This window comes from Actinomadura luzonensis (assembly GCF_022664455.2).
Classification (GTDB): Bacteria; Actinomycetota; Actinomycetes; order Streptosporangiales; family Streptosporangiaceae; genus Nonomuraea; species Nonomuraea luzonensis.
Genome location: NZ_JAKRKC020000001.1, coordinates 1,409,044 through 1,465,058 on the forward strand (window position 1 = coordinate 1,409,044; position 56,015 = coordinate 1,465,058).

Sequence of the window (56,015 nt, forward strand, 5' to 3'; positions counted from 1 at the left end):
CCAGGTAGGAGATCCACGCCTCGCAGAGCACCCGGAGCCGGGGCAGGCCGGGCGCGGCCTGCCGGGCCGGCTCCCAGACCTCGGCGCGGAACACCTCGTCCGCGCGTTCCAGGACGGCGAGCTGCAACGCCTCCTTCGTACCGAAATGACCCAGCACGCCGGACTTGCTCATGTCCAGCTCCAGAGCGAGCCGGCCGATGGTCAGCCCTTCGAGCCCTTCGGCGGAGGCGATGGCGACCGAGCGGTCGAGGATGGCCGAGCGGGTGCCGAGCGCCTCGGCGGCGGATCTGCGCGGGCTCATGGCCGACACTTTAGCGTCCGAACGATCGGTTGCTATAGTCCGACCGCATGAACGGATCACGACTTGTCGCGACAGGTCACTACCAACCCGCCAGAATCCTGACCAACGACGAGCTGGCCGACCTGGTGGACACCAGCGACGAGTGGATCACGCAGCGCGTCGGCATCCGCACCCGCCACGTCGCCGCCCCGGACGAGACCGTGGCGGACCTGGCCCGCCACGCCGCCGCCAAGGCCCTCGCCGCGAGCGGCCTGGCCCCGTCCGCCGTGGACCTGCTGCTGGTCGCCACCTGCACGCAGACCGAGCGCGCGCCCAACGTCGCCTCCCGCGTCGCGGCCGCGCTGGGCGTCCCCGCCGCCGCGCTCGTCGACGTCGGCGTCTCCTGCTCCGGCTTCACCCACGCCCTCGCCCTCGCCGACCACGCCATCAAGGCCGGGGCCGCGACGAACGCCCTGGTCGTCGGCGCGGACCGGATGACCGCCGTCACCGACTGGACCGACCGCACCACGTGCGTGCTCACCGGCGACGGCGCCGGGGCCGCCGTGCTGACCGCGGCGGCACAGGCCGAGGTCGGGCCGGTCGTGTGGGGGTCGGCGCCCGAGCTGGGCTCGGCCGTGCGCATCGAGGGCACCCCCACCCGCTTCTCCCAGGACGGCCAGACCGTCTACCGCTGGGCCACCACCCGGCTGCCGGAGATCGCCCGGCGGGCCTGCGAACGCGGCGGCGTCCGGCCCGCGGACCTGGCGGCGGTCGTCCTGCACCAGGCGAACCTGCGCATCATCGAGCCGGTCGCGCAGCGCATCGGCGCGGTCAACGCCGTCGTCGCCAGGGACGTCGTCGAGTCGGGCAACACCTCGGCCGCCAGCGTCCCGCTCGCCCTGTCGAAGCTGCTGGAGCAGGGGACGGTGCCGAGCGGGGCGCCGATGTTGCTGTTCGGCTTCGGCGGCAACCTGTCCTACGCCGGCATGGTGGTGCGCTGCCCCTGACGGTGCTCGGCGAGCACCGCGCGCATGTCGGCGACCGCCCGCAACGTCCCCCGCACCGTGCCCGTCACCTTCGAGCGGCCCGCGCGCGGGTGGTAGCCGACGTCGGTCTCCGCCACCCGCCAGCCGGCCGCGGCGGCGCGCAGCACCATCTCCAGCGGGTAGCCGAAGCGCCGGTCGCGCAGCCCGAGGCCGAGCAGGTCGGCGCGGCGGCAGGCGCGCATCGGCCCGAGGTCGTGCACCGGCACCCCGGCGGCGCGGCGCAGGCGTCGGGCAAGCACGGCGTTCCCCAGGCGGGCGTGCGCCGGCCAGGCCCCGCGGTCACCGGCCGGCGCCGGCCCATCACCAGGTCCGCCTCGCCCGCGAGCACCGGGCCCGCGACGCGCGGGAGCAGGCGGGGGTCCAGCGAGGCGTCGGCGTCCATGAAGCAGACGACCTCGCCGGTGGCGGCCGTCAGCCCGGCGTGGCAGGCGGCGCCGAACCCCCGCACCGGCTCCCGCACGACCAGGGCCCCGTGGTCCGCGGCGACCTCGGCCGAGCCGTCGGTGGAGCCGTTGTCGACGACGACGGGGCGGTAGCCGGCGGGCATGCGGGCCAGCACCCACGGCAGCGCCTCGGCCTCGTCCAGACAGGGCAGCACGACATCGATCACCCCACGTACGCTAGGCGCGGCGGACGGCCGTTTTCCTTACGACCCGGTGACGTCCGGGACGGGCCGGCGTCATCGGCCCGCGAACTCCGCCATGCCGTCCGTGAAGGGGATCTCCGCGCGGAAACCCAGCTCCCGTGCGGCCTTGGCGGGAGAGGCGACGATGTGGCGGACGTCGCCGAGCCGGTACTCGCCGGTGGTCACCGGGGCCGGGCCGCCGGTCCGCGCGGCCAGCGCCGCGGCGAGCTCGCCGACCGTGCGCGGGACGCCGCTCGCGATGTTGTACGCCGTCAGCTCCCCCTCCGTCCCGGCCGCCAGCGCCAGGGCGTTGGCCCTGGCCACGTCCCGGACGTGCACGAAGTCGCGCCGCTGGGCCCCGTCCTCGAAGACGCGGGGCGCGCGCCCGGCCAGCAGGGCGGACAGGAACAACGAGGCGACGCCCGCGTACGGGGTGTCCCGGGGCATGCGGGGGCCGTAGACGTTGTGGTAGCGGAGGGAGACGGCGGTGCCGCCGGTCTCCCGCGCCCAGTTGGCGGCCAGGTGTTCCTGGGCGAGCTTGGTGGTGGCGTAGGCGTTGCGCGGGTCGGGCGGGGCGTCCTCGCCGATGACGGACGGGGCCAGGACGCTGCCGCAGACCGGGCAGCGCGGGTCGAACAGGCCGGCCGCCAGGTCCGCCGCGCGGCGCGGGCCGGGACGCACCCCGCCGTGGTGCGGGCAGTCGTAGGCGCCCTCGCCGTACACGACCATCGAGCCGGCCAGCACCAGGCGGCCGACGCCGTGCCTGGCCATGGCGGCGAGCAGGGCGGCGGTGCCGCAGACGTTGACGGAGGCGTAGCCGGGCAGGTCGGCGACGTCCACGCCGAGCCCGACCTTGGCCGCCTGGTGGATCACCGCGTCGACGCCCGGCAGGAGGCGGTCCAGCGTGGCCGGGTCCCGGACGTCGTCCCCGGTGGCGAGGTCGAGCGGCACGACCTCGTGGTCGAGGGTGTCGGCGATGTGGCCGCCGATGAAACCGGCCGCGCCGGTGAGGAGCACGCGCATGCCGCCGATCCAACACCGCGCGGGCGGGCGCGGATCTTACGGTTCGGTGATTCCGGCGGGCGCTCCAGGTGTTGCACGGGACGAGCCGGGCGAACACTGTGTAAGCATGCCAAGCGTCGACACGCTCGACGGCCTGCAGCGGGCCGTCGCCGAGTTCGTGACCGACCCCTTCGACCTGCCCGCGGAGCCGGCCGCGCTCGCCCGCGCCCGCCGCTCGCTCGACGGCTGCGGGCTCCTGCTGCTGGGCGAGGTGCACGGCGTCAGGGAGAACCCGCTGATCATCCTCGGCCTGATGCGGCTGCTCGGGCTGACCAGCCTGGCCCTGGAGTGGCCGGAGGACCTGGGGCCGCACCTCGACGCGTACCTGGCCGGGGAGGGCGGGCTGGACCACCCGATGTGGTGGCTGGGCGACGGCCGGGTGACGGCGGGGCACCTGGCGGTGCTGAAACGCGTCGACGGGCTGCGGGTCACGTTGTTCGACGGGGGGCCGTTCACCGGCGACTGGTCGCAGCGGGACGCGGCGATGGCGCGCCGGGTGCTGGCCGCGCGCGCCGAGCCGATGCTGGTCGTGGCGGGCAACGCGCACACCGGCACCTCGCCCAGCGACCTGGGGCTGCCCATGGGGGCGTGCCTGGCCAGCGCGCGGCCGGCGCTGGAGAGCGTGCGCATCGACTACGGCAGGGGCAGCTTCTACAACATCGAGCCGCGGCGCATCGACGCGCCGAGCGAGCCGGCCGGCCTGCGCGCCGGCGCGGACGGCGGCCTGGTGGTGGGGCTGCCCGAGTTCACCGAGGCCGTGGTGCCGCACCTGCCGATGGAGCTGCTGAAGGAGCGGCTGGGGTTCTGACCGGGACGGCGGGGGTTGCGTAGGCTGGGGCCGGCGCACGGTCGTGGAGGGCGGATGCGGGTCGGGATTCTGGGGCCGCTTCAGGTGGCGGGGGCCCAGGTGGGCGGGGCGCGGGTGCGGGCCCTGCTGGTACGGCTGGCGCTCGACCCCGGCCGGGTGGTCACCGCCGACCGGCTGATCGACGACCTGTGGCCGGCCGAGGCGCCCGCGCACCCCCTGGCGGCGCTGCAGTCGCTGGTGTCGCGGGCCCGCCGCGAGGCGCCCGGCGTCATCGGCTCGCATCCCGCCGGCTACCTGCTGGACGTGCCGCCCGGCGAGGTCGACGCCTGGGCGTTCGAGCGGCTGGCGCGCGGCGGCGAGGCGCGCCGGGCGCTGGCGTTGTGGCGGGGGCCGGCGCTCGCGGACGCGGCGGACCTGCCGTTCGCGGCGGCCCCCAAGGCGCGGCTGGAGGAGCTGCGGCTGGCCGCCCTGGCCACGCGCATCGCCGCCGACCTGGACGGAGCCGGGAGCGGCGGGCTCGCGGCCGAGCTGGAGGGGCCGGAAGGGCTGGAAGGGCCGGAAGAGCTGGAAGGGCTGGTCGCCGAGCTGGAGGGGCTGGTGGCCGCCTACCCGCTGCGGGAGGCGTTCCACGCGCTGCTGATGCGGGCCCTGACCGCGCGGGGGCGGCGCGGCGCGGCGCTGGTGGTCTTCGAGCGGATCAGAACGGCCCTGGCCGACGAGCTGGGCGCCGATCCCGGGCCCGAGCTGCGCGCGGCCCACCTGGAGGCGCTGCGCGAGCCGCCGGCCGCCCGGCGGGGCAACCTGCCGGCTCCCGTGACGAGCTTCGTGGGCCGCGCGGCCGACGTGGCCCGCCTCCGCGCCCTGCTCAGCCGACGTGACGACGGGGGCGCGCGGCTGGTGACGCTGGTGGGGCCCGGGGGCGCAGGGAAGACGCGGCTGGCGCTGGAGGCGGCGGCGGGCCTGGACGTCCCGGGCGGCGTGTGGCTGGTGGAGCTGGCGGCGGCCGACGGCGTGCGGGCGGCGCTGGAGAGCGTGCTCAGGACCAGCGACCCCGTGGCGGCCCTGCGCGCGGCCGAGCCGCTGGTCGTCCTGGACAACTGCGAGCACGTCGTCGACGAGGCGGCCCGGGTGGCGGAGTGGCTGCTGGCGGAGGTGGCGGGCCTGCGCGTCCTGGTGACCAGCCGGGAGCCGCTCGACATCCCCGGCGAGACGCTGCACCCCGTCCCGCCGCTGCCGGAGCCGCAGGCGGTGGAGCTGTTCGCGGCGCGCGCCGCGGCGGCCCGGCCGGGGCTGCGGGTGGAGCCGGAGCAGGCGGCGCGGATCTGCCGCGAGCTGGACGGCATCCCGCTGGCCATCGAGCTGGCCGCGGCCCGGCTGCGCACGATGCCGGTGCCGCTGCTCATCGAGCAGCTCGGCGACCGGCTGGCCCTGCGCGGCGGCCGCACCGCCGAGCCCCGGCACCGCACGCTGCGCGCGGTCATCGACTGGAGCTGGAACCTGCTCTCGGACGCCGAGCGCGAGCTGCTGCGCGGCCTGACCGTCTTCTCCGGCGGCGCGACGTACGAGGCGATCGCCCAGGTCTGCGGCGGCGGCCTGGACCTGCTGTCGTCGCTGGTGGACAAGTCGCTGCTCGCGGTCTCCGGCGACCGTTACACGATGCTGGAGACCATCCGCCAGTACGCCGCCGCCGACCTGCCGGAGCTCCGCCGCGCCCACGTCCGCTACTACACGGAGCTGGCCGAGGCCGCCGAGCCGCACCTGCGGACCGGTGGCCAGCTCGCCTGGCTGGCGACGCTGGACGCCGAGCGGGCCAACCTGGAGACCGCCCTGCGCCACTCCGACGACCCGCTCCGGCTCGTCCTGCCGCTGTTGTGGCCGTGGATCATGCGGGCCCGGCTGCGGGAGATGCGCGAGCAGGCCGCCGCGGTGCTGGCCCGGGTCGGGGACGTGCCGCCGCCGGGGAGGGAGCTGGCGCACGGGCTGTGCCGGATGCTGGTGGGCGAGCCGGCGTCGGCGGCCGTGCTCGGCTCCGACCATCCGGCGGCGCTGAACTTCTGGGCGATGGGCGCGGTGCTCGGCACCCCGGACGACGTGGTGGCCCTCACCGAGCGCGGCGCCGCGCGGCTGCGCGGGCATCCCGACCTGTGGACGAGGTCGGCGGCGCTGATGGTCGCGGGCCTGGCGCGCTTCGAGTACGGCGCGGTCACCGGCGCCGAGGACCTGCTGGAGCCGGCACTGGAGGGCTTCCGGCGCACCGGCGACCGGTGGGGCCAGTGGGCGGCGTACTACTGGCTGTCGCTGGTGGCCGAGAACCGCGGTGACTTCGCCGCCGCCGTCGCGCTCGCCGAGCGGCCGGGGCGGCTGGCGGACGAGCTGTCGGGCCTCGGGACGTCGCTCGGGCCGATGTCGTACCTGCTGCGGCTGGGTCAGCTGAGGGGCCGCGCGGGCGACCTCGCCGGGGCCGCGGCGACGCTGGCCGAGGCGCAGGAGGCCGCGACGCGCTCGCGCGACCGGGAGCTGACGGCCCGCGTCCTGCACGCCAGGGGCGAGCTGGCCCGGCGGCGCGGCGAGCGCGCGGCGGCGCGGCGGCTGCTGGAGGCGGCGCTCGCCCTGGAGGTCGAGGCGAGCCCGCAGTTCAGGGCGTTCCTCCAGGTCGAGCTGGCCCGGGTGAGCGAGCCGGCCAAGCCGCTGCGCGCGGCGCTGGAGCTGATGGACGGCTGCTCGGACCGGACCGCGCGGGCCACGGTGCTGGAGGGCGTGGCCGAGCACGTGGCGCCGGTGCTCGCGGCCGAGCTGCTGGGCGCGGCCCGGGCGCTGCGCGGGATCACCGCGTCGGCCGACCCCTACGTGCACGCCCTGGCCGCGCGCTGCCGGGAGGCGCTGGGCGCGGCGGGCTACGAGGCGGCGTCGGCGCGGGGCGCGGCGATGCCGAACCCGGAGAGGTACGCGCTGAGGCCGCTCTCGTCCCCGTGATAGCCGATGTAGCCGTCGGGCCGGACCAGCAGCACGCCCTCCTGACCGGGCAGCGGCGGCAGCACGGGCCACCCGTGCTCGCCGGTCACCTCGCCGACCAGCAGGAACCCGGTGCCGCGCTGCTCGGCGAAGTACGCCCCCAGCCGCTCGCCGCCGCGCTCCCCCGCCGACAGCGCGCTGCGGGGGTAGGCCAGGCCGAGCTGGTCGGTGTCGCCGCCGCGCTTGAGGTCGTTGTCGCGGTAGAGCCGGGTGCTGAGCCCGAGCACGTGCTCGGCCACCGCCATCCGCTCGTCCTCGTACGTCTCCAGCAGCGCCTCCCTGCCCAGCGCCAGCTTCCACCCCAGGTTGTACGCGTCCTGCACCCCGGTGTTGAGCCCCTGCCCGCCCGCGGGCGAGTGCACGTGGGCCGCGTCCCCGGCGAGGAACACCCGGCCCACCCGGAACCGGTCGGCCATCCGGATGTTGACCCGGTACTCCGAGCGCCACACGACCTCGTCGATCCGCACGTGCGGCGCGTGCTCGGCGACGAGCGCGAGCAGGTCGTCCCGCCCACTGTCCGGCCCACTGTCCCGCTCGCCGGCCCGCCCGCTGTGCGGGGCCACGAGCTGGAACACGTCGGTGCCGGGCAGCGGGCAGATCGAGAAGTGCACGCTCCGGCCGGCGAGCGACCCCCAGACGTGCCAGTGCTCGCGGTCCAGGTCGCGGGTCCTGATGTCGGCCAGCGACATGCGCTCGCTGTCGTAGGTCTCGCCGCGGAAGGGCACGCCGAGCCGCTTGCGCACGGTGCTCCGCCCGCCGTCGGCGGCCACCAGGTACGCGCTGCGCACCCGCTCGCCGGTGCCGAGCACGGCGGTGACGCCGTCGGCGTCCTGCTCCACGTCGGTCACCTCGGCCCCGAACTCGACCCGGTGCCCCAGCTCGGCCAGCCGGTCGCGCAGGATCGCCTCGGTCCGCCACTGCGGCTGCATGATCAGGTTGGGGTGGGGCACGCCGGCGGACGGCTCGCGCGGCTCGTCCATGCGGCCCTCCCACACCACCTGGTCGCCCTGGTAGGAACGCAGCGACGGGTACGGCCGGCCGGTGGCCAGGATCTCGTCGATCACGCCGAGGTCGTCGAAGACCTCCAGCGTGCGGGGCTGCAGGCCCTTGCCGCGCACCCCGGTGGGCGGCTCGGGCGAGCGCTCCACGATGCGCAGGTCGACGCCCCGGCGGGCGAGCTCGACGGCGAGGGTCAGCCCGGTCGGCCCGGAGCCGACGATCATCACGTGTGTCATGGGGACGACGATGCCGGGCGCCGCTGCCGGATCGCTGTCAGCCGCTGCCGGGGCTTCCCTCCGGGTGCCCGATACGTCAAGGTTGGCACCATCGAGACCGCGAGAAGAAGGAGACCTGTGGCCAGTCCTGGCAGTGTGGACGCTCGGGGAAGCGACTTCGCCCGACTAGCCCGTCGCATAGCGGACGCCGGTCTGTTGGACCGGCGTCCCTTTTATTACGCGGCGCGGATGACCGTCATCGTCATCGCCTACCTCGCCGCCTGGCTGCTGTTCGCCCTGGTGGGCGACTCGTGGCTGCAACTGCTGGTGGCGATCGTGCTGGCCGTGGTGTTCGCCCAGTTCGGCTTTCTCGCCCACGACCTCGGGCACCGGCAGGTCTTCCGCACCCGGAGCTCCAGCGACGTGGCCGGCCTGCTGTTCGGCAACCTCGCCATCGGGCTCGGGTGGGGCTGGTGGAACACCAAGCACAACCGGCACCACGCCAACCCCAACCACGAGGACCACGACCCGGACGTCTCCCCCGCCGTCATCGTCTTCTCCGCCGACCAGGTGGGCCGCAGCACCGGCCTGCCCCGGTTCGTCGCCCGCTACCAGGCGTACCTGTTCTTCCCGCTGCTCCTTCTCGAGGCCTGGCACCTGCACGTGGCCAGCGTGAAGGCGCTGCTCAAGCCGTCGGCGCGGCGGCGGTGGCCGGAGCTGGGGCTGCTGGCCGCGCACTTCGCCGCCTACTTCGGCATGGTCTTCGCGGTGTTGCCGCCGGGCAAGGCGATCGTGTTCCTGGTCGTGCACCAGGGGCTGTTCGGGCTGTACCTGGGGTGCACGTTCGCGCCCAACCACAAGGGCATGCCGGTGCTGACCAAGGAGGACAAGCTCGACTTCCTGCGCAAGCAGGTGCTCACCTCGCGCAACGTCCGGGGCGGCCCGTTCATGGACATCGCGCTCGGCCAGCTCAACTACCAGATCGAGCACCACCTGTTCCCGCACATGCCCGCGCCCAACCTGCGCCTGGCCCAGCCCATCGTGCAGCAGTACTGCGCGGAGATCGGCGTCAGCTACCTCCAGACCGGGCTGTTCGCCTCCTACCGGCAGGCGCTCGGCCACCTGCACGAGGTGGGGGCCCAGCTACGCTGACCCCTCCCCGTCGAGGCGGGCGCGCAGGGTGTCGCGGCGGCGCTCCAGGTCGGCGATCAGCTCGACCTGCTCGTCCGCCTGGCTGATCACCGCGGCCTTCTCGATCTGGTCCGTCGCGCCCATGTCGCGGATCTGCTCGCGGATCTCCTGGTTCTCGGCCCGCAGCCGGGCCAGGTCCGCCTCGACCTGGCGCAACTCATCCTCAGTGCTCATCCAACGACCGTACCCGTACAGAATGGCAGGCATGCGGAAGCCGTCCACCACCACGATCGCGTCGCTCGCGGCCGTCGCGGCGGTCGCGGCCGGCACGCTGCTCACCTACGCCTTCAGCGCCCCCGACCGGCAGCCGAACGCGCTGGACGTGCTGCTGCCGCTCGCCGCGATGGCCGCCACGCCGGCCAGGCGGCGCTTCCCCGTGCCGGCCCTCGTCGTGGTCGCGCTCGCGGTGGCGGCCTACTACCCGTGGGCGCGGCTGGACGGGCCGCTGATGGTGCTGGCGTTCGTGGCGCTCTACACCGCGGCCGACCGGGGGCACCTCACCGCGGCCATCGCGACGGGGGCGACGTTGCTGCTGGCCATGGGGCTCGGCGAGAGCGGCGGCACCCGGCACGTGGACGACAGCCTGTTCGTGGCGATCGCCGGCTGGGTGGTGGCGGCCATCGCGTTCGGCGGGGTGACGCGGACGCGGCGGGCGTACCTGCTGGAGGCCGAGCGGCGGGCGGCGGACGCCGAGCACAGCAAGGAGGAGGAGGCCAGGCGGCGCGAGAGCGAGGAGCGGCTGCGCATCGCGCGGGAGCTGCACGACGTGCTCGGCCACAACATCTCCATGATCAACGTGCAGGCGTCCGCGGCGCTGCACGGGCTGCAGAAACGGCCCGAGGACGCCGAGCGGGCGCTGCGCGCCATCAAGGACACCAGCAAGGAGACGCTGCGCGAGCTGCGCACCACGCTGGGCGTGCTGCGGCAGGTGGACGAGGACGCCCCCACCGCGCCCGCCGACAGCCTGGCCCGGGTGGACGCGCTGGTCGCGGCCTCGGGCCTGCGGGTGCGCACGGAGCTGGACGGGCCGCTCGGCGCGCTGCCGACCGAGGTCGACCTGGCCGGCGCGCGCATCGTCAGGGAGGCGCTGACGAACGTCTCCCGCCACTCCGGCGCGGCCGAGGCCCGGCTGTCGCTGGCCCGCCGGGCCGGTGAGCTCGTCATCCGGGTGGAGGACGACGGGCCCGGCGTCACGTACGACGGGGGCAGCGGCTTCGGCCTGCAGGGCATGCGCGAGCGCGCGGCGGCGCTCGGCGGCTCGCTGGAGGCCGGCCCGCGTCCCGAGGGCGGCTTCCGCGTCGTCGCCCGCCTGCCGATCGAAGGAGCCCGATGATCCGCGTGTTGCTCGCCGACGACCAGACCCTGGTACGGGCGGGGTTCCGCTCCATCCTCAGCGACGAGGACGACGTCGAGGTGGTCGCCGAGGCCCCCAACGGCGAGGCCGCCGTGTCCGGGGCCCGCGAGCACCGCCCTGACGTCGTGCTCATGGACATCCGCATGCCCGTGCTGGACGGGCTGGAGGCCACCCGCCGCATCGCCGGCGACCCCCGGCTGGACGGCGTCAAGGTGATCATCCTGACCACGTTCGACCTCGACGACTACGTGTACGGGGCGCTGCGCGCGGGCGCGAGCGGCTTCCTGGTGAAGGACACCGAGCCGGCCGAGCTGATCCACGCGGTGCGGGTGGTGGCGCGGGGCGACGCGCTGATCTCGCCGTCGGTGACCCGGCGGCTGATCTCGGAGTTCGCCGGCCGGGTGCGGCGGCCCGAGCCGGGCCCCGAGCTGAACGCGCTCACCGAGCGCGAGCGCGAGGTGATGACGCTGGTCGCGGCCGGGCTGTCCAACGACGAGATCGCGGCCCGGCTGGTGCTCAGCCCGGCCACGGCCAAGACGCACGTCAGCCGGATCATGACGAAGCTGGCGGTGCGCGACCGGGCCCAGCTCGTGGTGCTCGCCTACGAGGCCGGCATGATCACGCCGGGGTGGCTTACCACCTGAGTGGTACGCCGGGCGGGCGCCCGCAACCCCGGTGGTACGCCCGGTGCCCGCTCCGGTGGGACGCGGCGGGCCTGGCCGTACCCGGATGCTGCCTGGCATGGAAACGGTGGACCTCGCACGCCTGCAGTTCGCGCTCACCGCGGGCGCGCATTTTCTCTTCGTCGCGCTCACGCTGGGCCTGGCGACGCTGGTGGCCCTGCTGCAGACCCGGGCGACGCTCACCCGCAGCCCGGTCCACCTGCGGATGACCCGGTTCTGGGGCCAGCTCTACCTGATCAACTACGCCATGGGCATCGTCACCGGCCTGGTGATGGAGTTCCAGCTCGGGCTGGCGTGGAGCGGCCTCACCGAGTACGCGGGCAACGTCTTCGGCTCGGCGCTGGCCGTCGAGACGCTGGTGGCGTTCTTCGTCGAGTCCACGTTCCTCGGGTTGTGGATCTTCGGCTGGAACCGGCTGAACCGGTGGGCGCACCTGGCGCTGATCTGGGTGGTGACGCTGACCGCGTACGCGTCGGCGTTCTGGATCATGGTGGCGAACGGGTTCCTCCAGCACCCGGCGGGCCACGTGCCGGACGGCGCGGCGCTGCGGCTGGCCGACCTCGGCGCGATGGCCGGCAACCCGGCGGCGCAGCTCGCGTTCTGGCACGTCATGGGCGGGGCGATGCTCACCGGCGGCTTCTTCATGGCCGGGGTGAGCGCGTACCACCTGCGGAGGCGCACGCCCGAGCAGGACTTCTTCCGCAAGTCGCTGCGGCTCGGGCTCGGGCTGGCGCTGCCGGCGGCGATGTTCACGGTGACGTTCGGCGGGCTGCAGTTCCAGACCATGCAGCCGTCGAAGGTCGCGGTCTGGTCGGGCCGGACGGAGCTGATGGCCGAGGCGCAGACCGCGATGACGGCCCTGCACGGGCCCGGCGACTGGCTGCCGCCGGTGGCCGGGGTGCGCGTGGCGGGCGTGCTGATGATGGTGCTCTGGGTGGTCATGATCATGGTGGCGGGGACGGGCGTGCCGCTGATGGCGTTCCGGCCGGTGGTGCGGGCCTTCCGGCCCTGGCACTGGCTGCTGACGCTGATGATCCCGGTGCCGTTCGTCACGATGCTGGCCGGGTGGGTGTTCCGCGAGATGGGCCGGCAGCCGTGGGCCGTCTACGGCCTGCTCACCACGGCCGAGGCGATGTCGCCGGTGACCCCGGCCCAGATCCGGGTGTCGCTGGCGGCGTTCGTGACGGTGTTCGCGGTGCTCGTCGCGGTCAACTACTGGCTGCTGGCCCGGCACGCGAGGCGCGGGCCGGGCGCGGTCGCGCTCGGCGGCACGCCGGTCGAGGCCGCCCCCGCCGCCCCCGTCCCGGCGTTCTGAGCGGGATCGTCATGGAGATCTTCGTTCTGGCGTTCTTCGCGCTCGGCTACCTCGTGCTCGCCGGCGCCGACATCGGGGTCGGCATGACCCTGCCCTACCTGGGGCGGACGGCGGCCGAGCGGCGCGAGGTGATCGCCGCGATCGCGCCGTTCTTCCTGGGCAACGAGGTGTGGCTGGTGACGGCCGCCGGCGTGCTCGCCGGGCTGTTCCCCGAGCTGGAGGGCGAGCTGCTGAGCGGCAACTACACCCTGGTGGTGGCGCTGGTGCTGTCCTGGGTGGTGCGGGACATGGGGCTGTGGCTGCGCGGACGGGTCGAGCGGGCGGGCTGGCAGGCGCTCTGCGACGGCGCGACCGTCGCCGGGAGCTGGGGCCTCGCGCTGACGTGGGGGCTGCTGCTCAGCCACGTGCTGCTCGGCCTGACCGGGCCGGTCACCGTGCTGCCCGCGCTGGTGGTGGCGGCGCTGTTCGGCACCCACGGGCTGGCCTTCGCCGCGCTGCGGCTGCGCGGCGGGCTCCGCGAGCGGGCGGGCGTGTTGTCCGGCGGGGCCGGGGAGGCGCGGACGTACGCGCTGACCGCGGCGGCGCTGCTGGCCGTCGGGGTGCTGGCGGGCCTGCGCCTTCCCCTGCATCCGGGCACGTCGGGGCCGGTGCTGGTGCCGGTGGTCCTGGCGCTCGTCCCGTTCCTGGTGGCGGCCCAGGGCTGGGTGTGGTGGACCTTCCGGCACCGGGTCACCGGACCGTCGTACCTGTGATCAGAAGAGCGGCACGCCGTCCCTGGTGAGCCTCCAGTTCTGGACGGCGAAGCCAGCCGGGTCGATGGTGCCCTCGGCGGTGGCGTGCTCGATGAGCGCCTGCCGGATCTCCACCTGCGCGTTGTACAGGACGGGGGCGGTGGTGACGTGCGGGAAACCGCCGCCGCCCGACTGGCGGTAGTTGTTGATGGCGACCACGAACTCCTTGTCGGCCGGGACCGGCTGCCCGTCGTGGGTGAGGTTCGCGACGCGCTGCCCGACCGGCTTGCTGACGTCGATGTCGTAGGAGACGCCGGAGAGCTGGTCGTAGTTGTAGTCCGGGGTGCCGGCGGCGTTGGTCAGCTTGGTCACGTCCACCGGGTCGCCGGGGGCGAGCTGGTTGAAGTACTTCGCCGAGTACTCCAGGTAGTCCTTGAGCTGCGCGCCGGTCAGCTTGATCGCCAGCAGCGTGTTGTCGTAGACGTACAGGCCCGCGACGTCCCTGACCCGGATGTCGCCGGCGGGGAAGACGGCCGAGCGGCTGAACGGGGCCGCGATCGACAACACCGGCAGCGTGTTGTCCGGCAGCGCCTGCTTGACGGTCTCGGTCTGCACCTGCTGGATGTAGTCGAGGATCGGCGTGTCCTTGTACGGCGACTCGGCCGCCGACAGCTCCTGCGCCGACTTGGCCACGACCTTGTTGACGTAGCCGACCGTGGTGTCGTGCTGCGGCTTCAGCAGCGCGACGATCTTCGGGTCCTCGGCGACGGTGTTGGTGTTGATCGTGGTCGAGGACTTGCCGGTCACCGCCCACCCGCCGCGCTGCTTGGTGAGCTGGAAGTCCAGCCGGGACAGGCGCTGGCCCCACTTGCCCGGCTCGGTCAGCAGCACCTGCTGCCCGGTGACCTTGTTGGTGACGAAGCGCTGCGGCACGTCGTTGTGCGCGTGCCCGAACAGCACCGCGTCCACGCCCGGCACCTGCTCGGCGACCATCGCGGAGGCGTTCTCGACCGGCAGGTCGCCGCCGTAGGAGGACATGCCGTTGTCGCCCGCGTGCGCGGTCACGACGACCACGTCCGCGCCGAGGCCGCGGATGACCGGCACCCACTTCCGCGCCGACTCGACCAGGTCGGTGAAGCGCAGTTTGCCCTCGACGTTGGCCTTGTCCCAGATGGCCACGCCGGGGTTGGTGAGGCCGAGCACGCCGACCTTGACCGGCTTCTCGCCCGCGACCTTCATGGTCTTGATGACGAACGGCTGGTACGCCGGCAGCCCCGAGCGGTCGCGGACCGCGTTCGCGCCCAGCACCGGGGCCTTCATCTGCTTGATCCAGGTGGCGAGCAGCGGCAGACCGTAGTTGAACTCGTGGTTGCCCAGGGTCACGGCGTCGTAGCCGATGGCGTTCATGGCCTTGGCCATCGGGTGGGTCTGGCCGGTCTCGGTGATCGGCTCGACCTTGGCGTAGTAGTACGCCAGCGGGGTGCCCTGGATGGTGTCGCCGGAGTCGAACAGCAGCGTGCGGTCCGCCCCGCGCTCGGCCCTGATCTGGTTGACCAGGGTGGACACCTTGGCCAGGCCGACGCTGTTGCCGGCGCTGTCGGCGTAGCCGGCGTCCTTGAAGTAGTCCCAGTTCAGGGCGTTGCTGTGGAGGTCGGAGGTGCCCATGACGGTGACGGTGACCGTCTTCGCGGGCCCGGCCTCGGCGGGGAGCGCCACCAGGGCCAGCGCGGTCAGCGTGGCGGCCCCGGCGAGGGCGAGCTTCTTGGTCTGCATGCCCGGGAGGGTAATCGGGACAAATTACTCGGTGATTACGATTCTCCCGGCAGCTCCCGCGTCAGGAAGCCGCGGATCAGCGCGGTGATCTCCGCCGGGCGCTCGTGCAGCACCACGTGACCGCTGTCCAGCTCGGCGTACTCGCTGCCGGGGATCGCGGCGTGCATCGCGCGGGCGTGCTCGACCGGGATCAGGTAGTCGCGGGTGTTGCCGACGACCAGCGTGGGCGCGGTGATCTTCGGGAGCAGGTCGCGGACGTCCGCCTTCAGGTCCAGCTCGATCTGGCGGAGCGTGCCGGGCGGCGCCTCCCCCATGAGCGCCGCGGTCCCGGCCGCGCGGACGAACTCCGGGCTGAAGGCCACCAGCGGCCCGTACGCGGCGAAGCTCTCGGGGTCGGTGCGGGCCAGCCGCGCCCAGGTGCGCAGGCCCAGTTCGAGACGGTCGTCGGCGAGGTGCGTCCAGCCCGCGATGAGGATCAGCCGCCGGACCAGCTCGGGCCGCTCGGCGGCGAGCTTCGCGGCCACGACCGCGCCCAGGGAGAAGCCGACCAGGTCGGACGGGCCCTCGAAGGCCGCGGCGACCTGCCCGGCGAGCAGGTCCAGCGTCAGCTCGCCGCCGGGGTCGGCGCTCGCGCCGCTGCCCGCGTAGTCGGGCGTGATGACGGTGCGGAGGTCGGCCAGGCCGGGCACGAGGTGGGCCCAGTTGGTGGCGGCGTCGCCGCCGGTGCCGTGGACCAGGACCAGGCCGGGGCCCTCGCCCGCCCGGCCGTAGTGGACGGGTCCCGCGGGGTGCTGTGCGATGGGCATGTCCGCTCCTCAGAGGTTGCCGCCGCCGGTGGCGTCGATCGTGCTGCCGGTGATGAAGCTCGCCTGCGGGGAGGCGAGGAAGGCGACCGCGCCGGCGATCTCCTCGGGGCGGCCGACGCGGCCGAGCGCGTGCCGGCTCGCCGCGTACGCGGCCGCCTCGGGGTCGCCGCGCAGCCAGGCGGCGTTGGCGTCGGTGTCGATGATGCCGGGGGCGACGTCGTTGACCGTGATGCCGCGCGGCCCGAGCTCCTTGGCCAGGGCCAGGGTGAACGTGCGCAGGGCGCCCTTGGTCATCGCGTAGGCGATGCCCTCGGGGAAGGCGATGCGGGTCGCGCCGGAGGTGATCGTGATGATCCGGCCGCCGTCCGGGATCAGCGGCAGCAGCCGCCTGGTCAGGAAGAACGGGCCTTTGACGTTGACCGCGAAGACCCGGTCGTAGGTCTGCGGCGTCTCCTCGGCGATCGGGCCGGAGCCGGCGATGCCGGCGTTGTTGACCAGCACGTCCAGCGCCGGGAAGGCGTCCGCGACGTGGTCGGCGAGCCGTTCGGTGTCCGCCGGGTCGCCGAGGTCGGCGCGGACGGCGAAGGCGCTGCCGCCCGCCTGTTCGATGCGGCCGGTCACCTCCTTGGCGGCGGTGTCGTCGGCGGTGTAGGTGAGCGCGACGCGGAAGCCGTCCGCGGCCAGGCGCAGCGCGACGGCGCGGCCGATCCCTCTGCTGCCGCCCGTCACGAGGGCAGTCCTCATCCCTGGATCCCCTTTCTGTAGTGATCGCTACAGAAACCATAATATAGCGATCGCTATAGAATGAGGGCATGGCCAGACAGCGGGCATTCGACAGGGACACGGCGCTGGAGCAGGCGCTGCGGGCGTTCTGGCGGCACGGCTACGAGGCGACCTCGGTCGCCGAGCTGACCGCCGCCATGGGCATCAAGCCGCCCAGCCTGTACGCCGCCTTCGGCGACAAGCGGCGGCTGTTCGAGGAGGTCGTCGCCCGCTACCAGCGCACCTACGGCGCCTTCACCACCCGGGCCCTGGCCGAGGAGCCCACCGGGCGGCAGGCGATCGAGCGGGTGCTGCGGGAGGCCGCCGCCGAGTACGCCAGCGACGAGCACCCGCGCGGCTGCATGGTCATCTCCTCGGCGGTCAACTGCGGGCCGGAGTCCGCCGAGGTGGAGGAGCTGCTGCGCGGCTTCCGCGAGGAGGCCAAGGCCGCGCTCAAGCGGCGCATCGACGAGGACGCGGCGGCGGGCCGCCTCCCGGCCGCCACGGACACGGCCGGGCTCGCGACCTTCTACGCCGCCGTCATCCAGGGCATGTCCACCCAGTCGAGGGACGGGGCGGGGCTCGCCGAGCTGCGGCGCGTCGCCGCGCTCGCCATGGCGGCCTACCCCGCTCCTCCTGGAGCCTGACCTACTGGAACTTCACGGAGGCGTCCTCGGGGGCGATCTCCGGCGGGGAGGCCCGCAGCCAGCGGCAGCCGTGCGGCCCCAGCGGCACCGTCACCACGGCGTCCTCCGGCACGTCGAGGGTGCCGTCCACCAGCAGGTCCGTGAGCTGGTTGCCCTCCAGGCCCGGCAGCTTCAGCTCCACGTCCACCGCCGTGTCGCACAGGTTGTGGACGACCACGACGGAGGCCCCGTCGGCGTCGCAGCGGTGCGCGAGGACCGCGTCGTGCCCGCTGTCCAGCACCGTGTACTCGCCCCACGCCAGCTCCGGGCACTCCCGGTAGCGCTCGATGAGGAGCTGGAACCAGCGCAGCAGCGAGGCGGTGTCCCGCTTCTGGTCGGCCACGTTGACCCGGTCGGGGGCGAAGGAGCCCTCGGGGATCTCGCGCACCGGCTCGGCCGGGCTGAACCCGCCGTCGGACGACCACTGCATGGGGATGCGGACCGCGAGCCTGCCCTCCTCCTCCAGGTTCTCGCCCATGCCGATCTCCTCGCCGTAGAAGATCACGGGGGTGCCGGGCAGGGAGAACAGCAGGCTGTAGGCCATCTTGATGCGCCGCAGGTCACCGCCGAGCATGGTCGGCAGGCGGCGGCGCAGGCCCCGGCCGAAGATCTGCATGTCCTTCTCGGGGCCGAACGCCTGGAAGACCTCCTCACGCTCCTCGTCGGTCAGCTTGTCGAGGGTCAGCTCGTCGTGGTTGCGGAGGAACATCGCCCACTGGCAGTCCTTGGGGGGCGCGGGGCGTTCGCGGAGCGCGTCGGCGAGGGGGCGGGCGTCCTGGCGGGCCATCGACAGCCAGGCCTTCTGCATGCCGATGAAGTCGAAGCACATGGTGACCTGGTCGCCGAGGCCGTCGCCGAAGTAGCGGATTAACTCCGGATAGGGCACGTTGACCTCGCCGAGCAGGATCGAGCCGCCCTTGCGCCGGGTCATGAACGCCCGCAGGTCCTGGAGGAACTCGTGCGGGTCGGGCAGCTTCGGGTCCACGTTCTCGATGAGGAACGGCACGGCGTCCACCCGGAAGCCCGACAGGCCCAGCTCCATCCAGAACCCGAGGATGCGGGTGATCTCGTCCCTGACCTCGGGGTTGGCCACGTTGAGGTCCGGCTGGTGCTTGTAGAAGCTGTGCAGGTAGTACTGCTCGGAGCCCTCGTCCCACTGCCAGATGGAGTCCTCCTTGTCGGGGAAGACCACCTTGCTCGGGTCGTCCGGCTCCGGCTTGTCGGACCAGACGTACCAGTCGCGGAAGGGGGAGTCCTTGCTGCTGCGCGACTCCTTGAACCAGGGGTGCTGGTCGGAGGTGTGGTTGACGACCAGGTCCGCGATGACCCGCAGGCCCCGGTCGTGGGCGGTGCGCATGAACTCCACGAAGTCGCCCAGCGTGCCGAGGCGGGGGTCGACGCTGTAGAAGTCGGTGATGTCGTAGCCGTCGTCCCGGTTGGGGGTCGGGAAGAACGGCATCAGCCACAAGCACGTCACACCGAGCCCGGCCAGGTAGTCGATCTGCTGCGTGAGCCCGCGGAAGTCGCCGACCCCGTCACCGTTGCCGTCCTTGAAGGTCTCCACGTCGAGGCAATAGACGACGGCGTTCTTCCACCAGACGTCGGAGGTGTACGTCAGTCGCATCGTGCCCGACTACCCCTCCTCCGGCGATTCACGCGAGCGATCGCACCGCCCGCTCGACGAGGTGCCTGCCGAGCAGGTCGACGCCGAAGGCGGCGGTGCGATTGCCGATCGGATTTCGCTCATGCTGTCGATCCGGGTCCGGCGGGCGGGTTTTACTGGTGGCACACCCGTGGAGCCGAGCGCCCGAAGGGACGATGATCATCGTGCAGACCATCACGCTCAGCGAGCTGACGCAGGATCTCGTGGCCTGGATGACCTACGACGGCACCGCCATCGACTTCACCCGGCGGCTGCGCGGCGGCGAGTCCTGGGAGCAGTGGTCGGTGGTGCAGTTCCTGCACTGGCAGCTCACCACGGGCGGCCGCACCGACCTCGACTACGAGCGCGACGTCCGCCGCGGACGCCGCAGGGGCCGGCGCTACGACGTCGTCTACAACCGCGACCCCTCCTCCGCCGGCGCGAACCCCGTCTACACCTCCTGGAAGTGCCGCGACGAGGGCGACGACGCGGCGCGCGAGATCGAGCGGGACATGGACGCGCTCGCCGCCGACCTCACCGCGGTCCAGCGGGACTCGCCGGTGCCGATCGTGCCGCTGCTGGTCGTCCTCAGCCCGGACGACGTGGCCTTCCCCGGGGTCGTGGTGAAGTCGGTGCCCAACTGCGCCACCCGGCTGCACCTGTCGACGGACGTCACCTGGAAGTCCCGCCCGCTGCCGTGAGTCTCAGGCGGGCGGCGGGCCGAGCTTGGCGGCCACGGCGTCGAGGACCCATTCGAGGCCGGTCGCGAACGACTCCTCGGCGCCCACCTCCGTGCCGTCGTGCACGGCCCTGGCCAGCGCCGGGTAGCGGCCGGTGGCCAGCATCCGGGTCACGTACGCGCCGTTGGCGAGCTGCCAGTCGCGCTCGGACAGGCCCGTGGCGCGCTCGGCCCGCAGGTGCGCGATCTCGATCCTGATCGCGCCGATGACGTAGGCGTTGACGGTCTCGACGGCGCGGCGCACGGTGTCGAGGTCGGCGAGGCCGTCGAGGGCGGCCAGCATGGCCTCCGTCGCGGCGAGGGCGTTGGGGCCGAGGGTGGGACGGCCGCCGAGCAGGTCGGCCAGCCACTCGTGGCGGCGGGCGGCCTGCCGGAGGCGGTGGGCGCGCTCGCGCAGCACCTCGCGCCAGCCGCCGGCGGGCGGCCCGTCGGGCAGGAGCTCGCCGTGGACCTCGTCCACCATGAGGTCGAACAGCTCCTCCTTGGTGGAGATGTACCCGTAGAGCCGCATCGGCCCGGCGTCGAGCCGGGCGGCGACCTTGCGCAGCGACACCGCCTCCAGTCCGCCCTCGTCGGCCAGCGCGAGGGCGGCGGCGACGATGCGCTCGCGGTCGAGCGGCACGGGCGCGGGCCGGGACGGCGGCTCGGGCCGGTCCCACACAGTCATGGATACATCGTACTGTTGCGATACGCCGTATCGACAAATACAGTGTATCGACATGAGTCCTCGTATCGCCGTGGTCGGGGCCGGCCCCGCCGGCCTCACCCTCGCCCGCGTCCTGCACCGCCACGGCCACCCCGTGACGGTCCTCGAACGCGACCCCGCCCCCGACGCCCGCCCTCAGGGCGGCACCCTCGACCTGCACGAAGGGCTGGGCCAGCGCGCGCTGGACAAGGCCGGCCTGCTGCCGGAGTTCCGCGAGCTGGCGCGGCCCGAGGGCGAGGCCATGCGCATCCTGGCCCCCGACGGGACCGTCCTCCGTGACTGGCCGGCCAGGGACGACGGCCCCGGACAGCCCGAGATCGACCGCGGCCAGCTCCGCGACCTGCTGCTCGGCCCCCTCGACGTGCAGTGGGGCCGCGGCGTGGCCGAGGTGGTGCCGGGCGGCCCGCCCGAAGGCGCGCTGGTCAGGTTCGCCGACGGGCGGGAGGAGAGGTACGACCTGGTGGTCGGCGCCGACGGGGCCTGGTCCAGGGTCCGCCCGGCGCTGTCGTCCGCGACCCCGGAGTACACCGGCGTCGCCTACGTCGAGACCGGCCTGGACGACGTCGACACCCGTCATCCCGACCTCGCCCGCCTGGTCGGCGACGGCTCGACGGCGGTCTACGGCGTCAACCGCGGCCTCGTCGCCCAGCGCAACAGCGGCGGCCACGTCAAGGTGTACGCCCAGTTCCGCGCCCCGCTGGACTGGACCGACGGCCTGGACCTGGCCGACGCCGAGGCCGTCAGGTCACGCCTGCTGGCCATGTTCGACGGCTGGGCCGGCTCCGTCCTGGACCTGCTGCGCCACGGGACCGCCTTCACCTACCGCGCCCTGCACGTGCTGCCCGTGCCGCACACCTGGACGCACGTGCCGGGGGTGACGCTGCTGGGCGACGCCGCCCACCTGATGCCGCCGCTCGGGGTGGGGGCGAACCTCGCGATGCTGGAAGGGGCCGAGCTGGCCGAGTCCGTGCTCGCGGGTCCCGACCGGCTGGACGCGGCCGTGCGCGCCTTCGAGGAGCAGATGTGGGAGCGGGCCACCCGGTGGGCGCGGTTCGCGGCGGCCGGCCTGGAGCGTCTCGTCAGCCCCGACCCGGCCGCGGCCCTCGCCCTGTTCGACGAGCTCCAGCCCGCCTGAGCCGCGCGGCCGGCACGGTCAGGCGTCCCAGGTGACGGGCAGGCTCTTGACCCCGTAGATGTCGGCCGCCTCCGGCCGCAACGCCACCTCCTCCGCCGGCACCGCCAGCCGCAGCCCCGGGAACCGCGCGAACAACGCCGGCAACGCCACCCGCAACTCCACCCGCGCCAGCTGCTGCCCCAGACACTGATGAACGCCGTGGCTGAAGGCCAGATGACCGCCCTCGCGCCGGCCCAGGTCCAGCCGGTGCGGATCGGCGAACCGGGCCGGATCCCGGTTGGCCACGCTCAACGACACGATCACCGTCGTGCCCGCCTCGATGACGTGACCGTCCTCCAGCACCACGTCCTCCAGCGCCACCCGGAAGAACTGCTTGGCCACCGACAGGTAGCGCAGCAGCTCCTCCACCGCCCCGTCCACCAGCGACGGATCCCCCAGCGCCGCCGCCTGGCCCGGGTTCTGCAACACCGCGAAGGTGCCCAGCGCCAGCATGTTGGCGGTCGTGTCGAACCCGGCCGACAACAGGATCAGCGCCATCCCGCGCAGCTCCTCGTCATCGAAGTCGCCGTCCAGCAGGTCACTGAGCACGTCGTCGGTCGGCTCGGCCCGCTTGGCCGCCACCAGCTCGGCCAGGTACTCCTGGGTGGCGGTGTAGGCGGCGTACAGCTCCTCGTCACTGACCTCGCCGCCAAGGAAGGCGTCGATGTTGTCCTGGAAGCGGCCCCGGTCGGCGTACGGCACCCCCAGCAGCTCACAGATCACGATCGCCGGGATGGGCTTGGCGAACGCGGTCACCAGGTCGGCGCCCGGCCCGGCCTGCTGCATCGCGTCCAGGTGCGCGGCGGTGATCTGCTCGACGCGTTCGGTCAGCAGCCGCATCCGCCGCACCGTGAACTTGCCGACCAGGGGCTTGCGGTAGCGGCCGTGCCGGGGCTCGTCCATCAGCAGGAACTCGCCGGGCGGGGCCGGCGGCACCTCGACGTCGCCGTAGTCGACGAGCGGGTGGTGCTTCATCAGCTCGCGGCGGGAGCTGAAACGCGGGTCGGCCAGGATCGTGCGGGCCAGGTCGAACCCGGTCACCAGCCGGCCCTGGTGGCCGTCGGGGAAGGTGAAGCGGCTGATCGGGCCGTGCTCGCGGGCCTCGATGAGCTCCTTGGGCGGGTCGAACGGGCAGCCGGGCGTACGCGCCGTCGGCATCGCCGGGACGGTGTGCATGTTCGGTTCCTTTCAGGAGATCTTGCGGCGGTAGGTGTTCATGGCGAAGACGTAGGCGACGACGAGGATGCCGACGCACCAGGCGAGCGCGACCCAGATGTCGTTGCCGACCGGCTGCCCGGCGAACAGGGCGCGGATGGCGTTGACGATGCTGGTCACCGGCTGGTTGTCGGCGAAGACGCGCACCACGGTGGGCATCGTGTCGGTGGGCACGAACGCCGAGCTGAGGAACGGCAGGAAGATCAGCGGGTAGGAGAACGCGCTCGCGCCCTCCATCGTCTTGGCCGACAGGCCGGGGATGACGGCGATCCAGGTCAGCGCCAGCGTGAACAGGACCAGGATGCCCGCCACCGACAGCCACGCCGTCACGCCCGCCCCCGAGCGGAAGCCCATGAGCAGGGCCACCAGCATGACGACCACGAGCGAGACCAGATTGGCCACCAGTGAGGTCAGCACGTGCGCCCACAGCACCGACGAGCGGGCGGTGGGCATCGACTGGAAGCGCTCGAAGATGCCGCCCTTCATGTCCATGAACAGCCGGTAGGCGGTGTAGGCGATGCCGGAGGCGACCGTGATGAGCAGGATGCCGGGCAGCATGTAGTTGACGTAGGAGGTGCCGGAGCCGATGTTGATCGCGCCGCCGAAGACGTAGACGAACATCAGCATCATGGCGATCGGCATCACCGCGGTGGTGATGATGGTGTCGGGGCTGCGGGTGATGTGGCGCAGGGACCGTCCCAGCAGGACGGCGGTGTCGCCGAAGAAGTGCTTGCTCATGGCGGGTTCCTCAGGCTTTCGTGCCGACGAGGGACAGGAAGACGTCCTCGAGGGTGGGCTGTTTCTCGACGTACTCGACCTTGGCGGGCGGCAGGAGCTGCTTGAGCTCGGCGAGGGTGCCGTTGACGAGGATGCGGCCCTCGTGCAGGATCGCGATCCGGTCGGCGAGCTGCTCGGCCTCGTCCAGGTACTGGGTGGTGAGCAGGACGGTGGTGCCCTGGGCGGCGAGCTCCTTGACGGCCTGCCAGACCTCGATGCGGGCCTGCGGGTCGAGGCCGGTCGTGGGCTCGTCGAGGAAGATGACCGGCGGGTCGCCGATGAGGCTCATCGCGATGTCGAGGCGGCGGCGCATGCCGCCCGAGTAGGTGGCCACCTTGCGGCCGCCGGCCTCGGTCAGGGAGAAGCGGGTGAGCAGGTCGTCGGCGATCTTGCCGGGGTTCTTCAGGTGGCGCAGGCGGGCGACCAGCACCAGGTTCTCCCGGCCGCTGAGGATCTCGTCCACGGCGGCGAACTGGCCGGTGAGGCTGATCGACTCGCGGACGTCCGCCGCCTGCCTGGCCACGTCGAAGCCGTTCACCTGGGCGGTGCCCGCGTCCGGTTTGAGCAGCGTGGACAGGATCTTCACCGCCGTGGTCTTGCCCGCGCCGTTCGAGCCGAGCAGCGCGAAGATGCTGCCCCGCGCCACGTCGAAGTCGACGCCGCGCAGCACCTTCAAGTCCTTGTACGCCTTCTCCAGGCCGCGCACCTCGATGGCGGGGGCGTGCTGTGTGGTCATTGGTCTGTGCCGTCCTTTCCTACGGTGTCCTCGCCGGCGGCGCGGTCGATGGCGCCGGTGAAGCGGTCGCGCTCCCGCTTGATCCACCGCCCGACGGAGTAGCTCTGCACGAACGTCTCGACGAACTGCACGGGGTCCTCGCCGAAGATCTCCCTGATCGGGGTGCCGTCGGCCGCGCCGCGCTCGAACAGCTCGGCGAGGTCGTCGAACATGTCCAGCGCGTCGGCGCTGTCGCCCGGGCCGAAGAGCATCAGGTACCGCTCCAGTGCTTCGGCCGCCGTGCGGTAGTTGCCGGGAAGCCGCTTGATCCTGGCCTTGTACTGACGCCAGCGCCGTTTGTCCTCCAGCGGGCCGGTGACCACCTCCAGGTACTGCCGGGCGCGGCTCTTCGGCTCGTTCGGCTCTGTGCTCATGGCTGCTTGCCTCCTTCGCGGAGCTGTCCGAGGCGTTCTGCGAGGAAGCTCCAGGTCTCCCAGAACTCGTCGAGGTGCTCGTGTCCCTGCGCGTTGAGCGAATAGACCTTGCGCGGCGGCCCCTTCTCGGACGGGATCTTCTCCACGTCGACCAGGCCGCGTCGCTCGATGCGGACGAGCAGCGCGTACACGGTGCCTTCGGCGATGTCCGAGAAGCCCTGGTCACGCAGCCACGCGGTGATCTCGTAGCCGTACGCGGGCCGGACGGACAGGATCGCCAGGACGATGCCCTCCAGCACGCCCTTGAGCATTTCCGTGAGCTGCTTGCCCATGGGACTTCCTCTACTTAGCGACGTTGACTACTGGTACATAGTAACACTGATTAGCGGACCCGCAAGAGCATCCCGCCGCCGTTCCGGTGGCCTCATGCGCCAACCTTCGCCGACCCCCCTGACACGGGACCGTCCCCGCGCTGACACCGCCGCTGACGCCGCCGCTGACGCCGGGCCGGTTACGGGGCCGCGTTCCAGGGAACTGACGCCATCCGCGGCATTGCCGCCGCTAAGGTCTGAACGCGAGCATCCGTACCGGATCGGCACCGGAAGAAAGGCCCCACACATGAGCGACTACGCGATCACCTTCGACCTCATCGACGTCGACAAGGACGGCCGGATCTCGGCCGAGGAGCTCGTCCGGCTCATGGAGATCCTGGGTCAGCCGGTGACGCTCGAGGTGGCACAGGAGGGCGTACGCAAGCTGGACAAGGACGGCGACGGGCTCATCGACGTGGAGGAGTTCGGCGCTTTCGTCGACCGGTGACATCATCGCCGGATGTGATAAAAACAAGCATTTGCTACAAAACTCCTGTCGCCTAGGTCACAATGGCGACAGGAGGGACGATGGCCAACAAGAGTGACGTACGCGAAAGCCGGACGCCCCCGGGCCTCGTGCAGACGCTCAGAGCGGGCATCGGCCGGGTCTCCGCCGAGGTGATCGAGGAGATCCAGAACCGCATCCCCGAGTACGCCCGGCCGGAGGACGAGCTCTACATCAAGGTCGTCAGGACCGCGGTCGAGCAGGCCGTCGAGGGCTTCCTCGACCGCGTCGAGAACCCGGACGCCGCCTGGGACCCCGAGCCGTTCCGCATGATCGGCAAGGGCGAGGCCGCCGAGGGCCGCAACCTGGAGCCGCTGCAGACCGCGCTCCGGCTCGGCGCGCGCGTGGGGTGGCGGCGGCTCACCGAGATCGCCGACCCGCTCGGGCTCACCCCCCAATGCCTGTACGACCTGGGCGAGACCATCTTCGTCTACCTGGACCAGCTCGCCGACGCGGCGGCCGAGGGCTTCGAGGAGGCCAGGGCGCGGGCGGCCGGCGAGATCGAGCGGCGCCGCGGGCGGCTGCTGGACCTGCTGCTCAGCCAGCCGGCCGCGAGCCCCGAGGCGATCGCCGACCTCGCCAAGGCCGCCGGGTGGCGGCTGCCGCGCAAGGTCGCCTGCGTCGCGCTCGACGACCTGCCGGGCGGCCCCCGGGCCGCCGCCGTGCCCACGCAGGCCCGCCGCGAGCCGGCGGCGGCCGCCGCGTACCGGATGCCCGCGCTGCCGCCCGAGGTGCTGGCCGGGCTGGAGCGGACCGTGCCCTGCCTGCTGGTGCCCGACCCCAGCGGGCCGGGGCAGGCGCAGGTGCTGGAGCACGGGCTGCGCGGCTACTGGGGCGCGATCGGGCCGGCCGTGCCGCTGGCGGCGGCCGCGACGTCCCTGCGCTGGGCGCGCGAGGCGCTGGAGCTGTCGCGGCGCGGGGTGCTGCCGCGCGGGCTCGTCCGGTGCGAGGACCACATGGCGACGCTGGTGGTGTTCAAGGACGAGGAGCTGGTCAGCGCGCTGGCCGAGGCACGCCTCGCGCCCCTCGCCCACCTCCGCCCCACCCAGCAGGACCGGCTGGCCGAGACGCTGCTGGCCTGGCTGCGCCACGGGCGCGGCGCGGGCGAGGTCGCCGCCCGCCTGCACGTGCACCCGCAGACCGTGCGCTACCGGCTGCGCCAGCTCGAAGAGCTGTACGGCGACCAGCTCGCCGACCCGGACGTGCGCTTCGAGCTGGAGATCGCGCTCCGCGCCCGCCAGGCCACCAGCGGCGGCCCGCGCGGAGGGGCCGCCGGACGGGCCTGAGCCGGTCAGAGGGGCTGCCGGAAGAGCCTGAGCCGGTCCTCGCCGACGCGCTCGCGCAGGGCGTGGTCCTCGACGCCCAGGTCCCCCGCCGGCGCGAGGGCGAGCACGCCGACCTTGCCGACGTGCTGGTTGAGCTGGACGGCGCGGGCCGCCTCGGCCGCCTCCTCCAGCGGGTACACGGCCGAGAGCGTGGGGTGGACCATGCCGAGCGAGATGAGCCGGTTCACCTCGTGGCACTCCTGGTAGTTCGCGCCGTGCGAGCCGATGATGCGCTTCAGCTTCATCCACAGGTGCCGGTTGTCGTACTCGTGGGCGTACCCGCTGGAGGAGCCGCAGGTCACGACCGTGCCGCCGCGCCGCGCCACGTACACGGACGCGCCGAACGTCTCGCGTCCGGTGTGCTCGAAGACGATGGCCGGGTCCTCCCCCACCTGCCGCCTGATCTCGGCGCCGAGCCGCCGCCAGCCCTTCTCGTCGCCGAGCCCGCCGTCGAACTGCGAGCGGTCCACCACGTACGGGCAGCCCATGCGGCGCAGCAGCTCGGCCTTCTCGGGGGTGCCGACGACGCCGACCGGGATGCCGCCGCCGTTCCTGACGAGCTGCACGCCGTACCCGCCGAGGCCGCCCGTCGCGCCCCACAGCAGCACCACGTCGCCCTGCTTCATGCGCGCGCCGCGCTCCCCCACCAGCATCCGGTACGCCGTCGAGGCGCACAACATGTTGCAGGCGGCCTCCTCCCAGCTCAGGTGCCGGGGCTTGGCGAGGAGCTGGGTGGCCTTGACGACGGCGAAGTCGGCCAGGCCGCCGAAGTTCGTCTCGAAGCCCCAGGCGCGCAGGTCGCCGGCGAGCATCCCGTCGTGCTGGACGACCGGGTCCTCGCCGTCCACGTACGCCGGGCTCGTCACCACCCGGTCGCCGACCCGCCAGCGGCGCACCGCGCGCCCGGTCCGCACCACCACCCCGGCCGCGTCCGAGCCGAGGACGTGCACCGGCAGGTCGTGCCGCGCGTCGCTGCGCCCGAACCGCTCCAGGAACGCGAACGTCGGCACCGGCTCGAACATCGCCGACCACACCGTGTTGTAGTTGATCGCGCTGGCCATGACCGCGATCAGCACCTCGTCCTCGGCGAGCTCCGGCATCGGCGCCTCGCCGACGTGCAGCGTCCGGCGGACGTCCTTGTCGTGCTCGTCCTGGTCGAAGAGGCCCACCTCGTCCTTGCGGAGGTGGGCGGCGCGGTAGGTGGACGGCACGTCCAGGCGCTCCAGCTCGGCGGCCTCCGCGCCGGCCACCACCGCCTCGGCGAGTGCGCTCGTGTTCACAGGAGTAGTCCCTTCAGGTGCTCGGCGATGACCTCGACGTGTGGGGGGTCGAGCAGGTTGAGGTGGTGCGAGCCGGGGATCTCGACGATCTCCAGGCGGGGGACGTACGGGGCGAAACCCCTCGCGGGGTCGGCGGCGTGAGCGTACCGGGGGTCCTCGACCGCCCAGGGGGCCGGGTCGGTCGAGCGGTAGAGGACGGCGCGGCCCTCGTACGGGCGGTCCGGACGGTAGCGCTCGATGGCCTGGGTGTCGTCGTGGGAGGTGAGCTGGTGGCGCAGGATCGCGGGCGGCAGCGTGGCCAGCACGCCGGAGCCGGCGATCCTGGCCTCGGTGAGCGCGAGCTGGGCCGGCTCGTCGAGCGGTTCGAGCTCAGCCTGGTCGAGGGCGATCGGGACGCCGTACGTCCTGGTCAGGTAGGCGGCGAAGGCGGCGTAGCGGCGGGCCTGGAGACGCCGGCGGCGCGGCTCGGGCACCTCGTCGGGAAGGCCGGCGTCGATCATCGCCAGCAGCTCGACGGCGTCCTCGCCGAGCAGGCGGGCCGTCTCGAAGGCCAGGATGCCGCCGAACGACCACCCGCCGAGCCGGTACGGAGGGTCGGCGGCCTGCCTGATCGCCTCGGCGTACCGGGCGGCGCGGTGCGGGATGTCCGGGTGGTCGGGAAGGTCCAGACGTTCGAGGCCGAAGACCGGGGCGGGGAGGCGGGCGGCGAGGAGGGTGTAGACGCCGGTGGTGCCGCCCGCGGGGTGCGCGAGGAACAGCGGGGCGCCGGGGATGCCAGGGGTCAGCGGGCGGATCGTGCCGCGGCCCGCCTCCGCCTCGTCGGCCCGCCGCAGCGCCGCCGCCAGGTCGGCGGGGGTCACGCCGGGGACGGGAGCCGCGCCGGGGACGGAAGCCGCGCCAGGGACGGGAGCCGCGCCGTTCCCCGCGGGCTGCCCGCCGAGCAGGGCGGTGGCCGCGGACAGGACGTCCGGGGTGAGGGGCTCGGTGACCGAGGGCTCGCGGCCCAGCAGGTCCGCCAGGACGCGGGTGACCTGGCGTTCGGCCGCGTCCCTCGGCTCCACGACGACGGGGCCGGGCGCGACGGGAGCGGGGGCGGGGGCGGGGGCGGGGGCGAGGCCCAGGCGGCCGGCGACCGTCCTCGACAGCGCGCCCAGAGTGCCGCCCTTGAGCAGCGGGGCCGTCGGCACCTGGACGCCGAAGTCGTGCTCGATCGTGCCGCGCAGCCGGGTCGCGGCCAGCGAGTCGAGCCCGAGGCCGGTCAGGACGGTCCCGTCCGCCAGCCGCGACGGGTCCACGCCGAGCACGGCCGCGGCCCGCTCCCGCACCTTGCGCGCGACGGCGGCCAGGGCCTCCTCGGGCGGGAGGTCGGCGAGGTCCTGCGGAGCCGGGGCCGGGACGTCGGCCAGGTCGGAGAAGTACGGGACGCGGGCCAGGGCGGGGAAGAGCGTGACCGCCCTGGCGGCGTCCAGCTTGACGACCCCGGCCGGAAGGTCGCGCTGGAGCAGGGCCTCCAGTGCCTCCAGCCCCTCGGCGGCCGTCAGGGGCTCGACGGCGGGGGTGGCGGGGGCGGCGGTCCCGGCCCAGGGGCCCCAGTTGACGGCGAGACCGGGCAGTCCCTCGGCGCGGCGACGCTCGCACAGGGCGTCCAGCCAGGCGTTCGCGGCGGCGTAGGCCGCCTGGCCGGGGGAGCCGAGCAGGGACGCCGCCGAGGAGAACGCCACCCACCAGTCGAGGTCCAGGTCCTTGGTGGCGTCGTGCAGCCGCTGCGCGCCGGCGACCTTGGCGGACCAGACCCGGGCCAGGGCGTCCGGGTCGAGGTCGGCGATCAGGCGGTCGTCCAGGACGCCGGCGGCGTGGATCACGCCGCGCAGCCGCAGCCCGCCCTCGGTGGCGGCGGCCACCAGCCGCTCGGCCGTGCCGGGCGCGGCGAGATCACCGGTGACGGTCGTGACGCCGCCGGCGATGGTCGGGGTGCCGCGTCGGCCGGTCGCGGCGGGGTGCGCGGCGCCATCGGGGGTGGTCGGGGTGGGGGCTTGGGGGTCTGCCGGCGCGGTCGTGGCGGGGGCTTGGGAGCCGGCCGGGGCGGTCGTGCCGGGGCGTGGGGTGCGGCCGTTCAGGACGACGCGGGTGGCGCCGCGGTCGAGCAGCCAGCGGCGGCCAGGCGGCCGAGGTGCCCGTGGCCGCCGGTGATGACGTACGCGCCGGGGCCCACCACGGGGGCGGGGCGGCGCATGGGCGGGAGGGCGGTGCGGCGGAGGCGGGCGGCATAGCGGACGCCGGCCCGCCAGGCCACCTCGTCCTCCCGGCCGGCGCCGGACCCGCCGGGGTCGCCTGCGCCGCTTGCGCCGGCCGGGTCGCTTGGGTCGCGTGGGTCGCGTGGGTCGCCTGGGTCGCCGGACAGCTCGCGGGCCAGCGACGTGAGGTCGTCGTAGTCGACGAGCGCCGCCCGGGCCTCCGGGTGCTCCAGGGCGAGGACCCGGACCAGGGCGCGCAGGGCGGCGGGGCCGGGGTCGGCGGGCTCGCCGTCGCGTACGGGCTGGGCGCGCTCGGTCGCGATCGTGACCCGCGCGCCGCACCGGACCAGGCCGGCCACCTGGAGCAGCACCCGCTGGACGCCCACCGGGTCGAGCCCGCGCGGCACCAGGACGACGACGTCCCCACCGGCCGCCTCCCCACCGGCCGCCTCCGCAGCGGCGGAGGCGGGGAGGAGGGCGGAGGCGGGGAGGAGGGGGTGGAGGCGGGCGGCCCGCGCATCCCCCTCATCGGCCAGGATGAGCCATGCGCGGGGCGAGCCCGCCTCCGGCGGTGGCACGCTCACCCAGGTGCGGGCGACAAGCTTGGCGTCCAGCCTGGTCGGCACGGGCCCGGGCGGCAAGCCGGCGGTCTCGGTGCGTGAGACGACGCTCACGGCGCTCGCCGGGACAGAGCCCGGCGGGACGGCGCCCGGCGGGACGGCGGCGGACGGGACGGCGGCGGACGGGACGGCGGCGGACGGGACGGCGGCGGACGGGACGGCGGCGGACGGGACGGGCGAGACGGTGGCGGTGCCGTGGGTGGTCCAGACGCCCGCCGCGTTCTTGGCCGACACCTCGACGCGCTCCCCCTCCAGCGTCACCGTCACCTCGGCGGGCAGCGGCAGGTGGGAGTGCAGCGCCACGTGCCGGACCGCCGCCTCGCCGTGCACCTCGCCGGCCGCCGCGGCCGCGAGCCGGGCGAGGACGGCGGGCGGCAGCACCGGGTGGCCGTCGCGGTGCCAGTCCTCCGGCGGCAGCCGCCAGGGCGCGTCGGCGAGGTCGTCGAGCGTGGTGGTCCAGGCGTGTCCCGACGGGGTCTCGACGTGCACGCCGAGCAGCGGGTGCCCGGCCGGCGGGCGTCTCGGCTCGGCCCAGTGCCGTACGTGCTGCCAGGGCGGGTGCGGCACGTCGGCCGGCCGCCCCGTGGTGCGCGGCACCACGGACCCGGCCGCCGCGGCGACCTGGTCGTGGAAGGGGCCCTCGGTGATCCGGGCATCGGCCGGGAGGGTGTCGCGGAGCGCCCCGGACAGCAGCGGCCGGGGCCCCAGCTCGGTGAAGAGCGTGTACCCGTCCTCGGCCGCCGCCCGCACGGCCTGCATGAGCCGCACCGGACGCCGCATGGCGGCCGCCCAGTACGCCCCCTCGAATGTCGGCGCCTCACGCGGGTCGTCGAAGACCGGCGAGTAGTACGGGATGCCGGGTTTGCCGCCCGCGATGCCGCTCAGCTCCTCCCGCAGCACCGGCACCAGCGGCCGGACCTGCGGCGAGTGCCCCGCCCCTTCGGCGGTCAGCGTCCGCGCGAACAGCCCCCTGGCCGCCACCGAGGCGGCGAACTCCGCCACCCGCTCCGGCTCCCCCGTCACCACGGTCTGCGCGGGCGCGCTGTACACGGCCACGTGCAGGTCCTCCGGCACCTCCTCGGCGCCCACCTCGACGACGGCCATGGCCCCGCCGCCGCCCAGCCCGCCGAGCAGCCGGGCGCGCGCGCAGACGACCCGCACGCCGTCCTCCACGTCGAGGCCGCCCGCGACGACGGCGGCGGCGACCTCGCCCATGGAGTGCCCGATCACGGCGGCGGGCGCGAACCCGTAGGCCCGCCAGGTCTCGGCCAGCGCGAGCTGCGCGGCGAAGATGATCGGCTGGAGCGTCGCCACGCCGGACGCGGCCGGGTCGTGGAGGTCGATGCCCGCCTCCTCGCGCAGCAGGGGGGCCAGCCGGTCGAGGGTGCGGCGGTAGGCGGGCTCGGCGGCGTAGAGATCCAGGGCGGGCCGGTGCGGGCTGTAGCCGCTGAAGACCCAGACGGGGCCCTTCGCGTCGGCGGTCCCGGTCGTGACTGGGCGGAGGTCGCGCAGTCCGTCGGCCAGTTCGGCGGCGTCCCCGGCCACGACGGCCGCCGCCGCCCGCCCGCGTCGCGCCCGCCTGGCCAGGGTGTGGGCCACGTCCCTCAGGTCGGCGCTCCGGCCCGGGCCGGAGGACCAGGAGGCGAGGGCGCGGGCGTACCGCTCGACCCGCTCGGGGGTCGCGTCGGTGAGCAGGAAGACGTGCTTGGCGCGGTCGGCGGCCGGCGTCCCGGCCACGACGGGAGCGGGGGCGGGGGCGGGGGCGGCGTCGAGGACGAGGTGGGCGTTCGTCCCGCCGAACCCGAACGCCGACACCCCCGCCCGCGCCCGCTCGCGCCCCCGCGGCCAGGGCGTCGGCGCGGTGACCACGCGCAGCCGCCCCCAGGGGATGTGCGGGTTGGGCTCGCGGAAGTGCAGGCTGGGCGGGATGACGCCGTGGTGCAGGGCGAGCACGGTCTTGATGAGGCCGGCGACGCCCGCCGCGGCCTCCAGGTGCCCGAGGTTGGTCTTGACCGAGCCCAGCAGGACCGACGCGGGGATGGCGGCGGCGATCGCGCGGGCCTCGATCGGGTCGCCGAGGAACGTGCCCGTCCCGTGCGCCTCGATGTAGTCGGGCCACGGATCAGCCTGCGCCCGCGCCTCGGCGTCGTCCGGGCGCGGAGGAGTCCGCGCCTCGGCGTCGTCCGGGCGCGGAGGAGCGTCCGGGTGGCCGGCCCGGGCGTAGACCCGGCGCAGCAGGGACTCCTGCGCCTCCGGGTTGGGAGCGACCAGGCCGTTGGAGCGGCCGTCCTGGTTGACGGCGCTCTCCCGGATGACCGCGAGCACCCGGTCGCCGTCCCGCACGGCGTCGGCGAGCCGTTTGAGCACCACGACGCCGCAGCCCTCGGCCCGCACCATGCCGTCGGCGGCCGCGTCGAACGCCTTGCAGCGGCCGTCGGCGGCGGTGCCGCCGCCCCGGTCGAAGGCGACGGTGACGAGGGGCGACAGCAGGAGGTTCACGCCGGCGGCGAGCGCCAGGTCGCACTCCCCGGCGCGCAGGCCGGTGACCGCCAGGTGGGCGGCGACGAGGGAGGAGGAGCAGGCGGTGTCCACGGCGAGGGAGGGGCCGCGCAGGTCCAGCAGGTACGACAGCCGGTTGGCGGCGATGCTGAGCGCGGCCCCGGTGGCCGTCCAGGCGTCCACGGCGGCGAGGTCCGCGCCGGTCAGGTAGGCGTACTCGGCGGCGGACAGGCCCGCGTACACGCCGGTGCGGGTGCCGGCCAGCGAGCGCGGCGCGTGGCCCGCGTGCTCCAGCGCCTCCCAGGCGGTCTCCAGGAGCAGCCGCTGCTGCGGGTCCATCGCGGCCGCCTCGCCGGGCGCGATGCCGAAGAACTCCGCGTCGAACCCGGCCACGTCCGCCAGGAAACCGCCGTGCCTGGTGGTGCCGGCCAGCACCTCGCGAGTGCGCGCCGACCCGTCGTCGAACGCCTCCCACCGCCCCTCCGGCACCTGGCCGACGGCGTCCCGGCCGTCCATGAGCAGCTTCCAATACGCGTCGGGGCCGTGCGCGCCGGGCAGCCGGCAGCCGAGACCGATCACCGCCACCGGCTCCCCCGCCGGTCCGCCCGCCTCGGCCGGCTCGCGGGGCGCGGCCAGGGCGCGGGCGAGCCGGTTGATCGTCGGATGCTCCCACACGAGCGTCGGGCTCAGCTCGCGGCCCAGCAGCTCGCCCAGCTCACCCGCCACCGCCACGGCCTCCCGCGACGACAGCCCGTGCTCCTCCAGCGGCCGGTCGGGGTCCACGTGCCCGCCGAACCGCTCGATGAGGAAGCGCCGGATCTCGCCTTCACCTGGTACGTCCACGAAACACTCCACGTGCGCCGGGGGCCGAGGTGATCGGCCACCCTACTCAGGTGCGGGGGGCGGGCGGCACGACCGCACGGAACATTCCTCGGTCGGGTTTTGTCACCCGGATGACAAGTGCGGCGGGATTTGTCCGGCAGGCCACAACGGGCGGCCCGATTTCGTTGCGCCGCGTCATAGCCGCCCGCACCGGACCGCCCCTACCCTCGCTGCACCCCGAGCGAAGGAGGGCTCCCCATGCGCGCCCTGGCGGCACTGGCGACGGCGACGGCGCTGCTGCTCTCCTGCGCGGCCCCCGCCCAGGCCGACCCCGACTGGTCCTTCACCGGCGAGGACGACCCGGCGCCCGGCCCGTCGGCCACCGCCGGAGCCGCCACCGGCGGGTACGCCCCCGGCCAGAAGGCGCTGCCCGGCCCCGCCCGCGTGGTCGCCGAGCGCCGGATCGACGCCCGCACCCTGGACCTGCTGGTCTCCTCGCCGTCCATCGGCAAGCTGACGCCGGTCCGGCTGCTCCTGCCGCGCGGCTGGTCCCGCACCGCCGGGCGGACCTGGCCGGTGCTGTACCTGCTGCACGGCGGCGCGGACGACTACACCTCGTGGACCCGGATGACGGACGTGGCCGCGTACACGGCGGACCTCGACGCCCTCGTCGTCATGCCGGAGGCGGGCCGGGCGGGCAACTACTCCGACTGGTACAACGCCGGCCGGGGCGGCCCGCCGAAGTGGGCGACCTTCCACACCTACGAGGTGCGCCGGCTGCTGGAGCTCGGCTACCGGGCCGGCACCCGGCGGGCGGTCGCCGGGCTGTCGATGGGCGCGTACGGCGCGATCAAGTACGCCGCCGCCAACCCCGGCATGTTCCGCTTCGCCGGCGCCTACAGCGGCATCATGGCCACCCGCCTGCCCGGCATCCCCGCCGTCATCATGAACGCGCAGGCGAGCGAGAAGCAGAACCCCCTGGCGCTGTGGGGCGACCCGCAGCGGGACAGGAAGGTGTGGGCCGCCAACGACCCCCTGGCCCTCGCCGCCGGCCTGCGCGGCACCAGCCTGTACATCTCCAGCGGCAGCACCTCGCTGAACGGCCCGCTGGACGCGCCGAACGCCGCCTGGAACCCCGCCCACCTGGGCGAGCCGATCTCCGCCTACACCGCGCGGGCGCTGAGCGAGCGGCTGACGCGGCTCGGCATCAGGCACACCCTCCACCTGTACGGCAACGGGACGCACACCTGGCCGTACTGGACGCGCGAGTTCAAGCGGTCGTACCCGATGATCGTGCGCGCCCTGGGACTGCGGACGGGTTAGGATCTTCCCCGGGCTCTGGGACGAGGAGGTCGATGAATATGGCTGCCGGCAGCCGTCGTCGCCATGTCCTCGTCCGGCCCGCGCGCGGCTGACGCCCCCGGGCCGGGTCCTCCTCCCGTGAAGACCAGGAGTCCTGTCATGTCCTTCTCGATCACTGACGCCGGCCTGACCACCGCGCGGCTGCTGCTGCGCCCGTGGACGGCCGGCGAGGTGCGCGCCGTCCTCGACGGCGGGCGCCTGCCGCACTGGGCCGCCGACTTCCCCGACGACGGCGACCGCGTCATCGCCGGGCTGTTCGGCGAGCACCCCGGCTGGTTCGGCCCCTACGGGCACCGCCAGGTCGTCGAGCGCGAGAGCGGGCTGGTCGTCGGCTCGATCGGCCTGTTCTGGCCGCCCGCCGACGGCGCGCTCGAACTCGGCTACGGCATCGTGCCCTCCCGGCGCGGCCGGGGCTACGCGTCCGAGGCCGCCGCCGCCGTGACCGGGTTCGCCCTGACGGCGCCGGGCGTCCGCACGGTCACCGCCGACGTCGAGCTGTCGAACCCGGCCTCGGCGCGGGTCCTGGAGAAGGCCGGTTTCGCGCACGTGCGCACCGACCAGGAGCGGGGCGTCGCCCGCTACCAGGTCACGGCGCGCTGACCGGGCGCGGGGGCTGGGCGCGCGACCGCGCGCCCGGCCCGCCGCGTCCCGCCGCGTCCCGCCGCGTCCCGCCGCGGCTTCCTTACGGGACGTCGAACGTCTTGCGGCTGCCCGCCCCGATCACCTCGATCCCCTTGGTGCCGAGGATGCCGTCCAGCGGCAGCGACACCGAGTACGGCGCGGTCGCGGGCAGCCCGATGCCGCGCACCCGGCCGACGACCTCGATGCCCCAGTACTCGGGCTGGCGCACGTACACCAGCGGCGACAGCTCGACCTGCATGGTGAGGTACGGCTTGGTGCCGTTGACGACCAGGATGAACGTGTTCGGCACGATCCCCGGCACCACCCGCGCCTCTTCGAAGTCGATCAGCCGCACGGACTGCGACGTGGGCAGTTCGGCGAAGTTCTCCGACATGGCGGAGCCCCCTTGCGTGAGAGATGGATGAACCCCCGTTGGTTATCGAAACTCTCACGCCCGTCCCGCCCGGGCAACGACTGCGGGCGGCGCGGGGCGGGTCAGGCGGCGTGGAGGTAGATCTGGCCGAAGACCTCCGACAGGTTCTTCAGGTCGGTGGCGAGGTCCACCTCGGGGGTGGCCGGGTCGTAGACGGTGGCGAGGCGGGCGCGGACCGAGCCGAGCTTCTTGAGCTGGTCCCAGGCGGGGCTCGCGGCCCACTTCTCGCCGTAGGCGCGGGTGACCTGGCCCTGGGCGTTCTGCCAGCGCGTCCACAGGGTGACGGTCTCGGCGGCGTCCTCCTGGAGCGGGGCGGCGACGCGGTCGGTGAGCGCCTTGGTGGCCTGCTCGGCGGTGAGCGCGCTGGTGATCGTGGAGTCCTCGACGGCGACCTGGGCGAGGGCGTCCCAGGCCCGGCCGCGGATCTGGATGGACTGGTTGCGCTGCGCCTCGGCGGCGTCGATCTTCCAGGTGGCGTACTCGGTGCCGAGGAGCGCGTTGTCGAGGGCGAGCTGGTCCACGTAGCCCTTGGTCAGCCAGGCGCCGACGCGGTCGGGGTCGAGCAGCGGGTACTTCTTGGCGATCTCGCTCTTGCAGGCCTCGTTCGCGCCGCAGCCGAGCACCGGCGCCAGCGTGTGCACCGACAGCTTGCGGCCGGGGACGACCTGGCGCAGGGCCGTGGCGGCCGCGGCGACGAACGCGTCGATCTCCTCGGCGGTGCCGAACGTGCGGTTGTAGCCGAGCTGCGAGGTGAAGCGGACGCCGACGACGCCGGGCTGCGCGGCGGCCAGCGCGGCGACCTTCCTGACGCCCTCGTCGAGGGTGCCGGCCCGGTAGTCGTCGGCCAGCTCGGTCTCGATCCACAGGCGGGTGCCCGCCGGGGCGGCGGTGGCGGCCTGGCCGGCGGCGCTCTGCTTGGCGGCGGCCTTGTCGGCGGCGCTGACCTCGCTGCCGTCGGTGTAGCACTGCTCGCCGTTCTGGCACTCGGGGGTGCCGCCGTCCTCGGCTCCCTCGACGTCCGGGTCGCCGGGGTCGTGCGCCTCGCCGTCGCCGCCGCTGTCGCCGTCCACGGCGCACGTGTTGGCGGGGTCGGTGCAGTCGAGGCGGATGGTGCCCTGCGGGCCGGAGTCGACCATGTTCTGGCCGTCGTTGTCCAGCCAGAACCTCGCGATGTCCGCGGCCTCCTCGGGGGTGGCCATCCAGGTGCAGACGACGTACGCGGGGGTGTCGTCGGACAGCAGGTCGTTGCAGCTCCGCGGGTCGTCCTCGGACCAGGCCGGGACGCCGATCCCCAGGAACGAGAGGGCGATTCCGAGGACGAGGAGCTGTCGCAGCCGCTGTCGCATGGCACCTGACTTCCTGGGGGTGATCGTGACCATATGCACCATATCTGGACGATCAATGACGTTCAATGAGATCGATCGCCACCGCCGCGCCGTTCTCCGCCCGCAGCAGCCGTCCCAGGCGGGCCGCCCGCTCGCGGTGCTCCGGCCCGGCCCGCAGCCGTCCGGCCAGCTCACGCCTGCCGAGCCGGCGCACCGGCAGCGGCGGCGGGCCGGCCCCGAGCGCCGCCACCCGGCGTCCCCAGAAGGGCTGGTCGGAGAAGAAGGGGCAGACGACGCCGGGCACGCCCGCCGCGAGCGCCGTCCCGGTGGTCCCGGCCCCGCCGTGGTGCACGACCGCCGCCATGCGCGGGAACAGCAGGTCGTGCGCCACCTCGCCGACCGGCAGCAGGTCGTCGGCCGCGGCGACCGGCAGCCCCTGGACGACGCCGCGCAGCCCGGCCAGCCGCAGCGCGGCGACGACCTCCTCGGCCACCCGTTCCGGGCACGGCATGCTGCCGAACCCCACGAACACGGGCGGCGGCCCGGCCGCCAGGAAGTCCTTCAGCTCCCCGGGGACGTCCCGGCCGGGCAGCCGCCAGTAGCCGGTGAGGTGCACGTACCCGGGCCAGTCGCGGGGCCGCGGCACCACCAGCGGGCTGACCCCGCACAGGACCGGCACCCGCGCCCGCCGGTCGGCCGCGAACGGGCTGCCCCGCAGCGGGCCGAGCCCCAGCACCCCGGCGCGCAGCCGGTTCATCAGGCCGCGGAGCACCAGCAGCCCGGCGCGCTCGACCAGCGCGTAGGAGGCCCGGTTGCCGAGCCGGCCGAGCGTCGCGACCGGCACGAGCGGGTTGGGGAACGCGCCGGTCGGCTCGCTCGGCTGGAACTGCAGGATCCGGTACGGGACGCCGTGCCGCTCGCGCAGGTGCCGGCCGAACGCGCCGAGCGCGGGGGCGAGCACCAGGTCCGCGCCCGCGCAGGCGGCGTCCACCTCGGCGACCAGCTCGGCGGCCAGCGGCTCGACGACCGTCCGCAGGCCGCGGACGAAGCCGAGCGGGCCGCCGCCGAGCCACGCCCGGCCCTCCTCGCTGTCGAGGACGGCCGCCGGGTCCACGCTCAGCGGGACGAAGCGCACCCCGTGGCGACCGGCCGGCGGGACGTGGGCCGCGACGGCCGGCGGGGCGGGGCGGGCCGCGGCGGCCGGCGGGGCGGCGGCGACGGCGGCGGCCGGCGGCGCGGGGCGGGCCGCGGCGATCAGCGGGGCGTAGCGGGCCGCGGCGGCCAGCGTGGGCTCGTGGCCGCGCCGGGCCAGCTCCAGGGCCAGCGCGGCGCACGGCTGCGTGTCCCCGCGCGAGCCCAGCGCCAGGATCAGCACCCTCATCCCAGCGTCCTGACCGCGATCAGCGCGCCGGCCAGCACCAGCCCGGCCGCCGCGAGCAGCCCGGCGGCGTATCCCGTGGCGAAGCTCCCGGCCGCGTGCACGACGGCCCCGACGGCGGCGATCCCGAACAGCCCGGAGACCTCCCTGCTGACCGAGAACACCCCGCCCGCGACGCCCGCCCGCGACTCCGGGACCGCGCCCAGCACGGCCGAGCCGAGCGGCATCGTGAGCGCCGAGCCGATCCCGATCGCGCACACGGCGGGCAGCAGCCGCCCCCAGCCGTCGCCCGCCTCCAGCGTCGCCGCGACCGCCATGCCGGCCGCGACCAGCACCAGCCCGGCCGCCACCGTCCGGCCCGCGCCGATCCGCCGCTCCAGCAGCGGGGCCAGCGGCGTGACCAGCACCACGAGCAGCGCGAGCGGCACGAACGCGAGCCCCGACGCGGTCGGCGTGAACCCCAGCACCCCTTGCAGGAACAGCGCCGTGTAGAAGAACACGCCGTTCACGCCGAGCCCCCAGAGCACCTGCGCCGCCACCCCGCCCGCGAACGCCCGCACCGCGAACAGCCGCAGGTCCACCATCGGATCGGCGGCCCGCCGCGCCACCACCGCGAAGGCCGTCCCGCTGCCCGCGCAGACGGCCAGCGCGCCGGCGACCGCCGGAGAGCCGTAGCCGTGCTCGCCGCCCTGGACGAGCGCGAACGTCCCCGACGCCAGGAACGCCACGGACGCCAGCACCCCCGGCACGTCGAGCGAGCGCGCGACCGGCCGCGACGCGGGCACCGACGCGGCGGCGAGCGCCACGACGGCGGCCCCCAGCGGCACGTTCACCAGGAACACCCAGCTCCAGTGGAGATGCTGGCTCAGGTAGCCGCCGACGACCGGCCCGAGCGCCAGCGCGCCCGCCCCCGACGCCATCCAGACCGCCACCCCCATGGACCGCGTGCGCTCCTCCTGCCCGGCCAGCACGGCGAGCGTCGCGGGCAGCACCAGCGCCGCCCCGGCCCCCTGGACGAGGCGGGCGGCCACCAGCGCGCCGATCGCGCCCGCCAGCCCGGCCGCCAGCGAGGCCGCGGTGAACAGGGCCAGGCCGGTCAGCAGGGTCCTGCGGTGACCCCACACGTCGGCCAGCCGGCCGCCGGCCGGCATGAGGCCGGCGAACGTCAGCAGGTAGCCGGTGGCCACCCACTCCAGGGCGGCCAGGCTCGCGCCCAGGTCGCGCTGGATGCTGGGGAGCGCGACGGTGACGACGGTGTTGTCCAGGGTGGTCAGGAACCCGGCCAGGCCGACGGCCGCCAGCAGCCACCGGCCGGTCGCCGCCGTGGCCGGGCCGGTCACGGCGGCGCTCACCGGTCGGCCTCCGCCCACGTCCAGCCGGTCCCGTCGGGGGTGGCCCGGACGACGCGGTCGCGTTCCTCGATGATGCGCACCCAGCGCGACGACCCGGGCGCGGGCAGGGCCGGGGCGGGCGGCGCCGCACGGAGGGTGGCCGGTGCGGGCGGCGCCGGGAGGGGCGCCGCAGGGAGAGGGGCCGCCGGGAGAGGGGCCGCCGGGAGAGGGGCCGCCGGGAGAGGAGCCGCGGGGATCGCGGCGGGGGCCTCGCGGAGTTCGACCCGCCGGTGCAGGGCCCGCAGCGGCCCGGGCAGCCACCAGTTGGCCCCGCCCATGAGCCGCATCGTGGCCGGCACCAGCAGCGCCCGCACCAGCGTCGCGTCCACCACGATCGCCACGAACAGCCCTGCCCCGAGCAGCTTCACGATCGTGATCCCGGCGGTCGAGAAGGCCCCGATCACGACCAGCAGCAGCAGCGCCGCGCTGGTGATGACGCCGCCCGTCTGCTGCAGCCCGGCGGCCACGGCGGCGGTGTTGTCCCCGGTCCGCAGCCACTCCGCGCGCACCCGCGACAGCAGGAACAGCTCGTAGTCCATCGACAGCCCGAACACCACGGCCAGGATCAGCACGGTCACGGTCGCCTCGATCGTCCCGGTCGAGGTGAAGCGCAGCACCCCGGCCAGGTGCCCTTCCTGGAACGCCCACACGATCACCCCGAACGACGCCCCGATGGACAGCACGTTCATCAGCAGCGCCTTGACCGGCAGCACCACCGACCCGAAGGCGGCGAACAGCAGCACCCCGGTCACCGACCCCACCACCAGGGCCATCCACGGCAGCCGCGCCGTGAGGCTGTCCATGAGGTCCATCTGGGCGGCGGTGGGCCCGCCGACCACCACGCGCCGCACGTTCGGCTCGGGCGGGGACAACGTCCTGATGGCGGTGACCAGGTGTCGCGCCTCCGCCGACATGGGGTCCACGTCGTAGCGGACGGCGAGCCGCACGGCCCCGCCGTCCTGCGACAGCCCGGCGACGTCCACGCCGGTGACGTGCGGCAGCTCGCGCAGCCGGTCGGCGAGCGGTTCGGCGTCGCCGGGCGTGACGGGGGTGACGGCGCTGATCGGGGTGTGCCCCTGGCCGAGCGGCCCCGGCCGGGCGGGCGGCTCGGTGAAGGAGCGCTCGACGAGCACGTGCACGTCGATCGCGGCCATGGAGTTGCGCCCAAAGTCCCGGTCCACGGCCTCGGCCACCCTGCGGCTCTCGGAGGCGGCGGGCAGCACGCGGTGGTCCACGTTGCCGAACTCGACGTGCAGGAACGGCGTGGCGAGCGCCACGAGCACGGCGGCCACGGCGACCAGGTAGAGCACGGGCCGGCGCATGACGCTGGAGGCGACGGCGTGCCACACGCCGCCGTCGCGGCCGCCGTAACCCAGGTCGGGGGTGAGGCGGAGGGCGTTGACCCGCCGCCCGAGTATGCCGAGCACGGCGGGCAGCACGACGAGCGCCGCGCCCATCGCGACCAGCACCACCGCCGCCGCGCCGAGCCCGATCGAGCGCAGGAACATCTGCGGGAACAGCAGCAGGCCGAGCAGCGCGGTCGCCACGGTCAGCCCGGAGAAGGCGACGGTGCGCCCGGCGGTGGCCATGGTCCGCACCACGGCCCGCTCGCTGGACGCCCCGGCCGCGATCTCCTCCCTGAACGCCTTGAGCACGAACAACGAGTAGTCCACGGCCAGCCCGAGCCCGAGCATGGTGACGACGTTGAGCGAGAACACCGACACCTCGGTGACCTCGGTGAGCAGCCGCAGCAGCACCAGCGCGCCGAGCACCGCGAACGCCCCCACCAGCAGCGGCAGCCCGGCCGCCACCAGGCTGCCGAACACCACGACCAGCAGCACCAGCAGCACCGGCATGGAGATGGCCTCGGCGCGGGCGAGGTCGGCGGCGGTCTGGTCGTTCAGCTCCTTCAGCAGCGGCACCGGCCCGCCGACCGAGACCTGGAGGTTCTTGACCCGCCGCAGCCGGCCGGCGACCGCGGCGTAGGCGGCCTGCTTGTCGCCCTTGAGGGTGACCAGCGCGTACGTCGAGCGCCCGTCCCGCGACACCATGAGCTTCGACCCGGTCGTCCAGTACGTCGCCAGCGACCGCACGTACCTGGCGGGCAGCGCCCGCAGCGAGTCGTGCACCGCCTTGCGGTAGCGCGGGTCGCGGGCCTGCACGGCGGGGTGCCGGTAGAGGACGACGACGTCGGGGGCGTGCGCGCCGTACCAGTCGTCGCTCCAGCGGGCGGCGGTGGTGGAGTCGGCGCGCGGGTCCTCGAAGCCGCCGTCGGCCATCCGCCCGAACAGCTCCAGCCCGAGCGGCGCGACGGCGAGGGCCGCCGCCAGGCTCAGCACCAGCAGCGTCCATCTGCCGCGGTAGACCAGGCGGCCCGCGCGCTCAAACAAGGGCGCCCTCCAGGTACGCCCGCCGGCAGGCGCTCCTGGCGAGCTTGCCGCTGGAGGTGCGGGGCACGGTGCCGGCCTCGGTCAGCACGAAGTCGTGCACCGCGAGGTCGTGGCCGGTCCTGACGGCGGCGCGGACCGCCCGCGCGACCTCGTCCCGGCCGGCGGCCTGGCCGCGCCGCGACCGCTCGGCCACCACGACCAGCCGTTCGGTGTCCGGTCCCGGCACCGCGAAGGCGGCCACCCGGTCGCGCCGCACCGCCTCGTGCGCCTCCTGGACCGTGGCCTCGATGTCCTGCGGGTAGTGGTTGCGGCCGTCCACGATGACGAGGTCCTTGACGCGGCCGGTGACGTACAGGCGGCCGTCGTGCCGCACGCCGAGGTCGCCGGTGCGCAGCCAGCCGTCCGGGCCGAAGACCTCGGCGCTGCGGGCCGGGTCGCGCCAGTAGCCGCGGGCCACGTTCGGGCCCTGGACCCAGATCTCGCCCACGTGCCCGTCGGGCAGGTCGCCCGCGTCGCCGACGATCCTGACCCGCTGGCCGTGCGGCCGGCCGCAGGAGACGAGGTGGCTGGCCGGGCCCGCCGTCCAGGGCACGGCGCGGCCGTCGTTGAGCGCGTCGCGGGAGAAGGCGGTCACCACGGGCCGCTCGTCGCGGGCGGTCGCGGCGACGAACACGGTGGCCTCGGCCAGCCCGTACGCGGGCGTGTGCGCCTCGGGCCGCAGCCCGCACCCGGCGAAGGCGGCGTCGAAGGCGGCGAACGCGCCGGGCCGGACCGGCTCGGCCCCGTTGAGCATGACCCGCACCCCGGACAGGTCGAGCCCGTCCTTGTCCTCGGGGCGGACGCGGGCGGCGGTGTACTCGTAGGCGAAGTTGGGCGCGCCGGTGTAGGCGTCGGCCTCCTCCGACAGCAGCCGCAGCCACCGCACCGGGCTCATGACGAACGCCACCGGGTCCATGAACAGCGCCCGGTTCGCCCCCATGATGGGCATGGCGACGGTGGCGACCAGCCCCATGTCGTGGAAGAGCGGCAGCCACAGTACCGCCGCCGAGGTGCGCGGCCGGGCGCGGAAGACCTCCCAGAGCTGGGCGGCGTTGGCGGTGAGGTTGCCGTGGGTGATCTCGACCCCGGCGGGGGCGCGGGTGGAGCCGGAGGTGTACTGCAGGTAGGCGAGGTCGCCCGGCTCGACCGGCTCGCCCTCCCAGTCGTCGGCGAGCAGGCCGGAGACGGTGTCCACGGCGACGACGGGGACGGGGACGGGGACGGGGTTCCCGTCGAGGAAGGCGGTGACGGCGGGCCTGGCGGCGGTGGTGGTCAGCACGACGGCGGGCGCGGCGTCGGCGAAGGCCCGCGCCAGCCGTTCGCCGTGGCCGGGCAGGCCGGGCGCGAACAGCGGGACCGCGACCAGCCGGGCGTACATCGCGCCGAGCACCGCGCTCACGTACTCCAGGCCGCTGGGCGCGAGGACCGCGACGCGGTCGCCGGGGCCGGCCAGCTCGCGCAGCCGCACCGCGAGCGCCCTGGCCCGGAGGTCGGCCTGCGCCCAGGTGAGCGTGTGCCGGGAGCCGTCCCCGAGATAGTCCACGAACGTGTACGCGGGCGCGTCCGGGACCTCCCGCGCCCATCGCGCCACCCGCGTGATCAACGTGTCGTCAGGCATGCCCGCGTCCCCTTCACCGTCGCCGGAGGGACCTAGCAAGTTACGGGAGAAGGGGGCCGCGATTCTTGCCAAACCCCTGCATATTCCGCACCCGGTCTTTTTTATCGGGTGACAAGACAGGCGACCGGATGGCAGGCTTTGACCGTTTTGTAGGGGGGTTACCGTTGCACAGTTACGCACGCGATCTCGGGCTGCTCCGGGACCGCCGCTTCGCGCTGCTGCTGTCCGGGCGGACGTTGTCCGTGCTCGGCGCGGCGTTCGCACCGGTGGCCCTGGCGTTCGGCGTCCTCGACCTGCCGGGCGCGACCGCGTCCACGCTGTCGGTGGTGATGACCGCGGCGTCGCTGCCGATGATCGTGTTCACGCTGGTGGGCGGCGTGATCGCGGACCGGCTGCCGCGGCAGCGGGTGATGACGGCCGGCGAGTCCCTGGCCGCCGCCGGGTACCTCGCGCTCGGGGTCATGATGCTGGCCGGCTGGACGCCGATGCCCGCGCTCCTGGTCGCGGCGGCGCTCACCGGCGTCGCCACGGCGCTCGCGCTGCCCGCGCTGACCGGGATCATCCCCGACGTCGTGCCGCCCGACCGGCTCCAGTCCGGCAACGCGCTGCTCGGCCTCGGCGCGAACACCTCCCGCGTGGCCGGGGCGGTGCTGGGCGGCGGCACGGTGGTGCTGTTCGGCAGCGGGTGGGCGCTGGTGGTCAGCGGGGCGATGTTCGCCACGGCCGGCGTGCTCATCGCGCTGCTGCGCATGGACGAGGACGACCGGCCGCCCGGCGAGCGGCACTCGGTGCTGAAGGACCTGCGGGACGGCTGGCGGGAGTTCCGCAGCCGCCAGTGGCTCTGGGTGGTGGTCGCGCAGTTCTCGTTGCTGATCATGGCGTTCGAGGCGGGGCACGGGGTGCTCGGGCCGCTGCTGGCCGAGGAGCGGCTGGGCGGGCCGGCGGCCTGGTCGGCGTTCCTGGCGGGCGAGGCGGTCGGGATGTTCGTCGGGGTGCTGGTGTCGATCCGGGTCCGGCCGGCCCGGCCGATCCTGGTCGGGGTGCTGCTGTGCCTGCCGCCCGCGCTGCCGTACCTGCTGCTCGGGGCCGACGCGCCGCTGTGGGCGATCGTGGCCGGGTCGTTCGTGCTCGGGGTGTGCTTCGACGTGTTCGGGGTGCTCTGGCAGACCACCATGCAGCGGGAGGTGCCGGCCGAGGCGCTGTCGCGGGTCAGCTCGTACGACATGCTCGGGTCGCTGATGTTCGGCCCGATCGGGCTGCTGCTGGCCGGGCCGGCGGCGCAGCGGTTCGGCGCGGAGGCGTCGCTGCTGGGCTGCGCCGTCATCATCGTGGTCAGCACGCTGGCCGCGCTGCTCGCCCCCGGCGTGCGCAACCTGCGCGCCCCGGCCCCGGCCGCGCCCAGGGAGGCTCAGGCCGAGGCGTAGTAGGCGTTGGCCCGGGGCTGGAACATCAGCGTCACCGCCCCCAGCACGGCCGTCACGTGCAGGGCGCGGCTGGCGGCGAAGGCCCAGTCCCAGGCCGACCAGGCGGCCGTCGCCGCCGCCACGTCGCCGCCGGCCAGCAGCCACTGCAGCGGCTCCAGCACCATCGACAGCGTGCCGAACACGCCGAGGGCGACGGCGAGCGTCCAGCGCGCCCAGTTGCGGCCGTGCCGCAGCCGCAGCGCCAGGAACACCGCGCCGGTGAAGATCGCCAGCCGGAACAGCACCTGCGGCAGCAGGCCGCCGGGCGCGGCCCCCTCCAGCAACTCCCTGGTGACGACCAGGACGGTTTCGAACGCGCCGAACGCGACCGCGGCCAGCCAGAGCAGGGCGGCGGTGTGCACGACGGGCGGCGGGTCGAGCCTGCGGCTCTCGGTGAGAATGTCCATGCCGAGAGTGTGCGCCGCGGCGAACGCCCTGGTCATGCCCGCGGTCCCCCGAGCCGTGGTGGGGCGCGCCCTACCCCTCACACGACGATCAGCCGGACCACCACGCCCGCGCAGTTGCCCGCCACGCAGATGCGCACCGGCACCTCCGAGATGCCCGCCGCCCTCGGCACGCCGCCCACGTGACCGTCGGGGCCGATGCTCACGCCCTCGGGCAGCTTGGCGTAGTCGGTGACGGTGAAGGTGGGGACGACGCCGGGCGGGCCGCCGTTGACGCCGATCTCGCCGTCCAGCGGGGCGCCGGCCCGGCCGGGGAAGGTCAGCTCGCGCGGCTCCCACGGGACGTTGCCCAGCACCACGAGCGTGACCTGCTCCTCGCGGCACGCGGGGCCGGTGCAGAGCCGGACCGGGGCGACGTAGGTGCCGAGGCGCTCGGGCTTGCCGTACAGCCGGCCGCCCTGGTCGACCCTGACGCCGACGGCGAGGTAGCCGGGCCGGAAGGCGACGCCCTTGGCGGTGGGCAGGAGCTGCTGGGCCACCTCGATGCCCTGGGTGAGGTAGAAGGTGTTCTCGACCAGGACGCCCTCGGGGCTGTGGATGGGGGTGCGGCCGGCCATGAGCGCGAGCGGCGCGCCGGGAGTGGTGCCAGGGGTGGTGCCAGGAGTGGTGATGGACGGCACGGCTGCGGTCAGCCCGCACATGGCCAGCCCGGCGAGCAGGAAAACCCACCTTTGCCGCATCTTTACCCCCCGGCTCTTCTATCCCCCTACGTACCCCCGTAGGAGCACAGCGTCACTAGATAATCGTTCGCATGGCCGCTGAATCCGCTCAGACCCTGGAACGTGGGCTGCGTCTGCTCCGCCTGCTCGCCGACGGCGGCGCCGGGCGGACGCCGACCGAGCTGGCGGCCCAGCTGGAGCTGAGCAGGCCGGTGGTGTACCGGCTGCTGACGACGCTGATGAACGAGGGTTTCGTGCGCCGCGACGCCGAGGGCCGGGTGCACCTGGGCTTCGGCGTGCTGGTGCTGGCCCAGGCCGTGCAGCCGCTGCTGCGGGCGGCGGCGGTGCCGACGTTGCGGCGGCTGGCCGAGGAGGTGGGGGCGACCGCGCACCTGACGGTGGCCGAGGGCGACGACGGGCTGGCCGTGGCCGTGGTGGAGCCGTCCTGGACGGACATGCACGTGGCCTACCGGGAGGGCTCGCGGCATCCGCTGGCGCTGGGCGCGGCGGGGCGGGCGATCCTCGCGCTGCGCGAGGGGCGGGGCGACTACTTCGTCACGGAGGGGCAGTTGCAGGAGGGAGCCCGGGGGGTGGCGGCACCGGTCACCGGGCTGCCGTGGCTGGAGGCGTCGGTGGGGGTGGTGACGTTCGGACCGCTGGGCGAGGGGGCGGGGCCGCGGGTGGTGGCCGCCGCCGCCGAGCTGTCGGCCGCCCTGGGTTGACATCTTCCCACCCATGGCGGACGGTATTCGCACATAGAGGACACCTACGTCCGATAGTCGGACGGGCATGGAGGGGCCGGATGCCGTACTACCGGGTCGTCGGAGAGGTGCCGCGCAAGCGGCACGTGCAGTTCAGAAAGCCGGACGGCGGCCTCTACGCCGAGGAGCTGATGGGCGAGGAGGGCTTCTCGTCCGACTCCTCGCTGCTCTACCACCGCCATCTGCCGACCGCCATCGTCAAGGCCGAGGCCGTCGAGCCGGTCACCGGCGCACGGCTGGAGCCCAACCTGCCGCTGTCGCCGCGCCACTTCCGCACGCAGGAGCTGTCCGGCGCGGGCGACCTGGTCGGCGGGCGCCTGCTGCTGGCGGGCAACGGCGACGTCCGATTGTCGTACGCCACCAGCGACCGCCCGAGCGAGCTGTACCGCAACTCCATGGGCGACGAGTGCGTCTACGTGCAGCGCGGCCGGGTGCGCTTCGAGTCCACCTACGGCGCGATCGAGGCCGGCGAGGGCGACTACGTCGTCATCCCGACCGGCACCATCCACCGCTGGGTGCCGGACGGCCAGGTCAACGTGCTCGCCATCGAGGCCGCCGGGCACATCAGGCCGCCCAGGCGCTACCTGTCGCAGTACGGCCAGTTCCTGGAGCACGCCCCCTACTGCGAGCGCGACCTGCGCGCCCCCGCCGAGCCGCTGCTCGCCGAGGGCGAGGAGGTGCCGGTGCTGGTGCGCACCCGCGGCGGGCTGACCCGGCTGGTCTACCGCCACCACCCGTTCGACGTGGTGGGCTGGGACGGCTACCTGTACCCGTACGCGTTCAACATCAACGACTTCGAGCCGGTCGTGAAGAAGACGCACGCGCCGCCGCCGGTGCACCAGACGTTCGAGGGGCCGGGGTTCGTGGTGTGCTCGTTCTGCCCGCGGCCGCTGGACTACCACCCGGAGGCCGTGCCGATCCCCTACAACCACCACAACGTGGACTCCGACGAGTTCATGTTCTACGTGGGCGGCGACTACTCGGCGCGCAAGGGCTCCGGCATCGACGTCGGCTCGGTCTCGCTGCACCCGGCCGGGTTCACCCACGGGCCGCAGCCCGGCGCGGTCGAGGCGGTCATCGACGCGGTGGCCAAGGGCGTCACGACCACCAGCGAGCTGGCCGTCATGGTCGACACCTTCCGCCCGCTCGACCTCGGCCCGGCCGCCCTGGCCTGCGAGGACCCCGGCTACGCCTGGACGTGGGCCCGGTGACCGGCACCCTGTACGTCGCGCTGGTGGACGACGCGGGGCTGTTCCCGCCCACGTCCCTGCACATGGACGAGGCGCTCGCCCGCAACCGGCGCGACGCGGAGAGCGGCGACCCGGTGCTGACGCACCGCTTCCTGTGCCCGGCCAGCCGGCTGGAGCGGCTGCGCGGCCAGGAGCACCGGCCGCGCCGCCTCGGCGTCATCCTCGACACCGAGCGGCTGCCGGACCTCGGCGGCCTGCCGGTCGACCTGGTCGAGACGCCGCTGCCGCCGGACGAGACAGTCGAGGCGCTGGCCGAGCGGCTGGCGCTGCCCGCGGGCGTGCGGCTGTTCACCGAGGTCAAGCCCGGCAGGATGGCCGTCGAGGTGCCCGACGGGGTGGGGCTCAAGGTGCGCTGCGGCGGGGCCTCGGCCGAGGATTTCCCGCCGGTCGAGCACCTGGCGCAGTTCATCCGGTTCTGCGTGGAGCGCGACGTGCCGTTCAAGGCGACGGCCGGGCTGCACCACGCGGTGCGGCACTTCGACCCCTCGCTCGGCGTGGACCGGCACGGGTTCCTCAACCTGCTGCTGGCCGTCTGCGAGGCCGTCGAGGGCCGCGACCCGGCGCACGTGCTGCGCACGACCGACGTGGGGCACCTGGTACGGATGGCGCGGGCCGTGCCGGAGGAGACCGCCAAGCGGGCGCGGCGGCTGCTGGTGAGCTACGGCTCCTGCAGCACGCACACGCCCGTGGAGGACCTGCGCGCGCTCGGACTGATCGAGGAGGAACGGTGAGCTGGGGGATCGGGAACCTGCCCTACGGGGTCTTCTCCTGCCCGGGGCAGGCGCCCCGCGTCGGGGTGCGCTACGGCGACAGGGTGCTCGACCTCACCGCCGCGCTGCACGACGAGGTGTTCGCCGCGCCGTCGCTCAACCCGTTCATGGCGAGGGGGCGCGCGGCCTGGCGCGACACCCGGGCGCTGATCCAGGAGAAGCTGACCAGCGACCTGTCCGTGGTGGAGGCGCACCTCGTCCCGCTCGACCAGGTCGAGCTGCACCTGCCGTTCGAGGTGGCCGACTACGTCGACTTCTACTGCTCGCTGGAGCACGCGAGCAACGTCGGCCGCATGTTCCGGCCGGACGCCGAGCCGCTGATGCCCAACTGGCGGCACCTGCCGGTCGGCTACCACGGCAGGGCCGGCACGGTCGTGGTGTCGGGGACCCCGGTGCGGCGGCCGCAGGGGCAGCTCGGCGCGGGAGAGTTCGGGCCGTGCCGGAAGCTGGACGTGGAGGCCGAGCTGGGGTTCGTGGTCGGCGTGCCGACCGAGCTGGGCACGTCCGCCGGGGCGTTCGAGGACCACGTGTTCGGGGTGACGCTGGTCAACGACTGGAGCGCGCGTGACGTCCAGTCGTGGGAGTACCGGCCGCTCGGGCCGTTCCTGGCCAAGTCGTTCGCCACGTCGGTCTCGCCGTGGGTGACGCCGCTGGAGGCGCTGCCGCGCGTCCCGGGGCGGGCGCAGGACCCGGAGCCGCTGCCGTACCTGCGGCGCAAGGCGGACTGGGGGCTCGACATCGCCGTCGAGATCCTGCTGAACGGCGAGGTGGTCTCCCGGCCGCCGTACGCGTCCATGTACTGGACGCCGGACCAGATGCTCGCGCACCTGACCGTGAACGGGGCCGCGCTGCGCACCGGCGACCTGTTCGCCAGCGGCACCGTCTCCGGGCCGGAGCGCGGCGAGCGGGGCTCGCTCATCGAGCTGACCTGGAACGGCACCGACCCGATCAAGCTCGGCAACGGTGAGACGCGCACGTTCCTGGAGGACGGCGACACCGTGACGATCAGGGCCACCGCCGGCGAGGTGACGTTGGGGGAGGTTTCCGGAACTGTCGTATAGGTGACTCAACGTGCTCGACCGCTGACGGGCCGCTACCCTGGGAGGCACCCCTTCCCTCGGACAGCAGGAGTTCCCTCTCATGCGGCGTGCCGCGATGCTTCGTGTCGCCTTCCTCCTGGTGTGCCTGGTCTGCGCGGTGTGCGGCTGCGGCCCGGTCACCGCGGAGACCCCGGCCACGCCGCCGGTCGTGCAGATCGCGCCGGCCCTCGACAGCACCCGCGCCCGGCCCGACCGCGGGCTGGTGATCAGGGCGTCGGGCGGCACGCTGAGCAAGGTGGCGGCGTACGCGGGGGCCGACCCGGTGCCCGGCCGACTCGACGCCGACCGCCGCATCTGGCGCTCCGACTGGACGCTCAGACCCGGCACCGAGTACACCGTGACCGCCACGGCCACCGGCGCGAGCGGCCCCGCCACGGTCACCATGGGCCGCTTCCGCACCCGCCCGGCCGAGCAGGCCCTCGGCCTCGCCGCCCGCACGCCCCTGCCGGGCGAGACCGTCGGGGTGGGCATGCCGGTCGTCCTCGACTTCGACCGGCCCGTCGAGGACAAGGCGGCCGTGGAGCGGGCGCTGGAGGTGCGCGCCGCCCACCCCGCCGACGGCGCCTGGCGGTGGGTGAGCGACACCCGCGCCGTCTACCGCACCCGGCGCTACTGGGCGCCCCGGCAGCGGGTCACCGTCACCGCGCACCTGGCCGGGGTGCGCGCGGCGAGCGGCGTGTACGGGGCCGCCGACTCCACCTTCGCCTTCACCGTCGGCCGCCGGCAGACCAGCGCGGTCGACACGCGTACGCACCAGATGACCGTCGAGCGCGACGGCCGGGTCGTGCAGCGCATGGCCATCAGCGCCGGCATGGCCACCACCCGCGAGTACACCACGACCAGCGGCGTGCACCTCACCATGGACAAGGGCAACCCGGTCCGCATGGTCTCCCCCGGCCGCGAGGAGGGCGACCCCGGCTACTACGACCTGCTCATCGACCACGCGGTCCGCGTCTCCGACAGCGGCGAGTACGTCCACGCCAAGGACAACGTGTGGGCCCAGGGCCGCGCCAACGTCAGCCACGGCTGCGTCAACGCCCGCCCCGACCAGGCCGCCTGGTTCTACGACAACTCCCTGCGCGGCGACCCCGTCACCATCACCGGCACCGACCGCCCGCTCGAATGGGACAACGGATGGGGTTTCTGGCAGCTCCCGTGGGAGAAATGGATACAGGGAAGCGCGCTCACGAAAGGCTGACGCCGCAGGTGAGTGGTGCCGGCACCGCGGGCACGGGGCTACGGTAGAAGAGGGGGGAACCACCCACGCAACGGGCCCGTTGTGCATACAGGAGGGCCGGACATGGATGAATGGGTCATCTGGGTAATCCTCGCAGTCGTCCTCGGCGTGGCGGAGCTGTTCACCTTCACCGCGGCCCTCGGGCTGCTCGGCGCGGCCGCCCTCCTCACCGCCGCGACCGCCGCCATCGGGTTGCCGGTGCCCCTGCAGTTACTCTTCTTCGCGGCCTCCTCCGCGGCCGGCCTCATGGTCGTCCGGCCGCTCGCGCTGCGGCACATCAAGCAGCCGCAGCTCCAGCGGTTCGGCGTCGAAGCCCTCGTCGGCAAGCCCGCCTACACGATCTCGGAGGTGACGGGGCGCGAGGGGCGGATACGCGTCGGGGGCGAGGAATGGTCGGCGCGCGCCTACGACGAGACGCTCGTGATTCCCGCGGGGGCCACCGTCGACATCATCGAGATCGAGGGGGCGACAGCCCTCGTGTATCCCCGGGAGTAGGCATGGATCCGCTCTTGCTGGTCGGCATCTTCGTCATCCTGTTCGCCGTCTTCACCGTGCTCAAGGCCGTGCGCATCGTGCCGCAGGCCCGGGCCCGCAACGTCGAGCGGCTCGGCCGCTACCACCGCACGCTCAAGCCCGGGCTCAACTTCGTCATCCCGTACATCGACCGGGTCTATCCCATGATCGACCTGCGGGAGCAGGTCGTGTCCTTCCGCCCGCAGCCCGTCATCACCGAGGACAACCTGGTCGTCGAGATCGACACCGTGCTCTACTTCCAGGTCACCGACCCGCGGGCGGCGGCGTACGAGATCGCCAACTACATCCAGGCCGTCGAGCAGCTCACCGTCACCACGCTGCGCAACGTGGTCGGCTCGATGGACCTGGAGAAGACCCTGACCTCCCGCGACACCATCAACAGCCAGCTCCGCGGCGTGCTCGACGAGGCCACCGGCAAGTGGGGCATCCGGGTCAACCGGGTCGAGATCAAGGCCATCGACCCGCCCAAGACCATCAAGGACGCCATGGAGAAGCAGATGCGGGCCGAGCGCGACAAGCGGGCCGCCATCCTCACCGCCGAGGGCCAGCGCCAGTCGCAGATCCTCACCGCCGAGGGCGACAAGCAGAGCCGGATCCTGCGCGCCGAGGGCTCGCGGGCGGCGGCCATCCTGGAGGCCGAGGGCCAGTCGCGGGCCATCGACCAGGTCTTCCAGGCCGTGCACCGCAACGACCCCGACCCCAAGCTGCTCGCCTACCAGTACCTCCAGGTGCTGCCGCAGCTCGCGCAGGGGCAGGGCAACACGTTCTGGGTGATCCCGAGCGAGGTCACCTCGGCGCTGACCGGGGTGTCGAAGGCGTTCACCGAGGCGCTGCCGCGCTCGGCGGCGACCCGCGAGGAGGAGGCGCCGGAGAGCTCGGCGGCCGAGGAGGACGCCGCCCGCGCGGCGGAGGCCGCGGCCGAGGCCGTCGCCGACGCGCAGGAGGCCGACCCCAAGGGCCCCCGCCAGCTCACGCCGGGCCTCCAGGAGCCCTCGCCGTTCCCCGACCTGGACCGCAAGCCCACCGAGGCCGAACGCTGACCTCCGCACGATCCCGGCCCGGCCTCCTCACCCGGTCAGGGTGCGGGGGCGGGGCCCGGTTCCGTCTGGCCGTTGTCGAAGTAGGCGACCAGCCCGGGGTCGAGCGGCGGCACGTCGTACGGCATGCCGCCGTCGCGCAGCGACATGGTGGCCATGTAGCCGGCCGCCACGCTCATCCGCGCGGCCACCGGTGAGGTGTCCGTCGCCCCGCCGTCCCGGGCGAACCTGCAGAACTCGGCCACGATCTCGGCGTCCGCGCCGCCGTGCGAGCCCTGCGCCTGCGGCACCTTGTACGCGATGTCGCAGTCGTCCCGGTACCCGGTCGGCCCGGTGTTCCAGACCTTGACCGTGTCACCCGGCCCGTCGCCGAAGTTCTCCAGCCGCCCCTCGGTGCCGATGACGGTGTAGTTGCGCACGTAGTCGGGCGAGAAGTGGCACTGCTGGTAGGCGGCGATGACGCCGTTGTCCAGGCGCATGTTCATCACCGAGACGTCCTCGACGTCCACCACGTGGTGCAGGTCGCGGCGGGCGGTGGGCGGCCACTCGTACTCGCGCAGCCAGCTCTCCGGGCGCGGCGTGCCGGGGGCGCGGCGCGGCAGGTCGCCGTAGAGCATGAGGTCGCCGAGGGCGTTGACCCGGGTCGTGTAGCCGCCGGCCAGCCAGTGCACGACGTCGAGGTCGTGCGCGGCCTTCTGCAGCAGCAGGCCGGTGGTGCGGGTGCGGTCGGCGTGCCAGTCCTTGAAGTAGTAGTCGCCGCCGTAGGAGACGAAGTGCCGCACCCAGACGGTCTTCGGCTCGCCGATGACGCCCTTGCGGATGATGTCGCGCATCAGCCGGACCACGCCCATGTGGCGCATGTTGTGGCCGACGTACAGGCGGGTGCCGGTGCGGCGGGCGGCGCGCAGCACGGCGTCGCAGCCCTCGACCGTGATCGCCATCGGCTTCTCCAGGTAGACGGCTTTGCCGGCCTCCAGGCAGTCGACGGCGATGCGCTCGTGGGTGTCGTCGGGGGTGTTGACGATGACGGCGTCGAGGTCGGGGCGGTCGAGCAGCTCGCGGTAGTCCTCGGCGAAGAGCTCGGCGCCCTCGAACAGCGCGGACTGCTTCTTGAGCACCCCGGGGTCGGAGTCGCAGAGCGCGGCCACGACCGACCCCCGGCCGGGGCGGTGCGCGTGCAGCGCGAGACTCGTCCGCAGGCCGAGGCCGATGACTCCGATGCGCAGGTCTTTCACAAACGTCCTTCCTATTTCGAGCCCGTGAACGCGATCCCCGCGATGAGCTGCCGCTGCAGCACCACGAAGATCACGATGACCGGCAGGGTGGCCATCAGTGAGCCCGCCATGAGCACGGGGTACTCGGTGACGTGCTCGCCCTGCAACGCCGACAGCCCCGCGGACAGCGTCATCTTCTCAGGCTCGGTGTTGACGATGAGCGGCCACATCAGGTCCTTCCACGACCACAGCACGGTCAGCACGCCGAACGCGATCAGCCCCGGCCGGGCCAGCGGCAGCATCACGCTCCAGAAGATCCGCAGCGGGTTGGCCCCGTCCAGCCGGGCCGCCTCCTCGATCTCGTCCGGCAGGCCCAGGAAGAACTGGCGCAGCATGAACGTGCCGAACGCGCTGAACATGCCCGGCAGGAACAGCGCGGGCAGGGTGTTGAGCAGCCCGAGCCCCTGCACGATCTGGTACTGCGGGATGAGGAAGAGCTGGTCGGGCACCATGAGCACGGACAGCAGCACCACGAAGACCGCGTTGCGGCCGGGGAAGCGCAG

Annotated in this window: 50 protein-coding genes and 2 pseudogenes (2 of these 52 only partly in view); 23 read left to right on the forward strand and 29 right to left on the reverse strand. The window is 74.1% G+C overall.

The features are described from left to right. A protein-coding gene (locus tag MF672_RS06700) for a TetR/AcrR family transcriptional regulator (RefSeq protein ID WP_242374791.1) crosses the window boundary here: on the reverse strand, positions 1-301 show its 5' portion. The gene continues 299 nt to the left of window position 1, outside the view; only the first 301 of its 600 coding nucleotides appear in the window; it begins with the start codon at positions 299-301; its stop codon lies beyond the left edge, outside the window. A gap of 47 nt (positions 302-348) precedes the next feature. Here MF672_RS06700 and MF672_RS06705 point away from each other — a divergent pair, with 47 nt between their 5' ends. Continuing rightward, entirely contained in the window at positions 349-1,287 is a 939-nt protein-coding gene (locus MF672_RS06705) for a beta-ketoacyl-ACP synthase 3 (RefSeq protein ID WP_242374790.1), read from the forward strand. Here MF672_RS06705 and MF672_RS06710 read toward each other — a convergent pair. From MF672_RS06710 to MF672_RS06720, 3 genes and pseudogenes are all read right to left on the reverse strand, one after another. Further along, positions 1,257-1,565 carry a glycosyltransferase family protein gene (locus MF672_RS06710; RefSeq protein ID WP_247815500.1) on the reverse strand — a complete coding sequence of 103 codons (309 nt, stop codon included), beginning with the start codon at positions 1,563-1,565 and terminating at the stop codon, positions 1,257-1,259. The two genes, MF672_RS06705 and MF672_RS06710, sit on opposite strands and share 31 nt — an antisense overlap. A gap of 68 nt (positions 1,566-1,633) precedes the next feature. Further along, positions 1,634-1,873: pseudogene (locus MF672_RS06715) on the reverse strand (glycosyltransferase); the annotation flags it as partial. A 132-nt stretch (positions 1,874-2,005) separates the two neighbouring features. Next, positions 2,006-2,974: an NAD-dependent epimerase/dehydratase family protein gene (locus tag MF672_RS06720; RefSeq protein ID WP_242374788.1), complete on the reverse strand. Its 969-nt coding sequence runs from the start codon at positions 2,972-2,974 to the stop codon at positions 2,006-2,008. Between the two features lie 106 nt (positions 2,975-3,080). Between MF672_RS06720 and MF672_RS06725 the strand changes: the two genes are divergently transcribed. Both MF672_RS06725 and MF672_RS06730 read left to right on the forward strand, forming a co-directional pair. Next, positions 3,081-3,821, forward strand: coding sequence for a TraB/GumN family protein (locus MF672_RS06725; RefSeq protein WP_242374787.1), 741 nt, complete (start codon positions 3,081-3,083; stop codon positions 3,819-3,821). A gap of 54 nt (positions 3,822-3,875) precedes the next feature. Beyond that, entirely contained in the window at positions 3,876-6,794 is a 2,919-nt protein-coding gene (locus MF672_RS06730) for an ATP-binding protein (protein WP_242374786.1), read from the forward strand. Here MF672_RS06730 and MF672_RS06735 read toward each other — a convergent pair. After that, positions 6,716-8,068, reverse strand: coding sequence for an FAD-dependent monooxygenase (locus MF672_RS06735; protein ID WP_242374785.1), 1,353 nt, complete (start codon positions 8,066-8,068; stop codon positions 6,716-6,718). The two genes, MF672_RS06730 and MF672_RS06735, sit on opposite strands and share 79 nt — an antisense overlap. Before the next feature lie 228 nt (positions 8,069-8,296). Here MF672_RS06735 and MF672_RS06740 point away from each other — a divergent pair, with 228 nt between their 5' ends. Then, positions 8,297-9,199: a fatty acid desaturase family protein gene (locus tag MF672_RS06740; RefSeq protein ID WP_242374784.1), complete on the forward strand. Its 903-nt coding sequence runs from the start codon at positions 8,297-8,299 to the stop codon at positions 9,197-9,199. Here the strand turns inward: MF672_RS06740 and MF672_RS06745 are convergent. Beyond that, on the reverse strand, positions 9,191-9,412 hold the full coding sequence (locus MF672_RS06745; RefSeq protein WP_242374783.1) for a hypothetical protein: 222 nt from the start codon (positions 9,410-9,412) through the stop codon (positions 9,191-9,193). The two genes, MF672_RS06740 and MF672_RS06745, sit on opposite strands and share 9 nt — an antisense overlap. 31 nt (positions 9,413-9,443) lie before the next feature. Between MF672_RS06745 and MF672_RS06750 the strand changes: the two genes are divergently transcribed. The 4 genes from MF672_RS06750 (at position 9,444) to MF672_RS06765 (ending at position 13,342) form a co-directional block, all read left to right on the forward strand. Continuing rightward, positions 9,444-10,571, forward strand: a complete 1,128-nt coding sequence (locus MF672_RS06750) for a sensor histidine kinase (RefSeq protein WP_242374782.1) — start codon at positions 9,444-9,446, stop codon at positions 10,569-10,571. After that, the gene (locus MF672_RS06755; protein ID WP_242374781.1) at positions 10,568-11,236 is read left to right on the forward strand and encodes a response regulator; all 669 of its coding nucleotides are present in this window, start codon (positions 10,568-10,570) and stop codon (positions 11,234-11,236) included. Before MF672_RS06750 ends, MF672_RS06755 begins: the two co-directional genes overlap by 4 nt. Before the next feature lie 97 nt (positions 11,237-11,333). Then, complete coding sequence (locus tag MF672_RS06760) at positions 11,334-12,590, forward strand: cytochrome ubiquinol oxidase subunit I (RefSeq protein WP_242374780.1); 1,257 nt, start codon at positions 11,334-11,336, stop codon at positions 12,588-12,590. A gap of 11 nt (positions 12,591-12,601) precedes the next feature. Next, on the forward strand, positions 12,602-13,342 hold the full coding sequence (locus MF672_RS06765) for a cytochrome d ubiquinol oxidase subunit II (protein WP_242374779.1): 741 nt from the start codon (positions 12,602-12,604) through the stop codon (positions 13,340-13,342). Here MF672_RS06765 and MF672_RS06770 read toward each other — a convergent pair whose 3' ends face one another. Genes MF672_RS06770 through MF672_RS06780 form a run of 3 tightly spaced genes read right to left on the reverse strand, consistent with a single transcriptional unit; the run spans position 13,343 to position 16,644 of the window. Beyond that, complete coding sequence (locus MF672_RS06770) at positions 13,343-15,094, reverse strand: bifunctional metallophosphatase/5'-nucleotidase (protein WP_242374778.1); 1,752 nt, start codon at positions 15,092-15,094, stop codon at positions 13,343-13,345. 35 nt (positions 15,095-15,129) lie between these two features. Then, positions 15,130-15,900, reverse strand: coding sequence for an alpha/beta fold hydrolase (locus MF672_RS06775; RefSeq protein WP_242374777.1), 771 nt, complete (start codon positions 15,898-15,900; stop codon positions 15,130-15,132). Between the two features lie 9 nt (positions 15,901-15,909). Continuing rightward, on the reverse strand, positions 15,910-16,644 hold the full coding sequence (locus tag MF672_RS06780; RefSeq protein WP_242374776.1) for an SDR family NAD(P)-dependent oxidoreductase: 735 nt from the start codon (positions 16,642-16,644) through the stop codon (positions 15,910-15,912). A 68-nt stretch (positions 16,645-16,712) separates the two neighbouring features. On the opposite strand from MF672_RS06780, the gene MF672_RS06785 reads away from it, so the two are divergent. Further along, positions 16,713-17,309: a TetR/AcrR family transcriptional regulator gene (locus MF672_RS06785; RefSeq protein ID WP_242374775.1), complete on the forward strand. Its 597-nt coding sequence runs from the start codon at positions 16,713-16,715 to the stop codon at positions 17,307-17,309. Between the two features lies 1 nt (position 17,310). Here the strand turns inward: MF672_RS06785 and MF672_RS06790 are convergent, their stop codons facing one another. After that, positions 17,311-18,972 (reverse strand): alpha-amylase family protein, encoded by a 1,662-nt coding sequence (locus MF672_RS06790; protein ID WP_242374774.1) that lies wholly within the window; start codon positions 18,970-18,972, stop codon positions 17,311-17,313. A gap of 28 nt (positions 18,973-19,000) precedes the next feature. Next, positions 19,001-19,174 carry a hypothetical protein gene (locus MF672_RS06795; RefSeq protein ID WP_242374773.1) on the reverse strand — a complete coding sequence of 58 codons (174 nt, stop codon included), beginning with the start codon at positions 19,172-19,174 and terminating at the stop codon, positions 19,001-19,003. Position 19,175: 1 nt separating this feature from the next. On the opposite strand from MF672_RS06795, the gene MF672_RS06800 reads away from it, so the two are divergent. Then, positions 19,176-19,691 (forward strand): hypothetical protein, encoded by a 516-nt coding sequence (locus MF672_RS06800; protein WP_242374772.1) that lies wholly within the window; start codon positions 19,176-19,178, stop codon positions 19,689-19,691. Positions 19,692-19,694: 3 nt separating this feature from the next. Here the strand turns inward: MF672_RS06800 and MF672_RS06805 are convergent, their stop codons facing one another. Further along, a complete protein-coding gene (locus MF672_RS06805; protein ID WP_242374771.1) occupies positions 19,695-20,396 on the reverse strand; it encodes a TetR/AcrR family transcriptional regulator in 702 nt (233 codons plus the stop codon). 52 nt (positions 20,397-20,448) lie between these two features. Between MF672_RS06805 and MF672_RS06810 the strand changes: the two genes are divergently transcribed. Continuing rightward, positions 20,449-21,570: an FAD-dependent oxidoreductase gene (locus MF672_RS06810; protein ID WP_242374770.1), complete on the forward strand. Its 1,122-nt coding sequence runs from the start codon at positions 20,449-20,451 to the stop codon at positions 21,568-21,570. 18 nt (positions 21,571-21,588) lie between these two features. On the opposite strand, the gene MF672_RS06815 is transcribed toward MF672_RS06810, so the two are convergent. Genes MF672_RS06815 through MF672_RS06835 form a run of 5 tightly spaced genes read right to left on the reverse strand, consistent with a single transcriptional unit; the run spans position 21,589 to position 25,082 of the window. Next, the gene (locus MF672_RS06815; protein ID WP_242374769.1) at positions 21,589-22,785 is read right to left on the reverse strand and encodes a cytochrome P450; all 1,197 of its coding nucleotides are present in this window, start codon (positions 22,783-22,785) and stop codon (positions 21,589-21,591) included. A gap of 12 nt (positions 22,786-22,797) precedes the next feature. Further along, entirely contained in the window at positions 22,798-23,562 is a 765-nt protein-coding gene (locus MF672_RS06820; RefSeq protein WP_242374768.1) for an ABC transporter permease, read from the reverse strand. Between the two features lie 10 nt (positions 23,563-23,572). Further along, positions 23,573-24,337 carry an ABC transporter ATP-binding protein gene (locus MF672_RS06825; protein WP_242374767.1) on the reverse strand — a complete coding sequence of 255 codons (765 nt, stop codon included), beginning with the start codon at positions 24,335-24,337 and terminating at the stop codon, positions 23,573-23,575. Continuing rightward, a complete protein-coding gene (locus tag MF672_RS06830) occupies positions 24,334-24,750 on the reverse strand; it encodes a DUF1048 domain-containing protein (protein ID WP_242374766.1) in 417 nt (138 codons plus the stop codon). Before MF672_RS06830 ends, MF672_RS06825 begins: the two co-directional genes overlap by 4 nt. Then, positions 24,747-25,082 carry a PadR family transcriptional regulator gene (locus MF672_RS06835; RefSeq protein ID WP_242374765.1) on the reverse strand — a complete coding sequence of 112 codons (336 nt, stop codon included), beginning with the start codon at positions 25,080-25,082 and terminating at the stop codon, positions 24,747-24,749. Before MF672_RS06835 ends, MF672_RS06830 begins: the two co-directional genes overlap by 4 nt. 286 nt (positions 25,083-25,368) lie before the next feature. On the opposite strand from MF672_RS06835, the gene MF672_RS06840 reads away from it, so the two are divergent. Beyond that, a complete protein-coding gene (locus MF672_RS06840) occupies positions 25,369-25,569 on the forward strand; it encodes an EF-hand domain-containing protein (protein ID WP_242374764.1) in 201 nt (66 codons plus the stop codon). A gap of 80 nt (positions 25,570-25,649) precedes the next feature. Further along, positions 25,650-26,912, forward strand: coding sequence for a PucR family transcriptional regulator (locus tag MF672_RS06845; protein WP_247815191.1), 1,263 nt, complete (start codon positions 25,650-25,652; stop codon positions 26,910-26,912). 5 nt (positions 26,913-26,917) lie between these two features. On the opposite strand, the gene ccrA is transcribed toward MF672_RS06845, so the two are convergent. Beyond that, positions 26,918-28,231 carry a crotonyl-CoA carboxylase/reductase gene (gene ccrA / locus MF672_RS06850; protein WP_242382696.1) on the reverse strand — a complete coding sequence of 438 codons (1,314 nt, stop codon included), beginning with the start codon at positions 28,229-28,231 and terminating at the stop codon, positions 26,918-26,920. Then, positions 28,228-34,427 (reverse strand): annotated as a pseudogene (locus tag MF672_RS06860) (beta-ketoacyl synthase N-terminal-like domain-containing protein); the annotation flags it as partial. The gene ccrA and the pseudogene MF672_RS06860, both read right to left, overlap by 4 nt. 237 nt (positions 34,428-34,664) lie before the next feature. Here MF672_RS06860 and MF672_RS06865 point away from each other — a divergent pair. After that, the gene (locus tag MF672_RS06865; RefSeq protein ID WP_242382692.1) at positions 34,665-35,729 is read left to right on the forward strand and encodes an alpha/beta hydrolase; all 1,065 of its coding nucleotides are present in this window, start codon (positions 34,665-34,667) and stop codon (positions 35,727-35,729) included. A 138-nt stretch (positions 35,730-35,867) separates the two neighbouring features. Then, entirely contained in the window at positions 35,868-36,368 is a 501-nt protein-coding gene (locus MF672_RS06870) for a GNAT family N-acetyltransferase (RefSeq protein ID WP_242382690.1), read from the forward strand. 82 nt (positions 36,369-36,450) lie between these two features. Here the strand turns inward: MF672_RS06870 and MF672_RS06875 are convergent, their stop codons facing one another. The 6 genes from MF672_RS06875 to MF672_RS06900 all read right to left on the reverse strand — a co-directional run bounded on the left by MF672_RS06875 (position 36,451) and on the right by MF672_RS06900 (position 44,963). Further along, complete coding sequence (locus MF672_RS06875; RefSeq protein ID WP_242382688.1) at positions 36,451-36,783, reverse strand: hypothetical protein; 333 nt, start codon at positions 36,781-36,783, stop codon at positions 36,451-36,453. Between the two features lie 101 nt (positions 36,784-36,884). Beyond that, positions 36,885-38,168: a hypothetical protein gene (locus MF672_RS06880; RefSeq protein WP_242382686.1), complete on the reverse strand. Its 1,284-nt coding sequence runs from the start codon at positions 38,166-38,168 to the stop codon at positions 36,885-36,887. 52 nt (positions 38,169-38,220) lie between these two features. Continuing rightward, positions 38,221-39,528: a glycosyltransferase gene (locus tag MF672_RS06885; protein WP_247815193.1), complete on the reverse strand. Its 1,308-nt coding sequence runs from the start codon at positions 39,526-39,528 to the stop codon at positions 38,221-38,223. Continuing rightward, positions 39,525-40,877 carry an MFS transporter gene (locus MF672_RS06890; protein ID WP_242377839.1) on the reverse strand — a complete coding sequence of 451 codons (1,353 nt, stop codon included), beginning with the start codon at positions 40,875-40,877 and terminating at the stop codon, positions 39,525-39,527. The genes MF672_RS06885 and MF672_RS06890 overlap by 4 nt, the downstream gene beginning before the upstream one ends. Next, positions 40,874-43,306: an MMPL family transporter gene (locus MF672_RS06895; RefSeq protein ID WP_247815194.1), complete on the reverse strand. Its 2,433-nt coding sequence runs from the start codon at positions 43,304-43,306 to the stop codon at positions 40,874-40,876. Before MF672_RS06895 ends, MF672_RS06890 begins: the two co-directional genes overlap by 4 nt. After that, positions 43,299-44,963 carry a fatty acyl-AMP ligase gene (locus tag MF672_RS06900; RefSeq protein ID WP_242377835.1) on the reverse strand — a complete coding sequence of 555 codons (1,665 nt, stop codon included), beginning with the start codon at positions 44,961-44,963 and terminating at the stop codon, positions 43,299-43,301. The genes MF672_RS06895 and MF672_RS06900 overlap by 8 nt, the downstream gene beginning before the upstream one ends. A gap of 164 nt (positions 44,964-45,127) precedes the next feature. On the opposite strand from MF672_RS06900, the gene MF672_RS06905 reads away from it, so the two are divergent. Then, a complete protein-coding gene (locus MF672_RS06905; RefSeq protein WP_242377833.1) occupies positions 45,128-46,387 on the forward strand; it encodes an MFS transporter in 1,260 nt (419 codons plus the stop codon). On the opposite strand, the gene MF672_RS06910 is transcribed toward MF672_RS06905, so the two are convergent. Continuing rightward, positions 46,372-46,833 carry a hypothetical protein gene (locus MF672_RS06910; RefSeq protein WP_242377831.1) on the reverse strand — a complete coding sequence of 154 codons (462 nt, stop codon included), beginning with the start codon at positions 46,831-46,833 and terminating at the stop codon, positions 46,372-46,374. The genes MF672_RS06905 and MF672_RS06910 overlap by 16 nt on opposite strands. 77 nt (positions 46,834-46,910) lie before the next feature. Continuing rightward, positions 46,911-47,570 carry a hypothetical protein gene (locus MF672_RS06915; protein ID WP_242377829.1) on the reverse strand — a complete coding sequence of 220 codons (660 nt, stop codon included), beginning with the start codon at positions 47,568-47,570 and terminating at the stop codon, positions 46,911-46,913. A gap of 71 nt (positions 47,571-47,641) precedes the next feature. Between MF672_RS06915 and MF672_RS06920 the strand changes: the two genes are divergently transcribed. The 7 genes from MF672_RS06920 (at position 47,642) to MF672_RS06950 (ending at position 54,241) form a co-directional block, all read left to right on the forward strand. Continuing rightward, on the forward strand, positions 47,642-48,271 hold the full coding sequence (locus MF672_RS06920) for an IclR family transcriptional regulator (protein WP_242377827.1): 630 nt from the start codon (positions 47,642-47,644) through the stop codon (positions 48,269-48,271). Between the two features lie 80 nt (positions 48,272-48,351). Beyond that, entirely contained in the window at positions 48,352-49,521 is a 1,170-nt protein-coding gene (locus MF672_RS06925) for a homogentisate 1,2-dioxygenase (RefSeq protein ID WP_242377825.1), read from the forward strand. Then, complete coding sequence (locus MF672_RS06930) at positions 49,518-50,291, forward strand: hypothetical protein (protein WP_242377823.1); 774 nt, start codon at positions 49,518-49,520, stop codon at positions 50,289-50,291. Before MF672_RS06925 ends, MF672_RS06930 begins: the two co-directional genes overlap by 4 nt. Beyond that, a complete protein-coding gene (fahA, locus tag MF672_RS06935) occupies positions 50,288-51,391 on the forward strand; it encodes a fumarylacetoacetase (protein WP_242377820.1) in 1,104 nt (367 codons plus the stop codon). The genes MF672_RS06930 and fahA overlap by 4 nt, the downstream gene beginning before the upstream one ends. Before the next feature lie 94 nt (positions 51,392-51,485). Continuing rightward, the gene (locus MF672_RS06940; protein WP_242377818.1) at positions 51,486-52,628 is read left to right on the forward strand and encodes a L,D-transpeptidase; all 1,143 of its coding nucleotides are present in this window, start codon (positions 51,486-51,488) and stop codon (positions 52,626-52,628) included. A gap of 102 nt (positions 52,629-52,730) precedes the next feature. Next, a complete protein-coding gene (locus tag MF672_RS06945) occupies positions 52,731-53,162 on the forward strand; it encodes an NfeD family protein (RefSeq protein ID WP_242377816.1) in 432 nt (143 codons plus the stop codon). A gap of 2 nt (positions 53,163-53,164) precedes the next feature. Beyond that, the gene (locus tag MF672_RS06950) at positions 53,165-54,241 is read left to right on the forward strand and encodes an SPFH domain-containing protein (RefSeq protein WP_242377814.1); all 1,077 of its coding nucleotides are present in this window, start codon (positions 53,165-53,167) and stop codon (positions 54,239-54,241) included. A gap of 35 nt (positions 54,242-54,276) precedes the next feature. On the opposite strand, the gene MF672_RS06955 is transcribed toward MF672_RS06950, so the two are convergent. Both MF672_RS06955 and MF672_RS06960 read right to left on the reverse strand, forming a co-directional pair. Beyond that, positions 54,277-55,473, reverse strand: a complete 1,197-nt coding sequence (locus tag MF672_RS06955; RefSeq protein ID WP_242377811.1) for a Gfo/Idh/MocA family protein — start codon at positions 55,471-55,473, stop codon at positions 54,277-54,279. An 11-nt stretch (positions 55,474-55,484) separates the two neighbouring features. Next, a protein-coding gene (locus tag MF672_RS06960) for a carbohydrate ABC transporter permease (RefSeq protein ID WP_242377809.1) crosses the window boundary here: on the reverse strand, positions 55,485-56,015 show its 3' portion. Its footprint extends 282 nt past the window's final position; 531 of the gene's 813 nt are visible here — the last part of the coding sequence; its start codon lies beyond the right edge, outside the window; it ends in the stop codon at positions 55,485-55,487.

Coding starts and splice junctions, on each gene's coding strand:
- MF672_RS06705 (WP_242374790.1), top strand. CDS start 349: ATGAACGGATCACGACTTGTCGCGACAGGTCACTACCAACCCGCCAGA.
- MF672_RS06720 (WP_242374788.1), bottom strand. CDS start 2,974: ATGCGCGTGCTCCTCACCGGCGCGGCCGGTTTCATCGGCGGCCACATC.
- MF672_RS06725 (WP_242374787.1), top strand. CDS start 3,081: ATGCCAAGCGTCGACACGCTCGACGGCCTGCAGCGGGCCGTCGCCGAG.
- MF672_RS06730 (WP_242374786.1), top strand. CDS start 3,876: ATGCGGGTCGGGATTCTGGGGCCGCTTCAGGTGGCGGGGGCCCAGGTG.
- MF672_RS06735 (WP_242374785.1), bottom strand. CDS start 8,068: ATGACACACGTGATGATCGTCGGCTCCGGGCCGACCGGGCTGACCCTC.
- MF672_RS06740 (WP_242374784.1), top strand. CDS start 8,297: ATGACCGTCATCGTCATCGCCTACCTCGCCGCCTGGCTGCTGTTCGCC.
- MF672_RS06745 (WP_242374783.1), bottom strand. CDS start 9,412: ATGAGCACTGAGGATGAGTTGCGCCAGGTCGAGGCGGACCTGGCCCGG.
- MF672_RS06750 (WP_242374782.1), top strand. CDS start 9,444: ATGCGGAAGCCGTCCACCACCACGATCGCGTCGCTCGCGGCCGTCGCG.
- MF672_RS06755 (WP_242374781.1), top strand. CDS start 10,568: ATGATCCGCGTGTTGCTCGCCGACGACCAGACCCTGGTACGGGCGGGG.
- MF672_RS06760 (WP_242374780.1), top strand. CDS start 11,334: ATGGAAACGGTGGACCTCGCACGCCTGCAGTTCGCGCTCACCGCGGGC.
- MF672_RS06765 (WP_242374779.1), top strand. CDS start 12,602: ATGGAGATCTTCGTTCTGGCGTTCTTCGCGCTCGGCTACCTCGTGCTC.
- MF672_RS06770 (WP_242374778.1), bottom strand. CDS start 15,094: ATGCAGACCAAGAAGCTCGCCCTCGCCGGGGCCGCCACGCTGACCGCG.
- MF672_RS06775 (WP_242374777.1), bottom strand. CDS start 15,900: ATGCCCATCGCACAGCACCCCGCGGGACCCGTCCACTACGGCCGGGCG.
- MF672_RS06780 (WP_242374776.1), bottom strand. CDS start 16,644: ATGAGGACTGCCCTCGTGACGGGCGGCAGCAGAGGGATCGGCCGCGCC.
- MF672_RS06785 (WP_242374775.1), top strand. CDS start 16,713: ATGGCCAGACAGCGGGCATTCGACAGGGACACGGCGCTGGAGCAGGCG.
- MF672_RS06790 (WP_242374774.1), bottom strand. CDS start 18,972: ATGCGACTGACGTACACCTCCGACGTCTGGTGGAAGAACGCCGTCGTC.
- MF672_RS06795 (WP_242374773.1), bottom strand. CDS start 19,174: ATGATCATCGTCCCTTCGGGCGCTCGGCTCCACGGGTGTGCCACCAGT.
- MF672_RS06805 (WP_242374771.1), bottom strand. CDS start 20,396: ATGACTGTGTGGGACCGGCCCGAGCCGCCGTCCCGGCCCGCGCCCGTG.
- MF672_RS06810 (WP_242374770.1), top strand. CDS start 20,449: ATGAGTCCTCGTATCGCCGTGGTCGGGGCCGGCCCCGCCGGCCTCACC.
- MF672_RS06815 (WP_242374769.1), bottom strand. CDS start 22,785: ATGCACACCGTCCCGGCGATGCCGACGGCGCGTACGCCCGGCTGCCCG.
- MF672_RS06820 (WP_242374768.1), bottom strand. CDS start 23,562: ATGAGCAAGCACTTCTTCGGCGACACCGCCGTCCTGCTGGGACGGTCC.
- MF672_RS06825 (WP_242374767.1), bottom strand. CDS start 24,337: ATGACCACACAGCACGCCCCCGCCATCGAGGTGCGCGGCCTGGAGAAG.
- MF672_RS06830 (WP_242374766.1), bottom strand. CDS start 24,750: ATGAGCACAGAGCCGAACGAGCCGAAGAGCCGCGCCCGGCAGTACCTG.
- MF672_RS06835 (WP_242374765.1), bottom strand. CDS start 25,082: ATGGGCAAGCAGCTCACGGAAATGCTCAAGGGCGTGCTGGAGGGCATC.
- MF672_RS06840 (WP_242374764.1), top strand. CDS start 25,369: ATGAGCGACTACGCGATCACCTTCGACCTCATCGACGTCGACAAGGAC.
- MF672_RS06845 (WP_247815191.1), top strand. CDS start 25,650: ATGGCCAACAAGAGTGACGTACGCGAAAGCCGGACGCCCCCGGGCCTC.
- MF672_RS06865 (WP_242382692.1), top strand. CDS start 34,665: ATGCGCGCCCTGGCGGCACTGGCGACGGCGACGGCGCTGCTGCTCTCC.
- MF672_RS06870 (WP_242382690.1), top strand. CDS start 35,868: ATGTCCTTCTCGATCACTGACGCCGGCCTGACCACCGCGCGGCTGCTG.
- MF672_RS06875 (WP_242382688.1), bottom strand. CDS start 36,783: ATGTCGGAGAACTTCGCCGAACTGCCCACGTCGCAGTCCGTGCGGCTG.
- MF672_RS06880 (WP_242382686.1), bottom strand. CDS start 38,168: ATGCGACAGCGGCTGCGACAGCTCCTCGTCCTCGGAATCGCCCTCTCG.
- MF672_RS06885 (WP_247815193.1), bottom strand. CDS start 39,528: ATGAGGGTGCTGATCCTGGCGCTGGGCTCGCGCGGGGACACGCAGCCG.
- MF672_RS06900 (WP_242377835.1), bottom strand. CDS start 44,963: ATGCCTGACGACACGTTGATCACGCGGGTGGCGCGATGGGCGCGGGAG.
- MF672_RS06910 (WP_242377831.1), bottom strand. CDS start 46,833: ATGGACATTCTCACCGAGAGCCGCAGGCTCGACCCGCCGCCCGTCGTG.
- MF672_RS06915 (WP_242377829.1), bottom strand. CDS start 47,570: ATGCGGCAAAGGTGGGTTTTCCTGCTCGCCGGGCTGGCCATGTGCGGG.
- MF672_RS06920 (WP_242377827.1), top strand. CDS start 47,642: ATGGCCGCTGAATCCGCTCAGACCCTGGAACGTGGGCTGCGTCTGCTC.
- MF672_RS06925 (WP_242377825.1), top strand. CDS start 48,352: ATGCCGTACTACCGGGTCGTCGGAGAGGTGCCGCGCAAGCGGCACGTG.
- MF672_RS06940 (WP_242377818.1), top strand. CDS start 51,486: ATGCTTCGTGTCGCCTTCCTCCTGGTGTGCCTGGTCTGCGCGGTGTGC.
- MF672_RS06945 (WP_242377816.1), top strand. CDS start 52,731: ATGGATGAATGGGTCATCTGGGTAATCCTCGCAGTCGTCCTCGGCGTG.
- MF672_RS06950 (WP_242377814.1), top strand. CDS start 53,165: ATGGATCCGCTCTTGCTGGTCGGCATCTTCGTCATCCTGTTCGCCGTC.